The organism is Actinomycetospora chlora (genome assembly GCF_039542135.1).
GTDB lineage: Bacteria > Actinomycetota > Actinomycetes > Mycobacteriales > Pseudonocardiaceae > Actinomycetospora > Actinomycetospora chlora.
On sequence record NZ_BAABHO010000048.1, the window covers coordinates 1 to 50,987 of the forward strand.

Annotated in this window: 58 protein-coding genes; 40 read left to right on the forward strand and 18 right to left on the reverse strand. The window is 73.3% G+C overall.

Features of this window, described 5'->3' with window-relative positions; translation table 11 throughout:
- The first annotated feature begins 236 nt into the window (after positions 1-236).
- Positions 237-1,097: an alpha/beta fold hydrolase gene (locus ABD994_RS23910; RefSeq protein WP_345421303.1), complete on the forward strand. Its 861-nt coding sequence runs from the start codon at positions 237-239 to the stop codon at positions 1,095-1,097.
- Here ABD994_RS23910 and ABD994_RS23915 read toward each other — a convergent pair.
- From ABD994_RS23915 to ABD994_RS23925, 3 genes are read right to left on the reverse strand one after another with little or no spacing between them, the layout of a single operon-like run.
- On the reverse strand, positions 1,006-2,067 hold the full coding sequence (locus ABD994_RS23915) for a fumarylacetoacetate hydrolase family protein (RefSeq protein ID WP_345421306.1): 1,062 nt from the start codon (positions 2,065-2,067) through the stop codon (positions 1,006-1,008). The genes ABD994_RS23910 and ABD994_RS23915 overlap by 92 nt on opposite strands.
- 4 nt (positions 2,068-2,071) lie before the next feature.
- Complete coding sequence (locus tag ABD994_RS23920) at positions 2,072-2,812, reverse strand: GntR family transcriptional regulator (protein WP_345421309.1); 741 nt, start codon at positions 2,810-2,812, stop codon at positions 2,072-2,074.
- A 48-nt stretch (positions 2,813-2,860) separates the two neighbouring features.
- Complete coding sequence (locus tag ABD994_RS23925) at positions 2,861-4,129, reverse strand: alpha-hydroxy acid oxidase (protein WP_345421313.1); 1,269 nt, start codon at positions 4,127-4,129, stop codon at positions 2,861-2,863.
- 201 nt (positions 4,130-4,330) lie between these two features.
- On the opposite strand from ABD994_RS23925, the gene ABD994_RS23930 reads away from it, so the two are divergent.
- The 4 genes from ABD994_RS23930 to ABD994_RS23945 all read left to right on the forward strand — a co-directional run bounded on the left by ABD994_RS23930 (position 4,331) and on the right by ABD994_RS23945 (position 7,910).
- A complete protein-coding gene (locus ABD994_RS23930; RefSeq protein ID WP_345421316.1) occupies positions 4,331-5,086 on the forward strand; it encodes a type 1 glutamine amidotransferase domain-containing protein in 756 nt (251 codons plus the stop codon).
- A 136-nt stretch (positions 5,087-5,222) separates the two neighbouring features.
- On the forward strand, positions 5,223-6,386 hold the full coding sequence (locus tag ABD994_RS23935) for an LLM class flavin-dependent oxidoreductase (RefSeq protein WP_345421319.1): 1,164 nt from the start codon (positions 5,223-5,225) through the stop codon (positions 6,384-6,386).
- A gap of 11 nt (positions 6,387-6,397) precedes the next feature.
- On the forward strand, positions 6,398-6,925 hold the full coding sequence (locus tag ABD994_RS23940; protein WP_345421322.1) for a flavin reductase family protein: 528 nt from the start codon (positions 6,398-6,400) through the stop codon (positions 6,923-6,925).
- Between the two features lie 40 nt (positions 6,926-6,965).
- Positions 6,966-7,910: a 3,4-dihydroxy-2-butanone-4-phosphate synthase gene (locus tag ABD994_RS23945; protein ID WP_345421325.1), complete on the forward strand. Its 945-nt coding sequence runs from the start codon at positions 6,966-6,968 to the stop codon at positions 7,908-7,910.
- 43 nt (positions 7,911-7,953) lie between these two features.
- On the opposite strand, the gene ABD994_RS23950 is transcribed toward ABD994_RS23945, so the two are convergent.
- Complete coding sequence (locus tag ABD994_RS23950) at positions 7,954-8,913, reverse strand: GlxA family transcriptional regulator (RefSeq protein ID WP_345421327.1); 960 nt, start codon at positions 8,911-8,913, stop codon at positions 7,954-7,956.
- On the opposite strand from ABD994_RS23950, the gene ABD994_RS23955 reads away from it, so the two are divergent.
- Together ABD994_RS23955 and ABD994_RS23960 are read left to right on the forward strand one after the other, a co-directional pair.
- On the forward strand, positions 8,912-9,403 hold the full coding sequence (locus tag ABD994_RS23955; RefSeq protein ID WP_345421332.1) for a pyridoxamine 5'-phosphate oxidase family protein: 492 nt from the start codon (positions 8,912-8,914) through the stop codon (positions 9,401-9,403). The two genes, ABD994_RS23950 and ABD994_RS23955, sit on opposite strands and share 2 nt — an antisense overlap.
- Positions 9,400-9,747 (forward strand): carboxymuconolactone decarboxylase family protein, encoded by a 348-nt coding sequence (locus tag ABD994_RS23960; RefSeq protein WP_345421335.1) that lies wholly within the window; start codon positions 9,400-9,402, stop codon positions 9,745-9,747. The genes ABD994_RS23955 and ABD994_RS23960 overlap by 4 nt, the downstream gene beginning before the upstream one ends.
- Before the next feature lie 29 nt (positions 9,748-9,776).
- Here ABD994_RS23960 and ABD994_RS23965 read toward each other — a convergent pair whose 3' ends face one another.
- A complete protein-coding gene (locus tag ABD994_RS23965; protein WP_345421338.1) occupies positions 9,777-10,526 on the reverse strand; it encodes an SDR family NAD(P)-dependent oxidoreductase in 750 nt (249 codons plus the stop codon).
- 91 nt (positions 10,527-10,617) lie between these two features.
- On the opposite strand from ABD994_RS23965, the gene ABD994_RS23970 reads away from it, so the two are divergent.
- The 12 genes from ABD994_RS23970 to ABD994_RS24025 all read left to right on the forward strand — a co-directional run bounded on the left by ABD994_RS23970 (position 10,618) and on the right by ABD994_RS24025 (position 20,898).
- Complete coding sequence (locus ABD994_RS23970; protein WP_345421341.1) at positions 10,618-11,235, forward strand: TetR/AcrR family transcriptional regulator; 618 nt, start codon at positions 10,618-10,620, stop codon at positions 11,233-11,235.
- Positions 11,236-11,264: 29 nt separating this feature from the next.
- Entirely contained in the window at positions 11,265-12,197 is a 933-nt protein-coding gene (locus ABD994_RS23975) for an alpha/beta fold hydrolase (protein ID WP_345421344.1), read from the forward strand.
- On the forward strand, positions 12,194-12,607 hold the full coding sequence (locus tag ABD994_RS23980) for a hypothetical protein (protein WP_345421347.1): 414 nt from the start codon (positions 12,194-12,196) through the stop codon (positions 12,605-12,607). The genes ABD994_RS23975 and ABD994_RS23980 overlap by 4 nt, the downstream gene beginning before the upstream one ends.
- A gap of 114 nt (positions 12,608-12,721) precedes the next feature.
- On the forward strand, positions 12,722-12,988 hold the full coding sequence (locus ABD994_RS23985; protein WP_345421350.1) for a metal-sensitive transcriptional regulator: 267 nt from the start codon (positions 12,722-12,724) through the stop codon (positions 12,986-12,988).
- A gap of 78 nt (positions 12,989-13,066) precedes the next feature.
- Positions 13,067-14,476, forward strand: a complete 1,410-nt coding sequence (locus ABD994_RS23990; protein ID WP_345421353.1) for a rhodanese-like domain-containing protein — start codon at positions 13,067-13,069, stop codon at positions 14,474-14,476.
- A gap of 119 nt (positions 14,477-14,595) precedes the next feature.
- On the forward strand, positions 14,596-15,225 hold the full coding sequence (locus ABD994_RS23995; RefSeq protein WP_345421357.1) for a rhodanese-like domain-containing protein: 630 nt from the start codon (positions 14,596-14,598) through the stop codon (positions 15,223-15,225).
- 3 nt (positions 15,226-15,228) lie between these two features.
- Positions 15,229-16,014, forward strand: a complete 786-nt coding sequence (locus tag ABD994_RS24000; protein WP_345421360.1) for a sulfite exporter TauE/SafE family protein — start codon at positions 15,229-15,231, stop codon at positions 16,012-16,014.
- Positions 16,015-16,046: 32 nt separating this feature from the next.
- Entirely contained in the window at positions 16,047-16,367 is a 321-nt protein-coding gene (locus ABD994_RS24005; RefSeq protein WP_345421363.1) for a rhodanese-like domain-containing protein, read from the forward strand.
- 46 nt (positions 16,368-16,413) lie between these two features.
- A complete protein-coding gene (locus ABD994_RS24010) occupies positions 16,414-16,626 on the forward strand; it encodes an SHOCT domain-containing protein (RefSeq protein WP_345421471.1) in 213 nt (70 codons plus the stop codon).
- Positions 16,623-18,119 carry a multicopper oxidase family protein gene (locus tag ABD994_RS24015; RefSeq protein WP_345421366.1) on the forward strand — a complete coding sequence of 499 codons (1,497 nt, stop codon included), beginning with the start codon at positions 16,623-16,625 and terminating at the stop codon, positions 18,117-18,119. Before ABD994_RS24010 ends, ABD994_RS24015 begins: the two co-directional genes overlap by 4 nt.
- A 43-nt stretch (positions 18,120-18,162) precedes the next feature.
- On the forward strand, positions 18,163-19,287 hold the full coding sequence (locus ABD994_RS24020) for a zinc-binding dehydrogenase (RefSeq protein ID WP_345421369.1): 1,125 nt from the start codon (positions 18,163-18,165) through the stop codon (positions 19,285-19,287).
- A 165-nt stretch (positions 19,288-19,452) separates the two neighbouring features.
- Positions 19,453-20,898: an aldehyde dehydrogenase gene (locus tag ABD994_RS24025; RefSeq protein ID WP_345421372.1), complete on the forward strand. Its 1,446-nt coding sequence runs from the start codon at positions 19,453-19,455 to the stop codon at positions 20,896-20,898.
- Between the two features lie 9 nt (positions 20,899-20,907).
- On the opposite strand, the gene ABD994_RS24030 is transcribed toward ABD994_RS24025, so the two are convergent.
- Entirely contained in the window at positions 20,908-21,645 is a 738-nt protein-coding gene (locus tag ABD994_RS24030) for a GntR family transcriptional regulator (protein WP_345421375.1), read from the reverse strand.
- A gap of 228 nt (positions 21,646-21,873) precedes the next feature.
- Between ABD994_RS24030 and ABD994_RS24035 the strand changes: the two genes are divergently transcribed.
- The 10 genes from ABD994_RS24035 to ABD994_RS24080 are packed head-to-tail and all read left to right on the forward strand — an operon-like array spanning position 21,874 to position 30,338.
- Positions 21,874-23,037, forward strand: a complete 1,164-nt coding sequence (locus tag ABD994_RS24035; RefSeq protein ID WP_345421378.1) for a quinone oxidoreductase family protein — start codon at positions 21,874-21,876, stop codon at positions 23,035-23,037.
- On the forward strand, positions 23,034-23,960 hold the full coding sequence (locus ABD994_RS24040; protein WP_345421381.1) for a fumarylacetoacetate hydrolase family protein: 927 nt from the start codon (positions 23,034-23,036) through the stop codon (positions 23,958-23,960). The genes ABD994_RS24035 and ABD994_RS24040 overlap by 4 nt, the downstream gene beginning before the upstream one ends.
- Complete coding sequence (locus ABD994_RS24045) at positions 23,957-24,697, forward strand: SDR family NAD(P)-dependent oxidoreductase (protein WP_345421384.1); 741 nt, start codon at positions 23,957-23,959, stop codon at positions 24,695-24,697. Before ABD994_RS24040 ends, ABD994_RS24045 begins: the two co-directional genes overlap by 4 nt.
- Before the next feature lie 25 nt (positions 24,698-24,722).
- On the forward strand, positions 24,723-25,628 hold the full coding sequence (locus tag ABD994_RS24050) for a VOC family protein (protein ID WP_345421387.1): 906 nt from the start codon (positions 24,723-24,725) through the stop codon (positions 25,626-25,628).
- 13 nt (positions 25,629-25,641) lie between these two features.
- Positions 25,642-26,103, forward strand: coding sequence for an SRPBCC family protein (locus ABD994_RS24055; RefSeq protein WP_345421390.1), 462 nt, complete (start codon positions 25,642-25,644; stop codon positions 26,101-26,103).
- Positions 26,100-26,486 (forward strand): nuclear transport factor 2 family protein, encoded by a 387-nt coding sequence (locus ABD994_RS24060; protein WP_345421393.1) that lies wholly within the window; start codon positions 26,100-26,102, stop codon positions 26,484-26,486. The genes ABD994_RS24055 and ABD994_RS24060 overlap by 4 nt, the downstream gene beginning before the upstream one ends.
- 2 nt (positions 26,487-26,488) lie before the next feature.
- The gene (locus ABD994_RS24065; protein ID WP_345421396.1) at positions 26,489-27,682 is read left to right on the forward strand and encodes an FAD-dependent oxidoreductase; all 1,194 of its coding nucleotides are present in this window, start codon (positions 26,489-26,491) and stop codon (positions 27,680-27,682) included.
- Complete coding sequence (locus ABD994_RS24070) at positions 27,679-28,707, forward strand: VOC family protein (RefSeq protein WP_345421399.1); 1,029 nt, start codon at positions 27,679-27,681, stop codon at positions 28,705-28,707. The genes ABD994_RS24065 and ABD994_RS24070 overlap by 4 nt, the downstream gene beginning before the upstream one ends.
- Entirely contained in the window at positions 28,694-29,464 is a 771-nt protein-coding gene (locus ABD994_RS24075; protein ID WP_345421402.1) for an IclR family transcriptional regulator, read from the forward strand. Before ABD994_RS24070 ends, ABD994_RS24075 begins: the two co-directional genes overlap by 14 nt.
- Positions 29,465-29,504: 40 nt before the next feature.
- The gene (locus ABD994_RS24080; RefSeq protein ID WP_345421406.1) at positions 29,505-30,338 is read left to right on the forward strand and encodes a mycofactocin-coupled SDR family oxidoreductase; all 834 of its coding nucleotides are present in this window, start codon (positions 29,505-29,507) and stop codon (positions 30,336-30,338) included.
- A gap of 57 nt (positions 30,339-30,395) precedes the next feature.
- On the opposite strand, the gene ABD994_RS24085 is transcribed toward ABD994_RS24080, so the two are convergent.
- Entirely contained in the window at positions 30,396-31,289 is an 894-nt protein-coding gene (locus ABD994_RS24085) for a dihydrodipicolinate synthase family protein (protein WP_425550116.1), read from the reverse strand.
- A gap of 260 nt (positions 31,290-31,549) precedes the next feature.
- Between ABD994_RS24085 and ABD994_RS24095 the strand changes: the two genes are divergently transcribed.
- Complete coding sequence (locus tag ABD994_RS24095; RefSeq protein ID WP_345421409.1) at positions 31,550-32,722, forward strand: hypothetical protein; 1,173 nt, start codon at positions 31,550-31,552, stop codon at positions 32,720-32,722.
- A 67-nt stretch (positions 32,723-32,789) separates the two neighbouring features.
- On the forward strand, positions 32,790-34,049 hold the full coding sequence (locus ABD994_RS24100; RefSeq protein WP_345421412.1) for a cytochrome P450 family protein: 1,260 nt from the start codon (positions 32,790-32,792) through the stop codon (positions 34,047-34,049).
- Between the two features lie 46 nt (positions 34,050-34,095).
- Here ABD994_RS24100 and ABD994_RS24105 read toward each other — a convergent pair whose 3' ends face one another.
- The 8 genes from ABD994_RS24105 to ABD994_RS24140 form a co-directional block, all read right to left on the reverse strand.
- On the reverse strand, positions 34,096-34,656 hold the full coding sequence (locus tag ABD994_RS24105; protein WP_345421415.1) for a hypothetical protein: 561 nt from the start codon (positions 34,654-34,656) through the stop codon (positions 34,096-34,098).
- On the reverse strand, positions 34,653-35,150 hold the full coding sequence (locus tag ABD994_RS24110; RefSeq protein WP_345421418.1) for a hypothetical protein: 498 nt from the start codon (positions 35,148-35,150) through the stop codon (positions 34,653-34,655). Before ABD994_RS24110 ends, ABD994_RS24105 begins: the two co-directional genes overlap by 4 nt.
- Positions 35,151-35,172: 22 nt before the next feature.
- Positions 35,173-35,652: a redoxin family protein gene (locus ABD994_RS24115; protein WP_345421421.1), complete on the reverse strand. Its 480-nt coding sequence runs from the start codon at positions 35,650-35,652 to the stop codon at positions 35,173-35,175.
- The gene (locus ABD994_RS24120) at positions 35,649-36,758 is read right to left on the reverse strand and encodes a HoxN/HupN/NixA family nickel/cobalt transporter (protein WP_345421424.1); all 1,110 of its coding nucleotides are present in this window, start codon (positions 36,756-36,758) and stop codon (positions 35,649-35,651) included. Before ABD994_RS24120 ends, ABD994_RS24115 begins: the two co-directional genes overlap by 4 nt.
- Before the next feature lie 95 nt (positions 36,759-36,853).
- Positions 36,854-38,509, reverse strand: a complete 1,656-nt coding sequence (locus tag ABD994_RS24125) for an FtsZ/tubulin family protein (RefSeq protein ID WP_345421427.1) — start codon at positions 38,507-38,509, stop codon at positions 36,854-36,856.
- Between the two features lie 77 nt (positions 38,510-38,586).
- Complete coding sequence (locus tag ABD994_RS24130; RefSeq protein ID WP_345421430.1) at positions 38,587-38,886, reverse strand: hypothetical protein; 300 nt, start codon at positions 38,884-38,886, stop codon at positions 38,587-38,589.
- Positions 38,887-38,895: 9 nt separating this feature from the next.
- Positions 38,896-40,470, reverse strand: a complete 1,575-nt coding sequence (locus ABD994_RS24135) for an FtsZ/tubulin family protein (protein WP_345421433.1) — start codon at positions 40,468-40,470, stop codon at positions 38,896-38,898.
- A 317-nt stretch (positions 40,471-40,787) separates the two neighbouring features.
- The gene (locus ABD994_RS24140; RefSeq protein WP_345421436.1) at positions 40,788-41,270 is read right to left on the reverse strand and encodes a MarR family winged helix-turn-helix transcriptional regulator; all 483 of its coding nucleotides are present in this window, start codon (positions 41,268-41,270) and stop codon (positions 40,788-40,790) included.
- 100 nt (positions 41,271-41,370) lie between these two features.
- Here ABD994_RS24140 and ABD994_RS24145 point away from each other — a divergent pair, with 100 nt between their 5' ends.
- Positions 41,371-42,495, forward strand: a complete 1,125-nt coding sequence (locus ABD994_RS24145; RefSeq protein ID WP_345421439.1) for a substrate-binding domain-containing protein — start codon at positions 41,371-41,373, stop codon at positions 42,493-42,495.
- Positions 42,496-42,511: 16 nt separating this feature from the next.
- Here ABD994_RS24145 and ABD994_RS24150 read toward each other — a convergent pair whose 3' ends face one another.
- Complete coding sequence (locus ABD994_RS24150; RefSeq protein ID WP_345421441.1) at positions 42,512-42,832, reverse strand: hypothetical protein; 321 nt, start codon at positions 42,830-42,832, stop codon at positions 42,512-42,514.
- A gap of 110 nt (positions 42,833-42,942) precedes the next feature.
- Between ABD994_RS24150 and ABD994_RS24155 the strand changes: the two genes are divergently transcribed.
- Together ABD994_RS24155 and fmdA are read left to right on the forward strand one after the other, a co-directional pair.
- Entirely contained in the window at positions 42,943-43,239 is a 297-nt protein-coding gene (locus ABD994_RS24155; protein ID WP_345421444.1) for an FmdB family zinc ribbon protein, read from the forward strand.
- Positions 43,240-43,266: 27 nt separating this feature from the next.
- Positions 43,267-44,514, forward strand: coding sequence for a formamidase (fmdA, locus tag ABD994_RS24160; protein ID WP_345421447.1), 1,248 nt, complete (start codon positions 43,267-43,269; stop codon positions 44,512-44,514).
- A gap of 28 nt (positions 44,515-44,542) precedes the next feature.
- Here the strand turns inward: fmdA and ABD994_RS24165 are convergent, their stop codons facing one another.
- On the reverse strand, positions 44,543-44,929 hold the full coding sequence (locus tag ABD994_RS24165; RefSeq protein WP_345421450.1) for a DUF5997 family protein: 387 nt from the start codon (positions 44,927-44,929) through the stop codon (positions 44,543-44,545).
- Positions 44,930-44,971: 42 nt separating this feature from the next.
- On the opposite strand from ABD994_RS24165, the gene ABD994_RS24170 reads away from it, so the two are divergent.
- From ABD994_RS24170 to ABD994_RS24190, 5 genes are all read left to right on the forward strand, one after another.
- Positions 44,972-45,676 (forward strand): LysR family substrate-binding domain-containing protein, encoded by a 705-nt coding sequence (locus ABD994_RS24170; protein WP_425550117.1) that lies wholly within the window; start codon positions 44,972-44,974, stop codon positions 45,674-45,676.
- A gap of 87 nt (positions 45,677-45,763) precedes the next feature.
- Positions 45,764-46,579, forward strand: coding sequence for an SH3-like domain-containing protein (locus tag ABD994_RS24175; protein WP_345421453.1), 816 nt, complete (start codon positions 45,764-45,766; stop codon positions 46,577-46,579).
- A gap of 32 nt (positions 46,580-46,611) precedes the next feature.
- A complete protein-coding gene (gene scnC / locus ABD994_RS24180; RefSeq protein WP_345421456.1) occupies positions 46,612-47,337 on the forward strand; it encodes a thiocyanate hydrolase subunit gamma in 726 nt (241 codons plus the stop codon).
- Entirely contained in the window at positions 47,334-47,696 is a 363-nt protein-coding gene (locus ABD994_RS24185; protein WP_345421459.1) for a hypothetical protein, read from the forward strand. The genes scnC and ABD994_RS24185 overlap by 4 nt, the downstream gene beginning before the upstream one ends.
- A gap of 48 nt (positions 47,697-47,744) precedes the next feature.
- On the forward strand, positions 47,745-49,622 hold the full coding sequence (locus ABD994_RS24190) for a serine/threonine-protein kinase (protein ID WP_345421462.1): 1,878 nt from the start codon (positions 47,745-47,747) through the stop codon (positions 49,620-49,622).
- Between the two features lie 38 nt (positions 49,623-49,660).
- Here the strand turns inward: ABD994_RS24190 and ABD994_RS24195 are convergent, their stop codons facing one another.
- On the reverse strand, positions 49,661-50,305 hold the full coding sequence (locus tag ABD994_RS24195; protein ID WP_345421465.1) for a trimeric intracellular cation channel family protein: 645 nt from the start codon (positions 50,303-50,305) through the stop codon (positions 49,661-49,663).
- A gap of 157 nt (positions 50,306-50,462) precedes the next feature.
- Here ABD994_RS24195 and ABD994_RS24200 point away from each other — a divergent pair, with 157 nt between their 5' ends.
- A complete protein-coding gene (locus ABD994_RS24200; protein ID WP_345421468.1) occupies positions 50,463-50,873 on the forward strand; it encodes a VOC family protein in 411 nt (136 codons plus the stop codon).
- Positions 50,874-50,987: the final 114 nt, after the last annotated feature.

Sequence of the window (50,987 nt, forward strand, 5' to 3'; positions counted from 1 at the left end):
AGGGGGGTCCAGATTCACCCGTCGCCAGGGGGTCAGCTTTCAGGCGTCGTCAGCAGCACCCCGGGCGGCCCGACCTCTGCTGCGCGCGAGTGGCTTGATCTTGACGGTTGTTGTCCGTCCGGCCACTAGAGTTCGCGGAAGGTGATCGTCGATGGTGGGTCGGTCGGCGCGCGAGAGCGTGCGTCGGCTCGCGGCTCGGACCGCGGGCAAGCGTCGCTGGAAGGAGCGTGTTCTCCATGTCGACGGGAGCCCCGGTCGATGGGTTCACCCTGAGCTTCGACCGTCTGGGATCGGTTGGCCGGCCGCCGGTGGTCCTGCTCCATGGTTGGCCCGGGGACCGGACGGACATGGCGTCCGTCGCCGAGAGGCTGGGGGACGAGTTCGACGTCGTCGTGCCGGACCTGCGCGGTTTCGGCGCCTCGGACAAGCACCTCCGCGACCCCGGCGACTACTACAGCCTGGCGGCCCAGGCCCGCAGCGTCGCGGGACTGATCGACGAGCTGGGGCTCTCCCAGGTCGTGCTGGGCGGTTACGACATCGGCAGCAGGGTCGGGCAGCAGCTCGCGAAGGACAGGCCCGACCTGCTCAGCGCCATGGTCATCACGCCACCAGCTCCAGGCGTCGGGTCACGGATCCTCAGCGAGGGTCCGTTTCGCGAGTTCTGGTACCAGTCCTTCCATCATCTCGACCTGGCCGAGAAGCTCCTCGACGGGAAACCGGACGCTGTGCGGGACTATCTGGAGTACTTCTGGACGCACTGGTCCGGCCCTGACTTCATCCTGGACGCCGCCCGGCTCGAGCACCTGACGTCGGCGTACGGCCCCGCCGGCGCGTTCACCGCTTCGATCGGGTACTACCGAGCGGCCGGAAGTGTCGTGGCGCGCTACCTGGGCGAGACGGTCCCCGACGAGAAGATCACGGTCCCCACGACGTTCCTCTGGGCCGAGCACGACCCCCTGTTCCTGCGCGCCTGGTCCGACCGCCTCGAAGAGTTCTTCGCGCAGGTCACCGTGCAGCTCGTGGACGGGGTCGGTCACTTCGTCCCGGTCGAGGCGCCCGACGTCTTCGCCGGCGCCATCGTGCAAGCCAGCAAGTAGGTAGCCGGAGCCGTCCGAGTCCGCGGACGTCCGCACGCCGCGCAACACGCTGACGGGCCGCCGCAGAGGCTCGGGGCTGGGTGTCGCCGCTCAGGAGATCGCCGATCTCGGCGGCGCCGCCTCCGATGCTTCGATGACCTGTCGTTGGCTCCCGAGTCGCTCGATGTGTGTCTCGACGACGTCCGCCGGGCTGCAGGTAGGGGAAGCGCCCGGACAGCGCGACCCCTTGCGGGGTCCCGGTCAGGATCAGGTCGCCGGCCTCGAGCGCGACGTACTGGGAGAGATCGACGATCAGGGCCGCGACGTCGAAGATCATGTCGGCGGTCGTGGAGTCCTGCCGTGGTTCGCCGTTGACCCAGGACGCAATGCGCATGTCGCTGGGGTCGATCTCGTCGGCCGGCACCAGGGAGGGGCCGACGGGGCAGAACCCGGGGGCGATCTTGCCCTTGGACCACTGCCCTCCGGAGACCTTCATCTGCCGGTGCCGGTCGCTGAGGTCGTTGGCGATCGTGTAGCCCGCGATGGCGTCGGCGGCGTCGCTGCGCTGAGCGAGTCGGTGGGTCCGTCGGCCGATGACGACGGCCAGCTCGACTTCCCAGTCGAGGGTGTCGCAACCCGCGGGTCGCGTGACGGTGTCGTCGGGCCCGATGACGGTGTTCGGGTGTTTGAGGAAGACGATCGGATCCGTCGGAGGGGCAGAGCCGGTCTCGGCCGCGTGGGCTACATAGTTCTGGCCGATGCACAGCACCGCGGTGGGGCGTGCCACCGGTGGCCCGACGCGGAGGTGCCCGGGGTCCTCGACGAGCGGCAGTGCCCCGCGTTGCAGGGCGTCGCGGGTGGCCGCGAGACCCCCGGCGGCCAGCCACCGGCCGTCCACGTCCTGGGTCAGGGGGGTGAGATCGAACAGGTCGCCGCCCACACGCGCGACGGGACGTTCCCGGCCCTGCTGGCCGAGTCGCAGGATGTCCAACCGGCTACCTTCCTCCTCCTGGAGCTCGGGGCGTGCTCCGACGCTTGGTCGTCGCGTCCTCGGCGGTGTCCTGAGCCCGCCACTCGCGGGTGATGCGCGTGGTGAGGTTGTCGAGGTGGCGGATCATCGCGGCTTCCGCGGCCTGCCCGTCCTGGTCCTCCAGCGCGCGCAGGACCCGTTCGTGCTCCAGGACCGCCGGGCCGCGGCTGGTGACCCACGCGGTGGAGTAGGCGCCGAGGATCACCTGCGTGCGCACCCGTTCCAGGGACTCGGCGAGGCACTCGTTGCCCGCGAGCTCCTGGATCGCGTGGTGGAAGTCGGAGTCGGCGCGACGTGCGCCGTCCTGGTCGCCGTTGTCCACGGCGCTGCGGAACCGGTCGTGGACGATGACCAGTTCCTCGAGGGTCCGCTCGTCGATGCGTGGGGCGGCCAGCCGCGCGGCGAGTGCTTCGAGCTGGGTGCGGACCGCCAGGGAGTCCAGGAGCTCGTAGCGATCGGGGGCGGCCACGGCGATCGTGCCCGCCACCCGTCGCAGCAGTCGCTCGGAGAGCAGCCGCTCGACCGCATAGCGCACCGGGCTGCGGCTCATCTCGAGGTCGGTGGCCAGCCCGAGCACGCTGACCGGGGCCCCCACCCCGAGGACGCCGTCGAGGATCCGGTTCCGGATCATGCCGTAGGCGGCGTCGGCGAGGGAGTCGCTGCGGGGGTCGGTGCGGGGGTCGGGGTTGAGGTCTGCCGAGGTCACGAGTGGCCCTCTCGCTCGGTGCGCTTCTTGAGTGGTGGGCGGAGAAGCCTAACCAGCCGGGATCGCCAGACCGGCCTCGGCGAGGTCGGCCCACCGGCGATGCTCCCCAGCCTCGGGCGCGGGGACCAGCCGAACGAGGTCGGGTTTCAGCTCGGCGATCGAGCGGGCCCCGAGCAGGGTCATGGTGGTGGTGATCTCTTCCTCGAACAGGGCTGCCACCCGACGCACGCCCAGCTCGCCGGCGGCCATGAGGCCATAGAGGTAGGCCCGCCCCACGAGCACGGCGTCCGCGCCGAGCGCGAGGGCCGCCACGACGTCGGCGCCGGAGGTGAAGGCGCCGTCGACGAAGACCTCGCAGCGGCCGTCGAGGCGATCGAGCACCTCGGGCAGCTGGCGGAGCGGGGTGGCGGAGCGGTCGAGCTGGCGGCCGCCGTGGTTGCTCAGCACGATCGCGTCGGCACCCGCGGACGCGATCCGGGCCGCGTCCTCCGCGGACTGGACTCCCTTGACCACGAGCTTGCCCGGCCACTGCTCGCGGAGCCAGTCCAGGTCCTCGAAGTCCACGGCGGGGTCGAAGAGCGTCGCGGCCAGCTCGGCGACGGTGCCCTGCCACGAGTCCAGCGACGCGAAGCTCAGCGCGCGGGTGGTGAGCAGGTCGATCCACCAGTGGGGGTGGCGCGCACCGTCGACGAAGGTCCGCAGCCCTAGTGACGGTGGGAGGGTCATGCCGTTGCGGACGTCGCGTAGTCGCCGGCCCGCGACCGGGGTGTCGACGGTGAGCACGAGGGCCTCGTAGCCGGCGGCGGCGGCACGGTCGACGAGCTCGCGGCTGCGGCCCCGGTCGCTCCAGAGGTAGAGCTGGAACCACTTCCGACACCCCGGGATGATCTCGGCGACGTCTTCCACCGAGCAGGTGCCCATGGTTGAGAGCGCGAAGGGCACGCCCGCCGCTCCGGCCGCGCGCGCGGTCGCGAGCTCGCCCTCGTGGTGCAGGACGCGCGTGAAGCCGGTCGGGGCGAACACGATCGGCAGCGCGCTCGGGGCGCCGAGGATCGTCGCGCGGGTGTCGACGGTGGACACACCGCGCAGCACCCGCGCGATGAAGTGGACCGAGTCGAGATCCTCGCGGGCGCGGGCCAACGATCGCTCGGACTCCGCGCCGCCCTCGACGTAGTCGAAGACCGCTCGGGGGACACGGCGGCGGGCCATCGCGCGGAGATCCTCGACGCTGGCCGCCCGCGCAGCCCGGCGCCGGTCGCCGTCGAGCACCACCGGGCGCGGGCGCAGCAGATCGGCGAGCTCTGCCGCTCGCGGCATCCGACGCGGCCCGTCCAGCCCTGTCCATCGCATGACCGGAACACTGCATCCAGGAGATCGCTTCGTCAAGCTCTGCTGAATCCAGTCATACGAGGTAGGCGCCGTTCGTGCGCATCGCGGTGTTGACTGGGTCACGGTTTCGGACTACACCTGCATCCACCCCAGACCGAGGAGGAGCTTGTGTCACCGCGTCCGCCGTCCGTGCTCGTACCACTGCCCGACCGCGACTTCGACACCACCGAGTCCTCGATCGCGTGGCGCGCCTTCGTCGACGCCGGCATCGAGGTCACCTTCGCCACCGAGACGGGCCGGGTCGCCGCCTGCGATCAGCGGCTGCTGCGGTCGGGCTTCTTCAACTGGTTCCCGGCCGGGCCGGACGCCGTGGACGCCTACCGGGCGATGTCGAGCTCCCCGGCCTTCCGGTCCCCCATCACCTATCGCGACATCGACCCCGCCGACTTCGACGCGGTCCATCTCGGCGGCGGGCACGCCCAGGGCATGCGCCAGTACCTCGACAGCGGGGTCCTCCGCGAGCGCGTGCTCGGGTTCCATCGCCAGGACAAGACGATCGGCGCGATCTGCCATGGCTCACTGATCCCGGCCAGAACCATCGATCCCAGCACCGGGGCCAGCATCATCGAGGGTCGCCGTTTCACCACCTTGACCCGACCGATCGAGAAGTTCGCGATCCGCTGCACCTGGTTCCGGGTGGGCCGCCGCTACCGGACCTACTGGACGTACACCGAGACCGAGGTCGGACAGGCCGTGGGGCCCTCCGGCGCGATCGAGCGCGGCGAGACCCGGTTCGGCAGGTTCGGGTACTCCCTGGTCCACGACGAGCCGATGGTGGTCGAGGACGGCCACTTCCTCAGCGCCCGCTACCCCCTCGACGCGCCGCGCTACGCCGAGGCGTTCGTCCGTCGCCTGGTCGACGACCGCGCCGCGGCGACGCCGTAACGGCTCCCCGCTCCCCCTTCTCCGGCGGAGACCCACTCCCGGCTGCCGCTGCCTCGCCCGCCGCGGTGAGAACCACTGCTCCTGCTACCACGCCGGCCCGTGGTCGGCACCAGACGACCTCCGAGAGGGACCACCCATGTCGAACCACGCCCCTGCCGACGAGCGCCGGGATCGGCGCGGCACCAACGCCCTGTTCTCCGCGAACCCCCTCAAGCTCGGGCTCTTCGGGCCCAACTGCGACCGCGGCTGCGCGATGACCCTGTCCGACGACGTGCCGCTGCTGACCTGGGACTACACCAAGAAGATCGCCCAGCTCGCCGATGAGGCCGGCTTCGAGGCCCTCGTCCCGGTCGCTCGCTGGAAGCAGATCGGCGACAACGGCTTCAACGGCCGCAACTTCGACACCTACACCTGGGCCGCGGGTCTGGCCTCGGTGACCGAACGGATCACGCTGGTCACCACCGCGCACGTCCAGGCGTCCCACCCGGCGGTCGCCGCCAAGCAGGTCGCCACGATCGACCACATCAGCGGCGGCCGGACCTGCCTGAACATCGTCAACGGCTGGTTCGAACCGGAGTTCACGATGCTCGGCGGATCGTTCCTGCCCCACGACCAGCGTTACCGATACACCAGCGAATGGTTCGAACTGCTCGAGCGGTTCTGGCTCGACGAGGACGACTTCGACTTCCGCGGTGAGTTCTTCACCGTCGAGGGCGGATACTCCCAGCCCAAGCCCGTCCAGCTCCCCCGGCCGGCCATCATGAACGCCGGGGGGTCGAAGACCGGTCGCGACTTCGTCGCCCGCTACGCCGACTCCGGGTATGCGCTGCTCGCCGGCTACGACCTCGCCTCCACCCGGGCGCTGGTCGAGGAGCGCCGGGCCGAGGCCGCTGCCTACGGGCGAGAAGTGGACACCTGGACGACCGCGTACGTGATCCAGCGCGACACCGCCGAAGAAGCCGAGGCCTACCGACAGAAGGTGTTCGTCGACGAGGTCGACGAGAGCGCCGGCCAGGCCGCCGCCCACTATCTGGGGCTCAACTCCTCCGCCATGGCACCTGACCAGTGGGAGGAGTTCAAGCTGCACCTGCGCGCCGGGTACGGCGGCTACCCCTTGGTCGGCACCGCCGAGCAGATCGCCGAGAGCCTCATCGGGCTCAGCCAGGCGGGGGTCACCGGTGTGTCGCTGTCCTTCGTCGACTTCGTCTCCGGCCTCGACCGTTTCGTCGCCGAGGTGATGCCGCTGCTCGAGAGCGCCGGCGTACGCACGCCGGTCGCGGCGCTGTCCGCGGTCTCCTGAGCCCGCCCGCCATGGCTGCCCGCAACCCAGGAGCCGACGGCCCCCCGCCCGCGGGCCCCAGCGCGGTACCGCTGGACGCGTCGGGACTGCGCCTGGTGCTCGGTGCTCACCCCGAAGGGGTCGTCGCCCTCGCCGCCGTGGTGAACGGTGCCCTCGAGGGCATCGCGGTCAGCACCTTCACCCCCGTGAGCCTGGAACCCGCCCTGGTCTCGGTCTGCGTGGCACACACCTCGACGACGTGGCCACGACTGCGCACCGCGGCGCGTCTCGGGATCAGCGTGCTCGCCGAGGACCACGCACAGCTGGGACGCCGGCTCGCATCCACCGGCCAGGACCGGTTCGTCGGGACCTCGGTCACCGTCGGGGCCTCCGGGGCCGTCCTCATCGACGGGGCCTGCGCCTGGTTCGACTGCTCGGTCGAGGACGAGATCACTGCCGGTGACCACCTCATCGTCGTGCTCGCCGTGCTGGAGGTACACCATCGTCCCGACGTCCGTCCCCTGGTCTTCCACCGCAGCAGCTTCGCCCGCCTCGCCTGACCCGAACAGCGGTCCCGTCCTCTCCCCCGCGTGCCGCGCCTTGCGGGCCGCGAACCCGGTGATCCTCGACGTACCCGAGGAGGCCGGTTCCGCGGCGTTCCTCGTCTGCTGGGCCGGTCACGGGAATGCCGAGCTGCTGGGCTACACCGCCCGCGTCGCGGGCGGGCCGTCGTTCCTCGCCGCGTCCCCGGCCACCGCCCAGGCCACCACGGTGGCGGCGGCGAACCACACCCCCGTCGCCTGCACCCTCGCCGAGCGCGCCGAGATCATCACCAGTCTGGCCGGCCGCCCGGGCTTCGATGCCGGCACGGCCCGCCGCGCCGGCATCCCGGTGGTGGTCGCCGCCACCCAGGGGGTGCTGGGTGCCGCGCCGGGGATCGCCGAGTTCGCGGTCGACCTGGTGCAGGCGGCTGGACTGGGCCAGCTCGCACTGGTCACCGAGATCGTCCTGGACGACGGCACCGGACCCCACGGCCTGGACGGTCTCGCCACGCAGCGCGCCCTCGTCCGCGTCAGCGGCCAGGAGATCATCGCCGAGCGACTGCGCACCGAGGCTCTCGCCGTCCGCGGGCCCGAGGTCGTCCTCCCGACCGACCACGGCCTCGTCCTCGCCACCGGCTACCGCGACACCCACTCGGGCGCCGAGCACCTCGTACTCCGAGGCCCGGCCACCGAGCGGTCCGCCCGACCCGTTCTCCACGTGCACCGGGAATGCCCGACAGGCGACGTGTTCAGCTCCTTGAGCTGTTCGTGCCGGTCGGAGCTGGACACGGCGCTGGCCGACGTCGCCGGTTCCGGAAGCGGCATCGTGGTGTACCTGCGCGGCAAACCCGATCGGCCGCTCCACCACGGCCCGCACCTCGACGACCGCCAAGCCCACCTCGTCGCCTTCATGATCCAGGACCTCTCGCTGCACCGCGTCCACCTGCACCACGGCGACCCCCGCCAACGGGACGCCCTGCGCGGTCGCGGCATCGGGTGCTGACCACTTCCGGCCCGGCGGGCATGGAGCCCGGCCGCCGCTGTCCTCAGCCGTGGAAGTTGCGCCGATAGACCGAGGGCGACACCTGCATCACCGCGCGCATGTGCAGGCGCATCGCTGCGGCACTTCCGAAACCGCACCGCGCGGCGACCACATCGACGCCCAGCTCGGTCGTCTCGAGCAGCTCGCGTGCCCGCTCGAGACGGCGTGCGAGGAGCCACTGCGTGGGCGAGGTCCCGGTCTCCTCCCGGAAGCGGCGCGACAGGGTGCGGGTGCTGATCCCTTCCCGTTCGGCCAGGTCACGCAGGCTGAGCGGCTCGTCGAGGTGCTCGAGCGCCCAGCTCCGCGCGCGAGCCGTCCCCGCGACGCCGTCCTCGGCCACGGGACGCGCGGTGAGCTGTGCCTCGCCGGCCTGGCGGTGCGGCGGCATCACCACGCGACGAGACACGACACCGCCCACCGCAGCCCCGTGGTCGCTTCGCACCATGTGCAGGCACATGTCCGCCACGGAGGCCACCCCGGCAGAAGTGAGGATGTTCCCGTCGACGGTGTAGAGCACCTCGGGGCGCACCCGCACGGTGGGGAAACGCTCGCGGAACGCCGCCACGCGAGCCCAATGAGTGGTGGCGTCCCGACCGTCGAGCAGCCCGGCCGCGGCCACGAGGAATGCGGCGGTACAGATCGAGGCCAGGCGCGTGCCGGGTCGGACGCGGCGCAGGGCCGCCGTCACCGCGCTCTGTTCGGCATCCGAGACACTCACCGCGTCGCGATCGGTCGAGGCCACGACGACCGTGGACACCTCGGAGAGCAGTTCCGGTCCGTGCTCGACCTCGAGGGCGAAGTCCCCGTCCGTGCGGACCGAGCCCGCCTCGAGAGCACACGTCGTCACGTCGTAGAACGGTCGACCCTCGGCGTCGCAGGCCTCGCCGAACACGCGGTGCACGACTCCGAGTTCCATCGCCAGGACGCCGTCTCGGACCAGGACCGCGATCCGGTGCTGCTCCATGGCTCGATCCTTCCACCCGCTGTCCCGACGACGGCTCGTGCCGAGCAGAACAACGACCGACACTGCCCTCGTGCTTCCCCCCTCGGCCCGAGAACTGATCCTCAGCGGGACGGCCCTCGCCCACATGACGACCCTGAACCCCGACGGCTCGCCCCAGATGAGCGTCGTCTGGGCGGGCCTCGACGGCGACCGCATCGTCACCGGGCACTTCGGCCGCTACCGCAAGATCACCAACCTTCTCCGGGATCCGCGGATCGCCCTGTCGTTCGCCGGCCCGACGCCGTTGCCCCACGGCATGCACCCCAACCTGATCGTCTACGGAGAGGCCGAGATCAGCGACGGTGGCGCCGCGGAGCTGGTCGGACGCCTGGGCAAGGTCTACGTCGCCCCGGACTTCGACTACCCGATGCCTCCGGGGCCTCCCCCTGGATACGTGATCACCACGACGGTGCGCCGCATCGCCGGTGTCGGACCCTGGATGGACGCATGAGCGCCCAAGAGCCGGGACCCGGGCGTCGCAGCATCGGCGACATCACCCCGAAGCTCGCCGAGCTCACCGACGACGTGCTCTACGCCGACGTCTGGGAACGTCCCGGCCTGTCCAAGCGCGACCGCAGCCTCGTCACCGTGGCCGCACTCGTCGCGCTCTACCGCGCCGACGAACTGAACCTGCACCTCGGGCTGGCCCTCGACAACGGCGTCACCGCCGACGAGCTCACAGAGCTCATCACCCATCTGGCCTTCTACACCGGCTGGCCGTGCTCGGTGACCGCAGCCAAGCAACTGCGCGCCATCCTCGCTGATCGCCCGGAGAACGAGACCCCCAGACCCTGAACGACCCCGGCCCCGGCAACGCCCGGTGATCAGACGGCGATCCGGCCGCCGTCGGCCGGCAGCACGGCACCGTGCACGAAGCTGGCGTCGTCGGTGGCGAGGAAGGCGATCGCCGCCGCGATCTCGTCGGGCTGCGCGGGGCGTCCGGCCGGTCCGCCCGCGGCGAGCGCGTCCAGCCCGTCCCCCATCCCGAGGGTGCCCTCGGTGCGGGTGGGGCCGGGGCTGACCGCGTTCACGCGCACCCCGGACGGCCCGAACTCGGCGGCCCAGGACTTGGTCAGCAGCACGAGGGCCGCCTTGCTCGCCCCGTAGAGGCCGGCCCCGGACATGCCGAACTCCGCGACCATGGTGGTGACGTTGACGATCGCACCGTGGCCGCGTTCGGCCATCGCCGGTGCCAGGGCGGCGACGAGCAGGTAGGGCGCCGTCACGTTGACGACGAAGGTCTCGTCGAGGTCCTTCGCCGTGAAGTCGGTGGTCGCGCCGAACGGGAAGACCCCGGCGCTGTTGACCAGCACGTCGACGTGCCCGCCGCCCAGCTCCGTCGCCCGGTCGGCCAGGTGCGCGACGCTCGCGTCGTCGCGCAGGTCGGCGGCCACGACATCGGCACGACCTCCGTCGGCCCGGATCGCGGCGACCACCGCGTCGCCGCGCTCCTGATCCCGCCCGGACACCACGACGTGCGCCCCCAGCGCGGCCAGGCGCACGGCGGTGGCGCGGCCGATGCCGCTGGTCGCCCCGGTGACGAGGGCGGTGGAGCCGGACAGTTCGGTGCCCATGGGGAGCCTCCTCGGATAATGGAACGTTCTCTCCAAACCTTGCTCTCAGGATTCTGGAGTGTCAACTCCACTCTGCGCGTACGATCACGCTGTGAAGGAGACGGCTCCACCCCGGCGACTCACGGCCAAGGGCCGCGCGACCCGGGCGCGGATCGTCGCCGCGGCAGCCGAGCTGGTGTTCGCCCACGGCGTCGCGCGCACCGGGATCGACGACGTCCGCCGCGCAGCGGGGGTCAGCGCGTCGCAGCTGTACCACTACTTCGCGGACAAGGACGAGCTGATGCGGGCCGTCATCGCCCACCAGACCGACGGCGTCCTCGAGGTCCAGCGACCCCTGCTGGACCACCTCGACAGCTTCGACGCCCTCGAGCAGTGGCGGGACGTGCTCGTCGCCCTGCAGGAAGAGCGGCACTGCACCGGCGGCTGCCCGATCGGCTCCATCGCCGCCGAGCTCGCCGACGAGGACCCCGAGGCGCGCGCCGACCTCGTCGCCGGGTTCGAACGCTGGGAGGCGCCCATCCGTGAGGGTCTCGCCCGGATGCGCGACCGCGGCGACCTGCGGGCCGACACCGACACCGACGCGCTCGCCCTCGCACTGCTCGCCGCCCTCCAGGGAGGCCTGCTGCTCACGCAGACCCGGCGCGTCACCGCGCCCCTGCGCGTCGCGCTCGACACGGTCCTGGCCCAGATCCGTACCCACGCCGCGTGACCGCGCCCCGAACCCACTGGAGCGAACCCGTGTCCGAAGGGCCAGCACCCGCGACCCCCGACTACCCCTACGCGCCACGTTTCCTGCGGGTCAACGGACGCCGTATGCACTACGTCGACGAGACCGGCCCGGGGGCGCCCGCGCCGGGTGCGCCGGGAGCGGTGCTGTTGCTGCACGGGAACCCCACGTGGGGCTACCTGTGGCGCGACGTGATGCCGCCGCTGCTCCGGGCGGGACACCGCGTGGTCGTGCCCGACCAGATCGGCTTCGGACGCTCCGAGAAGCCCCACGAGTCCGCCGCCCACACCCTGGACAACCACGCGGCCAACGTGGTCGCCCTGCTGGACGCGCTCGACCTGAGCCGGGTGCTGCTGGTCTGCCACGACTGGGGCGGCCCGACCGGACTGGCCGCCGCGGCCACCCGTCCGGACCGCATCGCCGCGGTCGCGGTGATGTCGACGTGGGCCTGGGCGACGCCGGCGTCGCCGTTCCACCGGACCGTGACCCCCTGGCGGTTCATGCACGCACCCCTGGTGGGGCCCTACGTGCTCGGCCGGCACGGCGCGATGCCGGGACGGGGGATGTACCTCTCGGTGGTCGACCGGGCGCGGTTCGCCCGCGACGCCCAGGCCACCTACGAACGGGCTCTCCCCGACCCCGGTGATCGTGCCCTGACCTGGCAGTGGCCCCGGTCGATCCCGATCGGGCGCGAGAGCGACACCACGACCGAGCGCTTCGCCTGGCTGGAGACCCAGGTCGCGGCGATGCGGCTGCCGTCCACGATCATCTGGGGCCGGGAGGACGACGTGTTCGAGCCCGAGGTGTTCGCCGCCCGCTGGCACGAGCTGTGGCCGCACGCCGAGGGCACCCACCTGGTGACCGGGCGGCATTTCCTGCAGGAGGATTCCGGCGAGCGGATCGGCGAGATCCTCGCCGAGTTCGCGGAGCGGAGCCTGCGGTGAGCGACCCGACCCGCCCGCCGGCGACCGTCACGGTGCTACCGCCGGGACGACGGCCCACCGACCACCGCGCGGTGCCCCTGCTCACCGAGCCCGACCTCCAGCACTACCCCGAGTTCGCCACCTTCCTGCGGGACGCCTTCGGACTCGACCGGGATCCGCTCGGGGCGCCGGGCCTGCTCGATGTCGAGGGTCGGGTCTACGCACTGGTCTTCCTCGGCCGCTCCGGACGCCCGTTCCCTTCGGGCGTGGAGATCCATGCGCTCGTACCCGGACTGGAGCCCATCGACGACGAGCGCGCCGACCTCGACCTGTGGGCGATCCTGCGCTGGATCGTGGCGGGTGTCGGCGGCGAGTGGACCCTCGAGGGACTCACCACCACGGGCCGCATCTACCGGGTTCCCGGCGCCTGACCCCGCAGCCGCGAGAGCCATGAGTGGCTGGCGTCACCTCCACCTCCGGCATACCCCCTGGGGTACCCTGGCTGTAGAAGACGCCAGCCCGGACCGACGGAAGAGGAGCTCGCGATGCAGGTTCAGGCCACCGAACTCACCGATGTGGTTGCCCGCCTGCGTCGCGTGGAGGGCCAGATCGCCGGGATCGTGCGGATGATCGAGGAGGGCCGCGAGTGCAAGGACGTCGTCACGCAGCTCGCAGCGGCGGCCCGTGCCCTCGACAAGGCCGGGTTCAAGATCATCGCCACCGGCTTGCGGCACTGCATGACCGAGAACGACGACGGTGAGCGCGCCGTCGACGTCGCGGAGATGGAGAAGCTCTTCCTCTCCCTGGCCTGACCCCCCCGGGTCATTCGACCCGATCCGGAACCGGCCGATACAGCAACGGTAGATACCCTACCGGGTAGGGAACCCGACATGATCAACGTGCAGACCATCGCCACCAGCAGCCTCGGCGACCGCAGCTACCTCGCCCACGACGGCGACGTCGCGCTGGTCGTCGACCCGCAGCGCGACATCGACCGGGTGTTCGCCCTGGCCGAGGAGCTCGGCGTGCGGATCACCCACGTCGCCGAGACCCACATCCACAACGACTACGTCAGCGGGGGCCTCGAGCTCGCGCAGCGCACCGGCGCGGCCTACCTCGTCGACGCCCGGGACCAGGTCGGCTTCGACCGCACTCCGATCGGGGAGGGCGACGACGTCGCGATCGGGTCGATGCGGCTCCGGCCCCTGGCCACCCCGGGCCACACCCACCACCACCTCTCCTACGCGCTGATCGACACCCAGGCCGACGAGTCCGGCGCGGTGCAGGCGGTGTTCACCGGCGGGTCGATGCTCTACGGCACCACCGGGCGCACCGACCTGGTCTCGCCCGACGACACCGTCGAGCTCACCCACGCCCAGTACCACTCGGTGCGCCGGCTGGTCGGCGAACTCCCGGCCGACGCGGTGGTCTACCCGACCCACGGGTTCGGCAGCTTCTGCTCGGCCACCCCGCCGTCGGGCGAGGCGTCCACCGTCGGCGACCAGCGCACGGCCAACCCGGCGCTGACCCAGGACGAGCAGGAGTTCGTCGACACCCTGATCGCCGGCCTGGGGGCATACCCCGCCTACTACGCGCGGATGGCGCCCACCAACGCTGCCGGACCGGCCCCGGTCGATCTCTCGGCCCCCGAGCCGGTCGCGCCCGTGGAGCTGCGCACCCGCCTGGAGGCCGGCATCGCCGCCGGACAGTGGGTCGTCGACCTGCGCGAGCGCACCGCGTTCGCCGCCGGGCACCTGATCGGCTCGCTGAGCTTCCAGCTCGCCCAGCCCTTCGTCACCTACCTCGGCTGGCTGCTGCCCGACGACGCCGAGCTGACCCTGATCGGTGAGACCAGCGAGCAGGTCGCCGACGCCCGCCGCGAGCTCGTGCGCATCGGCATCGACGGCATCGCCGGCGCCGCCGCCGGACCGGTGGACACCCTCGCCGACGACGCACCCATGGCGTCCTACCAGGTCTCCGACTTTCCCGGGCTGCTCGCCCGCGACCCGGCCGCGGTGGTCGTCGTCGACGCCCGCACCGAGAACGAGCGCGCCGGTGGCGGCGTCGCCGAGTCGGTGCACATCCCGCTGCACGAGATGCTCGCCCGTCGCGACGAGGTCCCCGACGGCGAGGTGTGGATCTACTGCGGGTCGGGCTACCGCGCGTCGGTCGCGGCCTCGCTGCTCGCCGCCGAGCCTGGCCGCGACCGCGAGCTCGTCGTCATCGACGACGACTGGCCCAACGCCGCCGACACCGGCCTGCCCATCGCCCACGACCAGACCCCCGCACCGGTCGGCTGACACCGACCCCTCCAGCAGCGCTCGGGTGTCCACCGCCCCCCGGCTGCCCGAGCGCCGGGGGTGGCCCGGCCTCCCCCGGTCCGGGCCACCCCACCTTCCATCGACGAGAGGACCTCTGCATGACTTCCGCCTCCCCCATGGCGACCGAGGCCGGCAGCATCACCAGCGACGCGCTCACCACGCTGATCGCCGGCCCGGGTCCCGCCCCGCTGGTCCTCGACGTGCGTAGTGCCGCCGAGTACGACGCGATCCACATCCGCGGCTCCTACCACGTGCCGCTGCCGACCCTCGCCGAGCACACCGAGGAGCTCGCCGCACACCTCGACAGCGGTGACCCGGTCGTGCTGGTCTGCCAGTCCGGGGTGCGCGCCGAACAGGCCCGCCGCCACCTCGCCGCGGTCGGCCTGTCCCACGCCCGCGTCCTGGCCGGGGGCGTGCCCGCTCATGCCGCCGCCCCCGACACGCCACCCGGTGCGATCGTTCGCGGCCGGCGGGCCTGGGCCCTCGAACGACAGGTCCGACTCGTCGCCGGCGCCCTCGTCCTCACCGGCCTGGCCGGCGGCCGGTTCATCTCACCGAAGACGCGGCTGCTCGCGGTCGGGATCGGCACCGGATTGAGCGTCTCCGCGCTCACCGACACCTGCGCCATGGGCGCCGCCCTCGCGCGGCTGCCCTGGAACCGAGAGACCGCCGAGCCGACCGCGTCGGCCAGCCTCGACCGTGTGGCCCGCCGGACGCCGGAGGGCTGAGCGATGATCGGGCTCGCCGCGCTGTTCGGGGCCGTCATCGGTGCCCTGCTCGGCCTGGTCGGCGGGGGCGGTGGCATCCTCGCCGTCCCCGCCCTGGTCTACGGCCTCGGGCTTCCGTTCTCCGCCGCCGTCCCCGCCTCGCTGGTGGTGATCGGGCTCGCCTCCGCCGTCGCGGTCGCACCGCGGGCCCGCCGCGAGGTGAACTGGCGCCTCGCCGTGATCATCGGAGCCGCGGGCGTCCCCACCGCGCTGCTCGGCGGGGTGGTCAACCACCACCTCGACCAGCACGTCCTGCTGCTGGTCTTCGCGGGCATCATGATCCTCGCGGCGGCGAGGATGCTGCGCGGTACCGACGAGACCGGCGGGGTGTGCGACCTGCCCGACGGCGGGGTCGCCTGGCGGCGCTGCCTGCCCCGCGCGATCGTGACCGGGCTGCTGGTCGGGTTCCTCACCGGGCTGCTCGGGGTCGGCGGCGGCTTCCTGCTGGTGCCCGCCCTGATCATCGCCCTCGGGTTGCGGACCCCGAACGCCGTGGCGACCTCGCTGGTGATCATCGTGATCAACTCGATGGCGGGACTCGTGCCCTACCTCGCCACCGGACACATCGCCACCGGGATGAACTGGCCGGCCATCGCCGTGTTCGCCCTGGCCGCCATCGTCGTCTCCCTGCCCGCCGGACGACTCGCCCGACGCATCCCCGCCACGGCGCTGCGCCGTGGCTTCGCCGTGCTGGTCCTGGTCGTCGCCGCCGCCGTCACCGTCCAGGCCATCACCAGCCTGATCGCCTGACCGCACCCACTCCGAGAGAAGAGGACGCCACCATGGCCACCATTCGCGAGATCACCGTCGACGAGCTCGCCGCGGCCCGCGCGAACGCCAACCCGCCGCTGCTCATCGACGTTCGCGGCCACGACGAGTACGCCACCGCCCACGTCCCCGGCGCCGTCAACATCCCCCTCGACGAACTCCCCGGTCGTCTGGTCGAGCTCCACGGCAACGGCCCCGTCGCGGCCATCTGCCAGTCCGGGCGACGCAGCATCGAGGCCGCCCGCACGCTCGGCACCGCCGGCATCGACACCGTGTCGGTCGCCGGCGGGACCAGCGCCTGGGCCCAGTCGGGTCGGCCGACCCTGACGGGCTAGCGCGCGCCGGTCGAGCCTCGCTCGACGATGAGAGGAGCCGTCCGTGATGGGTTCCCTGCCGATGCCGGGTTGGCTGTGGCCGGCGCTGATCGTGCTCGGGCTGGCCCTGATCGCCGTCGCCACGGTCGTCCTGGCACGTCACGGGCACGGGTCGGCGGCGCCCCGTCCGTCCACCGCCCGGGAGCTGCTCGACGCGCGGTACGCCCGCGGCGAGATCGACGAGGACGACTACCGGCGCCGCCGCGACCTGCTCCGATGACCGGCCGCCCCCGTTCCGGCGATCGGATCAGCCGCCGACGAGCACTCGGGCTGCTCGGACTCGGCGCCGCCGCGGTCACCGTCGGGGCCACGGGGTGGGCGACCCTCGGGACCACCGCCACCACGCGTCCGAGCTCCGGCCTGCCCACCGGTGAACCGCTGGCGCTCCCGCCCGAACTCGTCAGCCGCCAGGGCCGGCTCGACGTGGCACTGACCGCAGCACCGGGCGCGTCCCTGGCCGGACGACTCGCCGCGAGCTGGGGGTACAACGGCTCCAGCCCGGGCCCCACCCTGCGGGTGCGGCCCGGCGACGTCCTCGCCGTCCGACTGCGCAACGGACTCGACCAACCCACCAACCTGCACACCCACGGCCTGCGGGTCTCCCCCGAGGGCGACTCCGACAACCCGTTCATCCACATCGCGCCCGGGGAGACGTTCGACTACCGCATCGCCATCCCCGACAGCCACCCGGCCGGCACGTTCTGGTACCACCCCCACGCCCACGGACACGTCGCCGACCAGCTCTCCGCCGGCCTCGCCGGGGCACTCCTCGTCGACGACGCCTCCGAGCCCGCCGTCACGGCGGACCGCGTCCTGCTCATCACCGACACCACGCTCACCAGCGCCGGCCCCGTCGCCGCCGACACCGCATCGCGCATGGCCGGCCGGCAAGGTGAACTGTTGCTGCTCAACGGCCAGCACCAGCCCGTCATCCCGGCCACCACCGGCGACCTGCAGCGTTGGCGACTGATCAACGCCACCACCTCACGCACCCTGACCCTGCACCTCGACGCCCACCAGCTGGCCCGCATCGCCCTCGACGGGAACACCCTCCCGACCGCCACCATCGGCGACACCGTTCGGCTCGCCCCCGGCAACCGCACCGACGTCCTCGTCCGCCCGGACCGACCCGGCACCGTCGCGCTCACCGCCGGCACCGAGCCGCGCCGCGCGATGGGCATGATGGGCGGGGCGGCCACCGGAGGGGAGACCGAGGTCCTGGCCACCCTGGCGACCAGCGGCCCCGCGCAGGCTCCGAGCGCACTGCCCACCTTCCCGGCCGGGCCCGCGCCGGACACCGGCGCCACGTCCCGAGCTCGCCGGCTCACGTTCACCATGGGCATGGGCAGCGGCACGGGCCCGGGCGAGACGGGGGCGAGCGGCCAGGGCATGACCTTCGGCTTCGACGGCCGCGCCTACGACCCCGCCAGGACCGACCAGGCCGCGGCCCTGGGCGCCATCGAGGAATGGACCGTCACGAACCCCACCCCGATGGCCCACCCGTTCCACCTGCACGCCTGGCCGTTCGAGGTCCTCGCCGACAGCGCCGGCACCCCGACCACGGGCACTCTGCAGGACGTGGTGCTCGTCCCGGCCCGCGGCTGGGCCCGGCTACGCATCCCGTTCACCACGGTGCCGGGTCGCAGCGTCTACCACTGCCACATCCTCGATCACGAAGACCTCGGCATGATGGCCACCATCGCCGTCAGCTGACGTCGCAGCGTCGGACCCCACGCCGAGAGACGAGGACGCCACCATGACCGGGGAACGACCCAGGGCCGCCGGCGTCGGCCTGCCCCACGCCCGCCCGCACGACGACGCCACGATGACCGCCGCGGTCCTCACCGCGTTCGGCGGGCCGGAGGTGCTGGTCGTGCGCGACGACGTGCCGGTTCCGCTCCCGGCCCGGGAGCAGGTCCGGGTACGGGTGAGCGCGGCGTCGCTGAACAACACCGACCTGTGGACCCGCGAGGGGGCGTACGGGACCGCCGAGAACCCCGACGCTCTCGCGGGGTGGCTCGGGCCGATCGACTTCCCCCGGATCCAGGGCGGAGACGTCGCGGGGGTCGTCGACGCCGTCGGGGAGCACGTGAGCCCCGAGATCGTCGGGCGCCGGGTGCTGGTCGACCCCGCCCGCTACGCGCACGCCGGGCCCGACGCACCGATCGTCGCGGTGCTCGGCAGTGAGTTCGACGGCGGGTTCGCCGAGTACACCGTCGTCGACGCCGCACGCGTCCACGACGTCACCGGCTCACCCCTCACCGACGAGCAGCTGGCCTGCCTGCCCATCGCGTCCGGGACCGCCATGGGGATGCTGGAACGCGGCGGGATCACCGCAGGCGAGACCGTCGTGGTGACCGGGGCGTCCGGGGGCGTCGGGCTGGCGGTGGTGGGGCTCGCCGCGGCCCGCGGGGCCCGGGTCACCGCGATCACCGAGCAGGCGAAGGCGGCGCTGGTCGAGGAGGCCGGCGCAGCGATGACCGTGGACCGCTCCGATCGCGGCGGAGACGTGGTGGCCGCGATCCGGGCGGCCCACCCCGACGGGGTCGACGCCGTGGTCGACGTCGTCGGCGGAGATCAACTCGCACGCCTGATCGATGTCCTGGTGCCTGGCGGGCGGGCCGTCGTGGCCGGTGCCGTGGCGGGGCCGGTCACCGAGATCGACCTGCGCCGGCTCTACCTGCACAACCGCCGGCTCATCGGCTCGACGATGCACACCGCGGCGCACTTCGCCAAGCTCGTCGACCACGCCCGCGCGGGCGACGTCCGCCCTCGGGTCGCCGCGCGACACGCCCTCACCGCGATCCACGAGGCCCAGGCGCAGTTCGTCCGTCGCGAGCACGTCGGCAAGATCGTGGTGCTTCCCGGGGCCGCCAGCTGAGTCAGGGTCGCCGGCAAGGCGCCCCAGCGTCCGGGTCGGTCGGGATCATCGATCCAGGAGAGCGGCGGACGCGGCGACCACCCGGTGACGTCGGTGCGGGGGGCGTTCCGCTGGTGGAGACGCCGCGCTACCGGTCCCGCGGGGCCCGCTGCCACGGTCGTCGGCATGAGCGCGGAGAGCACGGCCACGACCTCGTTCGGACACGTGATCGACGGGGAGGAGCGCGGGTCGCTCGGGAACGAGCACTTCGCGTCCGTCGACCCGTGGACCCGCGAGCCGTGGGCGGACGTCGCCCTCGGCGGGGCGGCCGAGGCCGACCTCGCGGTCGCCGCGGCCCGCCGGGCGTTCGACGAGGGCCCGTGGCCGCGGATGGGGCTCGCCGAGCGCGGCGCCCTGCTGCACCGGCTCGCCGACCTCGTCGAGTCCCACGCCGACGAGCTCGCCCGGGCCGAGTCGCGGGACATGGGCAAGCCGGTCGCCGACGCCCGGGACAAGGACGTGCCGCGGACGGCGCTGAACTTCCGGTTCTTCGCCGACCACGCGCGCCTCGTGACCGCCGAGACCTACCCCATGGACTCCGGGCACCACGCCTACTCCCGCTACGAGCCGGTCGGCGTCGTGGCGGCGATCGCGCCGTGGAACTTCCCGCTCATGCTCGAGTCGTGGAAGGTGGCGCCCGCGCTGGCGTGGGGCAACACCGTCGTGCTCAAGCCCGCCGAGGACACCCCGGCCACGGCCACGATCCTCGCCCGGCTCGCCGTGGAGGCCGGCCTCCCGCCCGGGGTGTTCAACGTCGTCCACGGCTACGGACCCGGTTCGGCCGGCGAGGCCCTCACCACCGACGCGCGGGTCGACCGGATCACCTTCACCGGCGAGTCGGGCACCGGCCGGGCCATCGCCGGCGCGGCCGCGCGCCACCTCACGCCGGTGAGCCTCGAGCTCGGCGGCAAGGGCGCCAACCTCGTGTTCGCCGACGCCGACCTCGACGACGCGGTGGACTGGTCGATCAAGGCGATCTTCAGCAACGCCGGTCAGGTCTGCCTCGCCGGCTCGCGCCTGTTCGTCGAGCGCCCGGTGCTCGAGGAGTTCACCGCCCGCTTCGTCGCCGCCGCCGAGGCGCTGCGCGTCGGCGACCCCGCGCAGGAGTCGACGCAGGTGGGCCCGCTGGCGTCGCAGGAGCACTGGCGCAAGGTCACCGGCTTCCTCGACGAGCCCGGCGGCAAGGTGCTCACGGGCGGCCGGGGCGACGGCTGGGTGGTGCGGCCGACGGTGATCGTGGACGCCCCGCTCGACGCGAGGGTGCACCGTGAGGAGATCTTCGGACCGGTCGTGACCGTCACGCCGTTCGACACCGAGGACGAGGCCGTCCGGCTCGCCAACGACTCGCCCTTCGGGCTGAACGCGATGCTGTTCACCGAGAACCTCTCGCGGGCCCACCGGGTGTCGGCGGCGCTGCGGGCCGGGACGGTGTGGACCAACTGCTTCTTCGTCCGCGACCTGCGGGCACCGTTCGGCGGGGTCGGCGACTCCGGGTGGGGCCGCGAGGGCGGCACCTTCAGCCGGGAATTCTTCACCGAGCCGAAGGCGTGCGTGATGGCGGTCCGCGCCTGAGGTGGCGCGTCACCCGCGCGGGAGCAGGAGGTTCAGCGCCGCGCGGGTGGCCGTCGCGTCGCGCTCGGGCGCGATGTCGGCCATGGCGGTGAACGCCGTGCGCGCGAGGTGCTGCGCGATGGTGCGCACGGCGAGGTCGTGGTCGCGGAGCCGGAACGCCCGCACGAGCACCTCGTGGTCGGTGTCCCAGCGCGAGGACGCCCCCGGGTGGCCGAGCTGGGCCAGCCGCAGGAACCGCTCCGCGCGCTCCCCCAGCGCACAGATCGAGTCGTGCAGGGTCGGCACGCCCTCGGTCGTGAGCTGGTGGAACGCGCGGTGCGCCTGCTGCCACCGCTCGATGTCGTCCTCCGTCGCGAGCCGGCGCATCAGGGCCAGCGCCTCGTCCAGGCGCGCCACGAGCTCCGGGGTGGCCGAGCGGACCGAGATGCTGACGGCCACGGCCTCGAGCATCACGCGTGAGGTGTAGACCGCGTCGAGCTCACCGGGGTCGATGGCCCGGACGACGGCCCGCTGGTCGGGCTTGTTCTCGATGAGCCCCTCCTCCTGCAGCAGGCGGAAGGCCTCGCGCATGGGGGTGCGGCTCACCCCCAACCGCCGGGCCAGGGCGGCCTGCAGGATCGGCGCGCCGGCCGGGAGCTCGCCGCTGAGGATCATCGCGCGGACCGCCGCGTGGACGTCGAGCGCGAGCCGCCGCCCCGACCGGACGTCGTCCGCGGCCACCTCGTCGACGACCGACTGCTCACTCATGGTGCGCAGTGTATCCACTCGGACCGCTCCCGGCTCCTCGGCCATTCGGCCGAGCGCTGCGCTCGCATCGCGCAGTCGCCGAAATTCGTGCTTCCGATCATTGAAGCAAAGTGGGTACAGTTTGCGTCACACCGGGCCGCCAGCTCAGCACGAGACCATTATCTGAGCAGGTCAGCGAACAGCAACCGGTGGTCACAGGTCAGCGCCGCTCCATCCAGGAGGACACAGTTGTCCGACACACTGCTCTCCTCACGGCCGTGGCCGGCGATGCAGGACGCCCCTCGCTCCCTGCCGCCGCGGATGCGCGCGGTCGGGTTCGACGAGTTCGGCGCGCCGGAGGTCCTGACCCTCCGCGAGGTGGATACACCTTCACTCGGCGACGGCGAGGTGGCGATCCGGGTGGCCGCGGTGAGCGTCGGACGGCTCCTGGACGTCAGCGCCCGCGCCGGCACCCACCCGTACGCCCAGATCGCCCTGCCGCACGTGCCGGGCGCGGAGCACGCCGGCACGGTGGTGGCGGTCGGCGCCGGGGTCTCCCGGGTCGCGGTGGGCGACCACGTCGCCGTCCTGCCCGTCCTGACCTGCGGACACTGCCCCGCGTGCCGCGCCGGCGCGACCGAGTCGTGCCCGACGGCCCGCATCCTGGGCCTGCACGTCCCGGGTGCGTACGCCGAGTACACGGTCGTGCCCGAGGAGAACGCCCACGTGGTCCCGCCGGGCGTGGGGCCGGCGGAGGCGGCGGCCCTCGCGCTGTCCGGCGCGGTGGCGCAGAACCAGTTCGACGAGGCGGGCCTCGCCGCCGGCGAGTGGGTCCTCGTGCACGGCGCGTCGTCCGCACTCGGTTCCCTCACCGCCGCCCTCGCCGTCCACCGCGGCGCCCGCGTCATCGCGACCTCGCGCTCGGCGCAGAAGCGGGCGCGACTGGACGCCCTCGGCGCCGCGGCGGTGCTCGACCCGGCCGACCCCGGGTTCGCCGCCCGCGTCCGGGAGCTCACCGGCGGGGCGGGGGTGGACCTCGTCGTCGACGATCTCGGCCACCCCGACATCTGGCACGCCGCGATGGAGGTCCTCGCGATCCGCGGGCGCGTGGTGACCTCCGGCGCGTTCCTCGGCGGCCGCGTCGAGCTCGACCTGCTGCGCCTGTACTCCCGCTCCCAGCGGGTCATCGGGGTGCGCAGCGGCAACGCGCGCAGCGCGCGGCGGCTCTGGGAGGCCGTCGCGGAGGGCTTCCGCCCTCTGATCGACCGCACCTACCCCGTCGTGGACGCCGCCGCCGCGCACCGCCACCTCGAGGACTCCGCGAACACCGGTCGGGTCGTCCTGACGACCGCCGACGACGACTGGGCCGGCGAGCACGCCGCGACCCCGGACACCGGAAGGGCCCACCCATGACCTGGTCACTGGTCACCTATCGATCACCGAAGGGCGCCGACACGGTCGGCCTCCGCGAGACCGACGGCACCGTCCGTGCCCTGCCCGGGTACGCGGGCCGCTCGCTGCTCGACCTCCTCGACGACTGGGACCGGGTCGCCCCGGCGCTGCGCCGCCTGCGGGTCGACGAGCTCCCCGTGGTGGGGGGCGTCCGTCTCGAGGCGCCGATCCGCTACCCGCGCAAGGTGGTCTGCGCCGGGGCCAACTACTTCGCCCACCTCGCCGAGATGGACGTCCCGCGGCCCGACCCCGTCGGGGCGCCGTACTTCTTCCTCAAGCCGCCGACCACGACGGTCGTCGGCCCGGAGGACACGATCGTGCTCCCCGACCGTCCCGGGCGCCGCATCGACTGGGAGGCCGAGCTCGGCGTCGTCGTCGGGCGCCGCGCCCGCGACCTCGACGAGTCCGACGTCGCGGCCCACCTGGCCGGCTACACGGTCCTCAACGACGTGTCGGCCCGGGACCGTCTCGGCCGTACCGACGCGGTGGCCCCGCCCTTCGGCTTCGACTGGACCTCGGCCAAGGGCGAGGACACGTTCTGCCCCACCGGCCCCGGCGTGACCCCGGCGTGGTTCGTCGACGACCCCCAGGACCTGCGCATCACGCTGACCGTCAACGGCGTCGTGAAGCAGGACTCCAGCACCGCGGACATGATGAACAGCGCGTTCGCCGTGGTCGCGGCGGCCAGCCGCATCATGACCCTCGAGCCCGGCGACATCGTCGCAACGGGCAGCCCGGCCGGCGTCGGCGCCCCGCGCGGCGACTTCCTGGCTCCCGGCGACGAGGTCGTCGTCGAGATCGGCGAGCTGGGCGCGCTGCGCAACCCCGTCACCGACGCCGCCGCGTCGCGCGCGGCGGTCGACCGGGACCGGGCGATCGCATGAGCGGCGAGTTCGACGGGAAGGTCGCCTGGGTCACGGGCGCGGCCGGCGGCATCGGCCGCGCCAGCGCACTCGCCTTCGCGGCGCGCGGTGCCTCGGTCGTCGTGTGCGACCTCGCCGACCCGGGCGAGACGGCCGCCCAGGTCGAGGCCCTCGGGGTGAACGCCCTGCCGATCCGGCTCGACGTGGCCGACGGGGCCGCGGTGCGCGACGCCGTCGAGGACGGGGTGCGCACCTTCGGACGCCTCGACTTCGCGCACAACAACGCCGGCACGTTCGCGGTGGCCCCCCTCGCCGACCTCGCCGAGGCCGACTGGGCGCGGGTCGTCGCGGTCAACCTCGGCGGCGTCTTCCTCGGGATGAAGTACCAGATCCCGCACCTGCTCGAGACCGGCGGCGCCATCGTCAACACCGCCTCGATCTGGTCCGAGCAGGGCGCTCCCCTGCAGGGGGCCTACGTCGCGAGCAAGCACGGCGTCGCCGGCCTGACCCGGACCGCGGCCATCGACTACGGCGAACGCGGCATCCGCGTCAACGCCGTCGCGCCCGGCCCGATCCGCACCGCCATGACCGCCGCCGTGCCCGACGAGGCGATGGCTCCCGTCATCGGCCGCACGACGCTGAGCCGCTACGGCGAGGCCCCCGAGGTGGCCGAGGCCGTCGCCTGGCTCTGCTCGCCCGCCGCCCGCTACGTCAACGGGGTCGTGCTGCCCGTCGACGGTGGCTACCTCGCCGCCTGAGCGGCCCGAAGAGAAGGAGACCGCGATGGACACCGGCACCACCGCCGGCCGCGTGACGAAGATCGGCTACGTCGAGTTCACGACGCCCGACGTCGACCGCCTCGTCGAATACTACGAGACCTGCCTCGGCCTGTCGGTCGAGGAGCGGTCCTCGGACCTCGCCTACCTCACGACGGGGCTCGAGCACCACAGCGTGGTGATCCGCCGCGGCGAGGCCGCGGCCCGCTCCGCGGTCGGCTACGAGGTCGCCGGCAACCTGGACGACGCGCACAAGCGCTTCGCCGACGCGGGCGTCGAGGTCTCGCGGCGCACCGACGTCGCCCCGAGCACGCCCGACGTGCTCGTGCTGGCCGAACCCGGCACGGACGTCCCCCTGCACCTCTACGGTTCCCAGCCGACGAGCACGGCCGACGGACCGGCGCCCGCGCACCGGCCGACCAAGCTCGGTCACGTCGCAGCCTTCACCCCGGGCCTCGAGCAGATCCAGGGCTTCTACCAGGACCTGCTCGGGTTCCGGTGGTCGGACACCATCGGCGACTTCTTCGTCTTCCTGCGCTGCAACGCCGACCACCACGCCGCGAACTTCCTGCAGAGCACCACGTACACCGGCATGCACCACGTGGCCTACGAGATGCGCAACCTCGACCACCTGCAGACGACGCTCGACCACCTCGCGCGGCACTCGTACCGCCTGCACTGGGGGCCGGGCCGCCACGGCCCGGGCCACAACGTCTTCACCTACCACCGCGACCCCGACGGCAACACGATCGAGCTCTTCACCCAGCTCGACCAGATGCTCGACGAGGACGCCGGCCACTTCGAGCCCCGCCCCTGGCACGAAGACCGCCCGCAGGTCCCGAAGACCTGGGAGGTCGACATCGCGACCGCCAACGCCTGGGGCCCCGTCCTGCCCGAGATCCTCGACCACTGACCAGGAGGAAGCCATGATCTACAGCGAGCTGGAGCTGCCCGCCAACCCGCCGGGCGCGGTCCCGCTGGACCGGGCACGCATCTGGGAGGGCCTCGAGCAGAAGGCGCTCGACGCGGTGCCCTACGTCGAGGCGATCACGGCCTGCCGGGAGATCGCCCGACTCTCCGACACGGTCTTCGACCGCGAGATCGAGCTGGGCGGCGCGCGCTACGTCGAGCGCGTGTGGCTGGGCGCGCCGGACCGCGTCGTGTTCACCCGCCTCGACGGCCCCGTCCTCGGCACCATCACCAACGAGATCGTCGAGGAGGGCGGCGAGCTGTCCCTGCGCTTCCGCTTCGCCCTCGCGATCCGGCCCGGCGACGAGCTGCCGATCAGCGAGAGCGAGCTCGCCACGCAGATGGTCGGCGCGTACCAGGCCGCCGTCGAGACGACCCTCGCCGCCGTGCGCGAGCGCATCGCGGAGCCGGTCCGATGAGCGGGGCGACGGTGTCGCACGTCGACGCCCCGGCCTGGCTCGTCGACTTCTACCGCAGGGTCGACGCGCTCGACCTCGAGGGCACCCTCGCGGGCTTCGCCCCCGACGCCTCGATGCGTTACGGGTCGATGGCGCCGATGGTCGGCCGGGAGGCCGTGCACGGGGGGCTGACCTGGCTCTACACCTACTACCGGAGCATCACCCACGAGTTCCGGAACGTCTGGGTGAGCGACTCCACGGTGGTGCTCGAGGCCTCCGTGACCTACGGCCACCCCGACGGGCGGGAGATCGCGCTGCCGGTGGTGTCGATCCTCGAGCACCGCGACGGCGTCGTCGACGACCTGCGGATCTTCCTCGACCCGACGCCGATCGAGGCCACCTGACCATGGGCCGTCCGGAGATCGCGATCATCGGCGGGGGGATCGGCGGGCTGACCCTCGGTCTCGCCCTGCGCCGCCACGGGGTCCGGGCCCGCGTCTACGAGCAGGCACCCGCGCTCGGCGAGGTCGGGGCCGCGGTGGCCCTGGCCGCGAACGGCACCCGCATCCTGCGCGAGCTCGGCCTCTCGCCGGCCCTGGAGGCCGCCTCGACCGTGCCCTCGGAGCTGGTCTACCGGCACTGGACGGGCCGCCGGCTCGTGTCCCACCCGGTGGGGCCGGGATACGAGGCGCAGTTCGGGGCGCCCTTCTGGGGCGTGCACCGGGCGCGCCTGCAGCAGGCGCTCGCGGACGCCTGGGGCACCGAGGACCTGCACCTCGGCAAGGAGCTCACCCACGTCGAGGTGCTCGGCGACGAGAACCGCCTGGTGTTCGCCGACGGCACGACCACCTCCGCGACGCTCGTGGTCGGCGCCGACGGCATCCGCTCCCGCATCCGGGCGCGGATGTGCGACGACCAGCCGGTGTACTCCGGCACGAGCGGCTTCCGGGGGCTGGTCCCCCGCGCCGCCGTGCCGGACCTCCCGGACCCCGACGCCGTGCAGTTCTGGATGGGCCCCGACGCCCACCTGCTCCACTACGCCATCGGCGACGTCATCAACTTCCTCGCCGTCCTCGAGGGCCCGGACCGCTGGGACGGGCCCGCCGGGACGGCACCGTCGGCACCCGGCGAGCTCGCGGCGGCGTTCCGGGGGTGGCACCCCGCGGTCGTCTCGATGATCGAGGCCGTGCCGCAGAGCCCGCGGTGGGGGCTCTTCGCCCTCCCGCCGCTCACGCGCTGGACCGCCGACCGGATGGTCCTGCTCGGCGACGCCGCCCACGCGATGCTGCCGCACCACGGGCAGGGCGCCAACCAGACGATCGAGGACGCGGCGGTCCTCGCCGACCACCTCGCCGCCGTCACCGACGACGCCGACCTCCCGGGCGCGCTCGCCGCCTACGAGCGCCGGCGGCGTCCCCGGACCCGCCAGGTCCAGCGCAGCTCCTGGGTCACCTCGGCGCTGCTGCACCTGCCCGACGGCGACGCCGCCGCCGCCCGTGACCGCCGGCTCGCCGACCTCGTCGACGACTTCGCCTGGATCCACGCCTACGACCACCGCGAGCCCGCCGGGCTCCCGACCCGACGGAAGGCCCCCGCATGACCACGACCGCCCCCACCGACAGCGCCGCCCGCTTCGAGCTGGCCCACATGGCCCACGCCGAGCTCTACACGCCCGACCTCGAGGGCAGCCTCTGGTTCTTCACCCAGCTGCTCGGGATGCGCGAGACCGGCCGCCAGCAGGGCTCGGTCTACCTGCGCTGCTACGAGGACCCCTACCACCACAGCCTCAAGCTCACCGAGCGCGACCAGCCCGGCCTCGGCAACATCGGCTGGCGCACCACCTCGGCCGACGCCCTCGAACGCCGCGCCGCCGCCCTCGACGCGGCCGGTCTCGGCCTCGGGTGGACGCAGGGCGACCTCGGGGTGGGGCGGACCTTCGCCTTCCAGAGCCCCGACGGCCACCCGATGGAGCTGGTCTGGGACGTCGAGAAGTACCGGGCCCCGGTCGAGCTGCAGAGCCGCATCCTCACCCGCCGCTCGAAGCGGCCCCTGCAGGGCCTGCCACCGCGGCGTCTCGACCACGTCAACCTCATGGCCTCCGACGTCACGGTGCAGAAGGAGCTCTTCGAGCAGACGCTCGGCTTCGGCACCCGTGAGCGGGTCGTCGACGGCGCCGGCGGCGGCACCGAGATCGGGGCCTGGATGAGCGTCAACGTCCTCGGCCACGAGATGGCGATCATGCGGGACCAGACCGGCAGCAAGGGTCGCCTGCACCACCTCGCCTTCTGGTACGGCGTCCCGCAGCACAACAGCGACGCCGCCGAGCTGTGCCGCGAGTACGGCATCCAGATCGAGGCCGGGCCCGACGTCCACGGCATCACGCAGGGCGCGTTCCTCTACGTCTTCGAGCCCGGCGGCAACCGCATCGAGCTGTTCGGCAACTCCGGGATCCTGCAGTTCGAGCCCGACCACGAGACCGTCACGTGGGACCTGTCCGACTTCGACACCGGTCTCGCCATCGGCGGCGGCACGCTGCCCGCCGAGACGTACTTCGTCTACGGCACCCCCGGCACCGACGGCCAGGACAAGCTGCTCGACGGGTGGAAGGACCGTGACCTCGTCTGAGGGCCGGCCGCCCGCGGCCGACCCCACCAGCGTCCTCGCGCGCGCCTCGACGCTGCTCGGCGCGTTCCGTCCCGGCGACGCGTCGCTGCGGCTCGCGGAGATCCACCGGCGCACGGGGATGCCCAAGCCCACCGCCCACCGGTTGCTCGGGCAGCTGGTCGCCCTGGGCCTGGTCGACCGGGACGACGGCGGCGGCTACCGGCTCGGCATGCGGCTCTTCGAGCTCGGCCAGCTCGTCCCGGGCCAGCACGGGATCGAGGACCGTGTCGCCCCGGTGCTCAGCGGCCTCCACGCGGCGACCGGGCTGACCGTGCACCTCGCGGTGCTCGACCGCACCGAGGTCGTGTACCTGCACAAAGTGAGCGCGCCCGGGGCGCCGCCCCTCGCGTCGCGGGTGGGCGGGCGACTGCCCGCCCACCCCACCGCGGTGGGGAAGGCCGTCCTGGCCCACTCCCCCGCCCCCCTGACCCGTGCGGTCCTCGACGGCGGGCTGCGCCGCCTCTCCCCGCGCACGGTCGTGGCGCCGACCCTGTTCCTCGGCCAGCTCGACGCCGTGCGGGAGCACGGCTACGCGCGGGAGGACGAGGAGTCCGCCGTGGGCGTGAGCTGCGTCGCGGCGCCGATCTTCGACCGCGGCCGGCGGGCCGTGGCCGCCGTATCCGTCACCGCCCGGACCCACGACGTCCGCTCGACGGCCTCGGTCCACGCCGTACGCCAGGCCGCCGCCGAGGCCACGCGCCTGCTGCGCGCCGCGTGAGACCGCACCCACGACACCGACGACCCACGAGGAGGATCCCGTGACGGGACGCATGACCGGCAAGATCGCGCTCGTTTCCGGCGCGGCCCGGGGCCAGGGCCGGAACCACGCCGTCCGGCTCGCCGAGGAGGGCGCGGACATCATCGCCTTCGACGTCGCGGGCCCGGTGCCCGCGCAGGGAGCACCGGCCGCGTCCCCGGAGGACCTGGCCGAGACCGTCGCGCTGGTGGAGAAGCTCGACCGGCGGATCGTCGCCGGCGAGGCCGACGTGCGGGACGCGGACGCCGTCGCCACGCTCGTCGACCGCGGCGTCGCGGAGCTGGGCGGGCTCGACGTCGTCGTCGCGAACGCCGGCATCCAGGGCAACCCTGGCCCCGCGGCGTCCACCAGCCCCGCGGACTGGGCGGCCGTGATCGACACCAACCTCTCCGGCGTCTTCCACACGGTGCGCCCGGCCATCCCGCACCTCGTGGCGCGGGGCGGTGGGTCCGTCGTCATCACCAGCTCGTCGATCGGGCTGAAGTCGGTCCCGAACCTGGCGCCCTACGGCGCCGCGAAGGCCGGGCTGACCGGGCTGATGCGGACCCTCGCGCTCGAGCTCGCCGAGCACTCGATCCGGGTGAACACCGTCAACCCGACGACGGTCGCCACCCCGATGCTGCTCAACCCCGTGAACTTCCGGCTCTTCCGGCCCGACCTGGAGGACCCCACCGAGGAGGACGTGCGCCCGGTCTACCGCACCCTCAACGCGCTGCCGATCCCGTACGTCGAGGCCGACGACATCAGCAACGCCGTCCTCTACCTCGCCTCGGACGAGGGGCGCTACGTCACCGGCGTCGCCCTGCCGGTCGACGCGGGCTACGCCGTGAAGTGACCCGGAGGGGGCCGGCGCGTACGGCGGGCGGCTCCGGACGACACCGCTTCACGCGGCTCACCCCATCCGGACGACGTCGGAGGTCCCGAACCGCTCCGCGACGAGCGCCTTGATCCCGCGGGGGAAGTCGCGCTCGGCGACGAGGTGGGTCGGGGTGAACTCGCGCATCGCGTCACCGTCGCCGGCGAAGGCCGCCGCGCACAGCTCGGGGGCGACGTTGGCCAGCGCGAGGATGCCGCCCGCGCAGCCGAGCGCCCCGGCCAGGTGCACCAGCCCCGGCTGCCCGGTCCAGACCGGTCCGGCGTAGGAGTCGACGGTGGCCAGCAGGCGGGTCGCGTCACCCGAGGAGTCCTTGACGCCCGCGACCGGCAGCGAGGGCAGCATCTCCACCGGGATCCCGGGCGGCGAGACCGCCGGGAAGTGGTAGGCGAGCACGGGCGTCGACCCGGCCGCGGCGGCGATCTCGCGGTAGTAGCCGGACGGGTCGGCCAGCCCGCGCGGGGTCCGGGCGATGACGGCGTCCACCCCGGTCTCGGCCGCCCGCGCGGTGACGCGGGCCGCCTGGTGGGTGGACGCGGCACCGGTGCCGCCGATGACGACGGCGTCCCCGACCGCGGCGCGCACGGCGGTGAACAGCTGCAGGCGCTCGTCGTCGTCGAGGGCGTCGGCCTCGCCGGTGGTGCCGGCGACGACGATCGCGTCGCTGCCGAGGTCGACCAGCCGGGCGGCCAGGTCGGCGGTGGCGTCGGCGTCGAGCGCCCGGTGCTCGTCGAACAGCGTCACGAGCGCGACGCCGACTCCGGTGAAGACGGGGTTCACGACGAGCTCCCTCCAGTGCGATGCGACGTGCAGCACGAGCCGCCGGGCGGGCACGTCGAGCTCGATCTCGTCGCCGGTCTCGACCAGCGCGAGTGGGCCGCCGACCGCGGCCTCGGGCGCGACGTGCAGCACCCGGCCGACTGCTCGATCACGGCCACATCGGGGGCGAGGTCGCCGCGCAGCACGGCCGTGCCGCTGCCCGCCGGCGGGCGGTCGACCTCGCGGTTCCAGCACCGACACCACACACCGGGAACCGACCGTGCCAGGAGGAGACGTCCGGTGTCCAGCGGCCGCTCGACGAGGGAGCGGGTTCGGGCACCGGCATGTCGGCGAGGTTTGCCGTCGCGTCCGCACCGCCCACCCTCCATGCCACGCCCGGGTGAGGAGGACCGATGAGCGACCTCGAACAGCACCAGCAGGCGAGGTCGGCGGCCGACGGTCGCCGCACCCTCGTGGTGGGCCTGCTCGCCGACCCCGACACGCCCGCGGAGGTCGCGGCAAAGCTGGTCGACGACCTCCCCGGCGAGCTCGCGGAAGTGGACAGCGAGACCGTGTGGGAGGTCCGCACCATGACCCACCCGGTCACCGCCTCCGTGCAGGACCCCGAGGAGGTGCTGAGCGCGGTCGCCGACAAGACCACCGGCACCGACTGGGACATCGGGGTCTACCTCACCGACCTCCCGATGCAGCACGACGAGCGACCGATCCTGGCGGACGTCGACCACCACGGCCACGTCGCCGGGCTCTCGCTCCCCGCCTTCGGCCCGTTCCTGCAGCACCACAAGGTGCGCCACGCGATCGTGCGCCTGGTCGCCGAGCTGAGCGACACCGCCGACGCCGGTCTCGAGCACGGGCACCACCACCCGAGCCGCCTCGCGCGCGCCGTCGCGAAGCACCTGCAGCCGGTCCACGTCGTCCACGCCGGCGAGGGCCGGCGCACCCGGCGCTTCGTGACGAGCTCGTGGCGCGGGCGGGTCCGCCTGCTCGCCGGGATGGTGCGCACCAACCAGCCCTGGCGTCTCGTGGTGGGCATGCGCAGCGCCCTGGCCGCGGTCCTGGGCACCAGCGCCTACCTCACCCTCACCTCCACCACGACCTGGCAGCTCTCCACCCGCCTCAGCGCCGGCAAGCTCACCCTGACCGTGCTGGTGGCCGTCGCGCTGATGGTCGCCTGGATCATCGGCGCCCACCACCTCTGGGAACGCGCCCGCAACGACGGCGAGCGCGAGGAGACCGTCCTCTTCAACGCCTCCACCGTGATCACCCTGAGCATCGGCGTGCTGGTCATGGACGTCGCGGTCTACGCGGTCACCCTGCTCGGGTCCCTGTTCTTCCTCGAACCGTCGGTGCTCGGCTCGACCCTGGGCCGCCCACCGACGCTCGGCGACCACCTCGCCCTGGCCTGGCTCGCCACCGGCCTGGCCACCATCGCCGGCGCGCTGGGCTCCGGGCTCGACAGCGAGGACGCCGTGCGCCGCGCGGCCTACGGCTACCGCGAACGCCAGCGCCGCGACGAGATCGGTCAGGACAGCGAGGACCAGGAGAGCTCCGCGTCGTCGTCCTGACCGCCCCGTAGACTGAACACCGGTTCAGCGAGCCTCGACCCAGAGGCCACCGATCGGCGGGGTGCACATGGCGGAGACGGTGCGCGTCGATCTGCGACGCGAGTTCGCCGACCCCGCGGCGAGGGCCGACCCCGGGCCGGTCTACGCGCGGCTGCGCGACCTGGGGCCCGTGCTGCGGTCGCGGGACCTCTTCGGCGAGACCTTCGTCCTCGCGCGCCACGAGGAGGTCGCCCAGGTGATCCGCGACCCCCGGTTCGCCAGCGACCGCGGCAACGTCCCGGGTGGCCGCCCGCTGGCGCGGTGGTGGACGCCGTCCCTGCTGAAGCTGCTCGTCTCCAGCATGGTGCTGAAGGACCCGCCAGATCACCGCCGCCTGCGCAACCTCGTGCAGCAGGCGTTCACCCCGACGATGGTCGCGAACCTGGAGGGCCGGGTCAGCGAGATCACCGAGGAGCTGCTCGACGCCGCCGTCCGCCGACCTGTCGTGGACCTCATGGCCGACCTCGCGCTGCCCCTGCCCCTGACCGTGATCGCCGAGATGCTCGGTGTCCCCCCGGCCGACCGCGTGCGGTTCCGCACCTTGCTCACCGCGCTGCAGGGCACCTCCGACACCAACCCCGTCGCGCTGCTCCGCAACGTCCCCCACATGCTGCGGCTCACCCGGCTCCTGCGCGGGCTGGTGGCGCTGCGCCGCGACCAGCCGGGCGACGACCTGGTGACCGCCCTGGTACAGGCCGAGGAGGCCGGCGACCGGCTCAGCGAGGACGAGCTCGTCTCCATGATCTTCCTGCTGCTGTTCGCCGGGCACGAGACCACGGTCAACCTCATCGGCAACGGCGTGCTCGAACTGGTCCGCCACCCCGACCAGCTCCAACGCCTCCGCGACGACCCCGAGCTCATCGGTACCGCCGTCGAGGAGATGCTGCGCTTCACCAACCCCGTCGGTCTCGTGGCGCCGCGGCACGCCCGTGAGGACGCCGAGATCGCCGGGGTCCCGATCCCGCGGGGCAGCATGGTCACCCTGCTCATCGGGTCGGCGAACCTGGACGAGGCGGCCTTCCCGGACGCCGACACCTTCGACATCACCCGCAGCCCGAACCGGCACCTCTCCTTCGGCCACGGAGCCCACTTCTGCCTCGGCGCCCCGTTGGCCCGGTTGGAGGCCCGGATCGCCATCCCCGCGCTGCTGCGGCGCTTCGAGCGGCTCGACCTGACGATGCCCGCCGAGCAGCTGCCCTGGCGCCCCCTCATCGCCCTGCGCGGCGTCGAGGCGCTGCCCCTCTCCGTCACGCCCGCCGGCGCCCCGGTCGACCACGTCGCCACCTGACGGGCGTCCCCGCCTCGCGCCCGCGGGGGGCGCGCCGGCGCCGGGGTCAGCGCGCCGACCAGGCCGCGCACCACTGCTCGGTGGAGCGGAAGCGCCCCAGGCCGAGGGCCACGAACTCGTCGTGGCGCCCCACGGCCTCGACCCCGAGGTAGCGCAGGGCCCGCACGATCGGGCTCCCGCCGCGGCCCGGCTCGGTGACCGCCGGGAAGGGGTCGCCGGACTCGAGGACGTCGGGGCCGAGGACGACGTGGCAGTCGAGCCACACCACGGCTGACTGCCACCCGACACCGCCGGTGTACTCGGTCTCGAGGTAGACGACCGGCCCGTGCCGTGACGCCGCGGTCAGCACGGCGGTCATCCACCGGGAGAGGAGCTCGAAGTCGTCCGCCGGGTCGAGGGGCGGGCCGTCCAGGTCGATGTCCGCGGCCAGCTCGGGGCACATCGGGACGAGCACCAGCTCGGCGCCGTCGAGGAGGACGGGCCGGACGTGCGACGACCGCTCGGTGAGGAACTCGGCGACCTCCGGGCCGCTGACCACGCCGTGGAGCTCGTAGCGCATCGGCGACGGCCTCGTGTCCGGCCCGAGGGCCCGCCGGTCCCGCGTCACGGTCCCCACCCCTCCTCGGGGCCGACGTCGCCCGCGGCACCGTGGGCGGCGGCGAGCTCCTTCATGTGCGTGAGCGTCCGGGTCCGCCGGTCGCGGGCGGTCGCGACGTCGCAGCGCCAGGTCATGGCCAGCTGGTCGGCGTCGTAGCCCTCGACGCAGGCCAGCACGAGGGTCGACTGGTGGTCGGGCGGCACCGTGACGAGGGCCTGCCGGAAGCTCCCCCACGTGCTGCCGCCGACGAGCCGGCCCGCCCGGACGTCGGCGATCGCGTCCTCCGCGAGCTTGGCGATCCGGCCGGAGTACGGCAGCCCCCAGTGGCGGAACACCGTGGGCCGGGAGACCAGGCCCACCGCGACGCGCGCGGCCACCGCGTCGCCCGCGGCGCGATCCCCCAGACGGACGCCGCAGGTGTAGGAGACGGCGTCGACGGTCGCGGTGATCCGGGCGAGCCACTCCGCGTAGCCGGGCAGCAGGTCGGGCTCGGCGGTCCCCATCAGCGGCCTCCGTCCACCCGTCCTACAGCAGCGCGAGCACGTGCTCGGCCGTGGACACCTCGTGGTCGACGAACGCCTGCTCCACCTCGAGGGAGACGAGCACGCCGTCCTCGATCACCGCGGCGTAGCGCTCGGAGCGGGTGCCCAGCCCGAAGCTCGAGGCGTCGGTGGTCAGGCCCATGGCCGCGGTGAAGGCCGCCGTGTCGTCGGCGAGCATGGTGATGCCGTCGGCACCCTCGCTCCGGGCCCAGGCGCCCATGACGAAGGCGTCGTTGACCGAGACGCAGAAGCTGCGTGCGACGCCCTTGGCCAGGATGTCCTCCGTCCGCAGCACGAAGCCGGGGAGGTGGAAGTCGCTGCAGACCGGGGTGAAGGCGCCGGGGACACCGAACAGCACCACCTTCCCCTCGCCCAGCAGCGCGCCGGTCTGCACGTCGTCGACGCCGTGGGGCGTCACCGCCTTGAGTGCCACGTCCGGGACGTGGTCGCCGACCGCGATCACCGCGGGTCCTCCTCGGGGGTCGGGATGCTCGCCCTGCGGTGGCGCTCCTCGAAGCCACCGAAGCGCCACAGCAGCGCGGCGCCGCCCCAGACGACGACGAAGAAGCCGACAATGAGGTAGCCGAGCAGCTCGAACTCGTCGGCGATGCCGGCGAACCCGGTGAGGGCCGTGACCCCGAAGTCGTCGGCGAGCACGCCGGCGAGGTACACGCAGGCGATGAACCCGGCCACGGTCACCGTCGCCGCGGTCGTGGCGATGTTGTAGAACAGCCGCCGCGCCGGGCTGCGGTTCGACCACGAGTAGGCGATCGACATGAGGACCCCGTCCATGGTGTCGAAGGCGCTCATCCCGGCGGCGAAGAGCAGCGGCAGGGTGAGCGCCGCGAGGATCGGCGCGCCCGTCCCGCTCGAGCCGGCGGCCGACGCGGTCGTCGCCGACAGGGTCAGCAGCGTGACCTCGGAAGCGGTCTCGAGGCCGAGCCCGAACAGGATCCCCAGCGGGTACATGTGCCAGGAGTGCTTGATCAGGCTGCGCGCGCGGCCCCCGAGTATGCGGTTGACCAGCCCCCGGTTGAGCAGCTGACGCTCGAGCTCGGCCTCGTCGAGCCGGCCGCGCCGCAGGTCGCGCCACGACCGGACGATCCCCTTGAGCACCAGGGCGTTGAGGACGGCGACGAGCCCGAGGAACACCATCGCGACGACGGTGGAGACCGTCCCGCCGATCTCGCGAAACGCGTCGACCTGCCCAGCGGCGGTCGCGCCGGCCGCGACGGCGACGACGAGGGACAGCACGACCACGACCGAGGAGTGGCCCATGGCGAAGAAGAAGCCGACCCCGACCGGTCGACGCCCGCGCTGCACCATCAGCCGGGTGGTGTCGTCGATGGCCGCGATGTGGTCGGCGTCGAACGCGTGCCGGATGCCGAGGACGTAGGCGAGGACCCCGGCCCCGGCGAAGGCACCCGCGCCCAGCGGCCCCGAGGTCAGGGACAGGTACATCGTCCAGCCGGCGACGTGCAGCAGGCCGACCACGGCCACGATGCTCGAGAGCTGCAGGCGTTGCGAGCGCGACCACCCGGTACCGGGTGCGATGGCGACCGAGGTCATCGGGTCCTCTCGGGTCGGGAGGTGCGGCGGGGGACGGCGCGGACGGCCTCCGGCGGCGTCCCACCCGGGGTGGGACGCCGCCGGGCACGCGACCGTCAGGGAGTGGCGACCACCGTCTGCACCATGGCGGCGATGTGGGCGCTCTGGACCTCGGTGATGTCGGCCGAGGGCAGCGCGTCGCCGCGGATGGCCTCGTGCGGGACGACGACCCAGCACGCGCAGCCCCAGATGCACTCGCCAGCCATGCCGTCGAAGCGGATCGACTGCTCGGAGAGCATCACCCCGAGGTCGAGCAGCCAGGAGTGCATGAGCAGCTTCTCGTCCCACGACTCGATCGCGTCGTAGGCCTCGCGGGCCTCGTAGAACGCCGTCAGGTCGGTCTTGGCCACGCCGGGGATGATGATGTTCGAGTAGCAGGTCAGCTCGTCGAAGAACTCCCCGTTCGAGCTGATCAGCGTGCCGTCGTCGCCGTCGAGCACGTACTCGCCGAGGACCGACTCCAGCTTCTTCTGCAGGGTGTCGTTCCACATCTCGCGCGGGCCGACCGTGTTCACCTCGATGTAGTCGGTCTTGAAGCCCTCCTTGAGCCCCGACCACCGGGGGATGTACTCGATCCACTTGCTGACGACCTCACGCCACTTGCCCCGGGCCTCGCCGGGTAGCACCTCGACGCCGGGGTGGGTGTACTTGGCGACGTCGAACAACGTCCAGGTGCGGTCACCGGAGATGTTGCGCTCGTGCGGGGCCCCCGTGAAGCCGGCGGGCCGCAGCATCTTGAACAGCAGCCGCCCGTAGTCCTGCACCACGAAGCGCGTGAAGGAGTCGGTGACGAACTTGCGGGTGACGCCCTTGCGCAGCGCGTCGCGGATCGCCGGCACGCCGGTCTTCGTGTACGAGCCCAGACGCTGCCAGGAGTGCTCCTGGGGAAGGGCGAGGAAGCCGCCGGTGAAGGGGTTCTTGTAGAGGTCGCCCCAGACGGCCGTGACGCCCTGGTTCTTGTTGTCGTCGAGCATGCAGTCGATCTCGTTGATGGTCGGGAACAGCGCGGCGCTCCCGCCGGCGTGCTCCTCGTCGCCCGAGAACGGCATGACGCCGACGCCGATCACCGGGATGCGGCGGCCGAGCTTGACGTTGGACAGGTGGCGGACCATGTCGACGACCATCCCCGAGCCGGTGCCGCCGGCGAGGGAGAAGAAGACCAGCACCATCGAGGGCAGCTTGGTCTGGTTGATGGAGTCGACGAACAGGTCGAGCTCCTTCTCCAGGACCTTGTCCCCGCCGTAGTAGTAGTGCCCGTAGATGGCCTTCGCGATGGCCCGCGGGCACGACTCGCCCGGCTTCGGCATCTCCACGTCGGCCGGCAGCCACGGCTCGTAGTTCGGGTTCCAGTAGTAGCGCGGGTACTCCATCTTGAGGAACTCGCGCCAGCGGTTGAGGCTGGTGCGCAGCTCCTCCGAGGACGGCACGTCGAGGGAGACGGTCCGCACCTGGTGGCGGTCGGTGGGGATGTCCCGGTCCTCGAGGCGCTGGGTGAAGCCGCCCGCGTACTCCTTGAGCTCGTGCTGGTCCTGGTCGCCGATGTCGATGGACAGGCCGGTGAACCGGGCACGCTTGTCGTCGAGCTGGTCCTCGATCTCGCCGGTGCGCAGCAGGGCCTCGACCATGTACGCACCGGTCTTGCCGATGCCGACGGCGTGGATGCAGTGCGGCGACTGGCTGCCGGTCGCGGAGTGGTAGAGCGACAATCCCATGACGGAACCTTCCTGGTGGAGACGTGCGGAGCCGGCGCCCCGACCGCCGTCGGCGGGGCGCTGTCGTGCGGTGCCGCTCAGTCGAGGTAGCCGAGGTCCTTGAGGACCGTGGCGGCCGTCGTCGGCCGCTCGTCGGCGATGAACGTGCGGTAGTGATCGATGACCGACGCGTAGTCGCGGGTCATCCGGCCCTCGTCGAGCAGGCTCATCGCCTTCTCGATGTGCGCGCGGGTCAGCTTGTCGGTCCAGAGCCGGTGGGAGACGTAGATGTACTCGTCGTCCGCGCCGGTCACCTGCAGGGTGCGCGCCCCCGGCATCGACGGCAGGGACGCGCCGTCGCGGTAGCGCTCCACGATCTCCGACCAGGCGATGGCCACGGCGCCTCCTCAGCCGGTCACGAACGGGGCGACCGGCTCGGGCCCGCCGAGCTCGGCGGCGATCTCGACGACCTCGGCCTGCGCGCCCTCCCCGCGGATGGCGGCGTGCGGGACGACCACCCAGCAGGCGCAGCCCCAGATGCACTCCCCGCCCATGCCGTCGAAGCGGATCGAGGGCTCGCAGAGCATCACGCCCAGGTCGAGCAACCAGGAATGGAGGAGCAGCTTGTCGTCCCACTCGAGCGTGTCGTAGTGGTCGCGGGCCGGGACGAAGGCGGCGAGGTCCAGCTTGGACGCCCGCGGGATCACGACGCTGACGGTGTCGTCCGAGCCGGGCATCCCCAGCACCACCGGGTCGACCCGGGACGAGGCCGCCCCCGCGACGGCGCTCGCGACGGCGTCCCGGTCCGCGTCGGCGAGCGCGCCGGAGAACACGCGGGCCTCGACGTACTCGGTCGAGAACCCCTTGACCAGCCCGGAGGTGCCGAGCGAGGCGACGTCGGCGAGCTTGCGCGGAGCGAGCACGTTGATCCAGCGGTCGCCCTGCTCGCCGCGGATCGCCGGGTGCCAGGCGTCGGCGGGCACGGCGAGCCAGTTCAGGGCCTTGAGCGTCTCGTACAGATCGACGCTCGCGTCGCGGGCGAGGAAGGCCCCGACGCCCTCGTCGAGGTAGGCGTGGGTCGCGGCGAGGTCCCCGGTCATCGCCTGGACGTCGTCCTGGTCGACCATGAAGAAGCCGCCCGTGAAGGGGTTCTTGTAGAGGTCTCCCCAGACCGCCATGACCCCCTTGTTCTTCTCGGTGTCGATCATGCAGTCGAGCTCGTTGAGCACCGGGAAGAGCGAGCCGTCGCGGTACTCCGCGGGGTCGGCGCCGCTCGGCAGGATCCCGACCCCGACGACCCAGGGCCGCCGGCCCAGCTTGATCGACGACAGGTGGCGGGCGATCTCCACGACGATGCCGCTGCCCACCCCACCGGCGAGCGAGAACGCGACGACCACGAGCGGGGTGGCCTGGCTGGCCATGACCTGCTCGGAGAACTCGTCGAGCGCCTCCGCGATCTCGTGCCCCTGGTAGTACTCCGACCCGTAGATCGCCTTGGCCACCGCGCGGCTCTGGTGGCCGTCCGACGGGGCGATGGCGACGTCGGCCGGCAACCACGGCTCGTAGTTCGGGTTCCAGTAGTAGCGCGGGTACTCCATCTTGAGGAACTCGCGGTAGCGGTTGAGCGCGTAGGAGAGCTCGGCGTGGCTCGGCACCGGCAGGGACACCGTGCGGACGTAGGCGCGCTCGGACGGCAGCGACGGCGCCGCGTCCCGCACCTGCGCGAGGTCCTCGTCGCCGATGTCGACGGCCAGGGCGCCGAAGCGGGTCCCCTCCTGGGAGAGGAACCCCTCGGGCTGGTGGCGCATGATCGACGTGATCATGTCCGCGCCGGTCTTGCCCAGCCCCAGCACGTGCAGGGAGAAGGGGCCCTCGTGGTCCCCCGCGCGGTGCACGCCCTCGGTGCGCAGCGCCTCGATGCGCGCGAGGTCGTCGATCTCGGCGTGCACGTGGTCGTGATCGTGATCGTGATCGGCGGCCATGGCCGGTTCCTCCTGCGGATGTGTCGGCCGGCGGGTCGGCGCCGGAGAGAGCCGGAGCGCCGTCGGATGAGCGGGCCTGAGGAACGTCGCGGCCGGCGACGTCCGTGTCGGGGATCCCTGTCCGCGGCGTCGACGTCGGCGTCGACCGGCGCCCCGTCGCCGTCGACACCGCGCCGAGGCGCGATGTCGACCTGTGCGAACCGGAGCCGGCGGCGTCAGGTGTCCCGGGACACTACGACCGACTCTCTCCGATCAGCAATAGTTCCAGAACAGAAGTAGTGGATCGGAAACGCGCCGGCAACACGGTGGCGCGACGCTCAGAGGGTGCGGCCGTCCCCGTGGAGGCCGACGGCGACACCGAGGCGGTCCAGCAGCGCCGAGATGTCCCGACGGTCGGCGGCGGGGAAGTCGGCGAACACGGAGCCGAAGGTCTCCTCGAGCTCCGACGCGGCGCGCGCGACCAGAGCATGCCCGTGGGGGGCGATGTGGACGAGCACCCGCCGGCGATCCCAGGGGTCGCCGCGACGGAATGCGAAGCCGTCGGCCACGAGCTTGTCGACCATCCGCGTGGCGCTGGGCGCGGGCACCGCCGCGCGGCTCGCGATCTCGCCCATCGTGTGGCCCGGCGCGTCGACGCCGTCCTGGGCGACGCCCTCGTCGAGCAGGACGAGGGCCCGCCACTGTTCGCGGGAGAGGCCGGCGGAGGCCGTGAGCCGGGCGAGACACGCCTCGACCGCGCGGTCGGCGAGGTCGAGCAGCTCGACCAGACGCATCACCGGCGGGTCGGCAGCCTCGGTCACGACCGACCTCCCCCTCCCCCGGCACACCGGGTTCCACGGGTTGGGACACGGGCCCGTTCCGCGCCACACTGCTCCGAGACACCCTAGCCGAGGTACCGCCATGGCGACCGGAACAGCCCCGCCGTCCCTTTCACGGGACAGGCGACGCGCGGACGACGACGCCGTCCGGCTCGCCCTCGTGACGCCCTGGCAGGGACCGGCCGGGATGTTCGGCCTGTCCTGCCGGATGTCCTCGGAGCTCGCGGTCGCGGAGATCAACGCGGGCGGGGGCCTGCTGCACCGTCCGGTGGCCCTGCACCACGTGGACGGGGGCACCGACCCCGACGCCGTCGCGCGGGACGTGCACGGCCTGGTGCGGACGGGTCAGGTCGACGCCGTGGTCGGCTGGCACATCTCGGCGGTCCGGCGCCGCCTCGCGCCTCGGATCGCCGGCGCGGTCCCGTACGTGTACACGGCGCTCTACGAGGGCGGCGAGCGCACACCCGGCGTGATCGTGACCGGCGAGACCCCGACCAACCAGCTCGCCCCCGCGCTGAGCTGGATGCGCGAGGCCCGCCTGGTGCGGCGGTGGGCGATCGTCGGCAACGACTACGTGTGGCCCCGCGCCTCCGCCGCGGCCGCCCACCGCTGGGCGCGCAGCCACGACGTGGAGATCACGGCGGACCTGTACGTCCCGCTGGGCACGCGCGACTACGCGGCCGTGGTGCGCCGCCTGGGACGTTCCGGGGCCGACGGGGTCCTCATGCTGCTCGTCGGTGAGGACGCGGTGCACTTCAACCGCGCCTTCGCCGACGCCGGCCTGGACCTCGTGCAGACCCGCCTCACCACGTTGATGGACGAGAACATGGTGCTCGCCTCCGGGGCGCGGGCGACGCGATCGCTCTTCGTGGCCGCCGGGTTCTTCGAGGACCTCACGACCCCGGAGGCGCTGGACTTCACCGGCCGCTGGGCGCGCCGGTACGGGGTCAACTCCCCGACACCGTCCAGCCTCGGCGAGTCCTGCTACGAGGGGCTCCGCCTGTACGCCGCGATGGTGCGGCGCGGCGGCTCGCTCGCCCGCGACGACCTCGTGGCGGTCAGCGAGGGCCTGCGCTACGACGGCCCCCGGGGCGAGGTCGTCGTCCGGCGCGGCCACACCGTCCAGGACGTCTACATCGCCGAGGCCCAGGGCCTGGGGTTCGACATCGTCGCCCGGCTCTCGTCGGGCTCCGTCGAGGCCCCGTGACCCGGGCCGGGTCGGATCAGTCGGCGAGGTACCCCAGGTCCCGCAGGACGATCGCGGTGAGGTTCGGCCCCCGGGTGCACCCCGTGTCGACGTGCGCGCGCCGCCGGCGCAGGCCCTCGGCGAAGGCCACCGGCTCGGTGGCGATCTCGCCGCGGTCGAGCAGGTCCAGGGCCGCCTCGAGCTCCCCGCGACCGACGCAGTCGCGCCAGAGCCGCTGGCTCAGGCAGATCCGGTGGTCGTCGATCTCCTCGACCAGCACCGGGGCCGACCCGGTGAGGGAGGTCAGCCGGGCGCCGCCCGCATAGCGCTCGCGCACCGCGTCCCAATCGAGCCCCACGACGACCTCCCGCGCGGTCCCCGCCGACGGCCCGGGCCGGTCCCGGGGCGCCTTGACGACGACTCCCCCACGTTTTAGTTTCGCCGGACAATATTTTCAAGGAGCGATCCGTGCCGACCTACACGTACCGCTGCGGACCCTGCGGCGTGCCGTTCGACGTGATCGCGCCCATGTCGGCGTCCCGGGACGACCGGCGCTGTCCGGCGTGCGACGCGCCGGCGCAGCGGATCGTCACCGCCCCGGGGGTCCGGCGCACACCCACCGCCGTGCGCGAGGCCGTGGAGGCCGGGGAGCGCAGCCGCGAGGCCCCCACGGTGACGACGTCGGTGCCCCCGCCGACCCACCGCGACCGACGGCCCACCCCGGTGAGCCGCGACCCACGACACGCACGGTTGCCACGCCCGTAAGCCCGTCATCACTCCTGGAGGTCAGTCGTGCCGGACGTCGTCTTCACCGTGGACCAGGCCAAGTCGATGCGGGACCAGGCGGTGCCGGGCCACAACCGCTGGCACCCCGACATCCCGCCCGCCGTGACCGTCAAGCCGGACTCGAGCATCCGCGTCGAGTGCCGGGAGTGGACCGACGGACAGATCGGCAACAACGACTCGGCCAACGACGTCCGCGACGTCGACCTCAGCGGGGCGCACATGCTCTCCGGGCCGATCGCCATCGAGGGCGCCGAGCCGGGCGACCTGCTCGTCGTCGACATCCTCGACCTCGGGCCGGTGCCCCAGGAGACCGGGGACGCGCCCGGCCAGGGGTGGGGCTACACCGGCATCTTCTCGAAGCAGAACGGCGGGGGTTTCCTCACCGACTTCTTCCCCGACGCCTACAAGGCGATCTGGGACTTCCGTGGACAGGTCGCGACGTCGCGGCACATCCCGGGGGTGCGCTACACCGGGATCACCCACCCCGGCCTGTTCGGCACGGCCCCCTCGCCCGAGCTCCTGGGGAAGTGGAACGACCGCGAGCGCGCGCTGATCGCGACCGATCCCGACCGCGTGCCGCCGCTGGCCCTGCCCCCGCTGGAGGAGTCGGTCCTCGGTGGGACGGCCACCGGTGACACGCTCGCGGGGATCGCGCGGGACGGGGCACGCACCGTCCCGGCCCGGGAGAACGGCGGCAACCACGACATCAAGAACTTCACGCGCGGCTCCCGCGTCTTCTACCCGGTCCACGTCCCGGGCGCGCTGTTCTCCGGCGGGGACCTGCACTTCAGCCAGGGCGACGGCGAGATCACCTTCTGCGGCGCCATCGAGATGGGTGGCTTCATCGACTTCCACGTCGACCTGATCAAGGGCGGGATGGAGACCTACGGGGTCACCACCAACCCGATCTTCATGCCCGGCAACGTCGAGCCCCGCTACTCGGAGTTCGTCACCTTCATCGGCATCTCGGTGGAGCACGAGAGCAACACGAACCTCTTCAACGACGCCACGCTCGCTTACCGCAACGCGTGCATGAACGCGATCGAGTACCTGACGAAGTTCGGCTACAGCGGCCCGCAGGCGTACCTCCTGCTCGGGTCGGCCCCCATCGAGGGCCGGGTGAGCGGCGTCGTGGACGTCCCCAACGCCTGCTGCTCGCTCTACCTGCCGACCGCGATCTTCGACTTCGACATCCGACCGTCGGCGTCCGGCCCGGTGACGGCCGACCGCGGGTCCTGCGCGGTGTCCTCGTAGGTGCGGTGACCCGGCGGGGGCCGTCGCCTTAGCGGGTGCCCCCGCCCGACCGCTCGGCGCGCAGGCGGGCCTCCTCGCGCTGGACCTCGGCGCGGAGGTCGCGCTCGCGGCGCAGCCACTCCGGCTGCTCCTCCTTCAACGCCGTGATCTGGGCGGTGGTGAGCGGCTCGGTGATCTCGGCCCGGGCCAGCCCGGAGATCGACACCCCGAGCCGGTCCGCCACGACGGGGCGCGGGTGCGGGCCGTCGCGCCGGAGGTCGCGCAGCCACGCGGGCGGGTCGGCCTGCAGGGCGTCGAGCTCGTCGCGGGTCACCACGCCCTCGCGGAACTCGGGGGGTGTCGCGTCGAGGTGCACGCCCAGCTTCTTCGCCGCCGTCGCGGGCTTCATCGTCTGCGTCGCCCTCTGCCGCGCCATCGGTCCAGGTTATCGGGCCGGACCGGCCGATAGCCTGGGCCGGTGACCGAGCCCGAGACCGAGCCCGGGACAATGTCGTTCCGGCTCGGCTACGTCCCGGGCGTCACGCCGGGCAAGTGGACGCGGATGTGGGCCCAGCGCCGGCCCGACGTCCCCCTCGAGCTGCTCGCGGCGAGCACGGACGAGGTGGTGGGCCGGGTCCGGGACGGCGCGGTCGACGCCGGTCTGGTCCGGCTGCCGATCGACCGGGACGGGCTGCACGCCATCCCGCTCTACACCGAGACCACCGTGGCCGTGGTGCCGAAGGACCACGTCCTCACCGCCGTCGACGAGGCCGGCCTCGACGATCTGGCCGACGAGGTCGTCCTGCGCCCGCTCGATGACACCCTGCCGTGGGCGGGCGAGCTCCCGGGCCGGCCCGCGGTGACCGACCCCCCGACGACGGCCGACGCGATCGAGCTCGTCGCCGCGGGCGTCGGCGTGCTGGTCCTCCCCCAGTCGCTGGCGCGCCTGCACCACCGCCGCGACCTCACCCACCGGCCGCTGGCCGACGCGCCGCGGTCCGACGTCGTCCTCACCTGGCCGGACGCGGAGAACACCGAGCTCATGGAGGAGTTCATCGGGATCGTCCGCGGACGCACGGTGAACAGCTCCCGCACCCCCCGCCGCCGGGACGACCCGGCACCGGGCGGCACCGGCCGCGCGATGAGGGCGCGCGGCGGACGCCGGGCGGCCCGGCGTCGGTGACCCCGGGATCACCCTTCCATCGCCGTGTGACGCGCGTTACTGTGTAGTTCGTTTGGCCTAGTTGCACCGCTGAACGGAGGAACGACCGTGGGCAACTCCGTCATGGGCGATCTCTCGAGCCAGCTGCGCGTCGCGCTGCACCGTGTGCAGGACTGGGCCTACCCGGACCAGGTCGACCACGACACGTTCCGTGCCTACATGAAGACCCCCCACGACGTCGGCGGTGAGCCGGACGCCCCTGCCCTCTTCGAGGACAAGGAGGAGGAGCAGTGGGAGCTCGACACGTTCGTCACGTGCGAGGTCCTGGGCTGGCGGGGCATCTGGACCTCGGAGGAACGCCGGCGGATCGGCAACGTCGACCTGGGACGGACCAACTACCTCGGCCTGCCCTACTACGGCCGCTGGCTGTGGGCGATCGCCCGGTGCCTGGTCGAGAAGCGGCACATCACCCTGGGCGAGCTGATCGAGCGGGTGGACGAGGTCCGGGAGCGCTGCGCCGCCGGACCCGTGGACGCCGCGCCGCGCGCGACCGGGGACACGGAGGCCGTGCCCCGCAACCGCCACCACCGGGACGCGGTCGGCCAGGGGGATCCGCAGTGCTTCGCCGGGACGGCGGGCACGCCGGGCTTCGCGGTCGGGGACGACGTGTGCGTGCGCGAGCTGCCGACGATCTTCTACACGCGCACGCAGGAGTACCTGCGGGGGAAGCGTGGGACGGTCGCCAAGGTCTCCTACGAGAGCCTCGCGCCCGAGGACGAGGCCTTCGACCGCGAGGACCAGGAACCGGAGTGGTTCTACATCGTGCGCTTCCGGATGGCCGACCTCTGGGAGGCGTACACGGGGTGCGCGGGCGACACGCTCCAGGCGGAGATCTCGGAGCGCTGGCTCCGTCGGGCGGCCTAGCCACCAGGTCGCGGGGACGAGGAGGACACGGAATGGCGGGGCACGACACGCACGACCACGCCGGCACGGCACCGATGGTCGAGGAGGTCACCGACTTCGAGGTGCTGGAGATCGCCCTGCGCGAGCTCGCCATCGAGAAGGGTCTGTTCACCGCCGAGGACCACCGGCGCTACACCGAGCACGTGGAGCAGCTCGAGCCGGCCGCGGGGTCCCGGTTCGTCGCCCGGGCGTGGGTCGATCCGGACTTCCGGCGGCTGGCGCTGGACGACGCGATCGCCGCGTCGAAAGAGCTGGGCGTCGACTGGCTGCACCCGACGGGGTTCGGCACCCCGAGCGACTTCACGGCGTTCGAGGTGCTCGAGGACACCCCGACGGTGCACCACGTCATCGTCTGCACCCTCTGCTCCTGCTATCCCCGCCCGATCCTGGGCATGTCACCGGAGTGGTACCGGACGCCGAACTACCGGCGCCGGATCGTGCGCTGGCCGCGCCAGGTCCTCGCGGAGTTCGGGCTCTACCTGCCCGAGGACGTCGAGATCCGCGTCGAGGACTCCAACTCCAAGCACCGCTTCATGGTGCTGCCCGTCCGACCGGACGGCACGGAGGGGTGGAGCGAGGCGGCGCTCGCCGAGATCGTGACGCGGGACTGCCTGATCGGGGTCGCGTTGCCGAAGCCCGGGGTCACCACGAACGCGACCCGCCCGCTGCACCCCGCGCTCCGCCCGGTGGCGGGCAGCGAGGCCGGGGGTGAGGCATGACGACCGGCCACGACCTGCCGTCCGCCCGGGTGCGGACGCTGGAGCGGATCGTCGAGCACGACCAGACGTGGGGACGGATGGCCGCCCGGTACGGGGTCACCAACCCGGTGCCGCCGTGGAAGTCCAGCCTCGACGCGATGTGCGACGCGCTCGACGAGGAGGGCGCGACGCTGCCCGTGCTCACCCGGCGCGACGACGAGGACCGCCTCTCCCGGGACGTCTACGGCTCGCTGCCCCATCCCGAGAACCAGCTCGTCGCGCTGGCGCACTCGCTGGTGACCCGCCACGTCATCGACGAGGCCGAACTGGCCGACCGCCTGGCGGCGGTCCGCGCGCGACTCGACGCCGCGGGGGCCTGACCCGCCGGGCGGTGGTGACCGCGACCGCGCTCGGGGACGCTGGACGGCGTGGCCGCCGAGCTGGGTCCCTACCGCCTGGACCGGTCGCTGGGCAGCGGCGGGATGGGCGAGGTGTTCCGGGCGTGGGACACCCGCCGCTCGCGCTGGGTCGCCCTCAAGCTCCTGCACCCCCGCTTCGGTGCCGACGAGGCCTACCGGCAGCGGTTCCGCCGCGAGGCCGAGGCGGCGGCCGAGCTGCGGGAGCCGCACGTCGTCCCCGTGCACGACTACGGCGAGATCGACGGCCAGCTCTACCTCGACATGCGGCTCGTCGACGGCACCGACCTCGGCACGCTGCTGCGGGACGGGCCCCTCGACGCGCGGCGGACGGTCGGGCTGGTCACCCAGGTCGCGGCCGCCCTCGACGCCGCCCACGCCGCAGGGCTGGTGCACCGTGACGTCAAGCCCTCGAACGTGCTCGTGGGCCCGGACGACTTCGCCCACCTCGCCGACTTCGGCGTCGCCCGGCCCGCGGGCTCGGTGAGCGTCGCCGGGGACGGCCAGGTGATCGGCACGCTCGCGTACATGGCGCCGGAGCGGCTGCGCGCGGGACCCGCGGACGCCCGGTCCGACGTCTACGCGCTGGCCTGCGTCCTGTTCGAGTGCCTCACCGGCGCGCCGCCGTTCGGTGACGGGGATCCGGCGGAGCAGGTCGGGGCGCACCTCTACCTCTCGCCGCCCGTCCTGCCCGACGACGTCCCCGCGGCGTTGGGCGAGGTGGTCGCGCGGGGCATGGCGAAGGACCCGGGGGCGCGGTACGCGACCGCCGGAGCGCTGGCGGCGGACGCGGCGGCGGCCCTGCGGCGCCGTCCGACCACCCCGCTGGCGCCCCCGGCGCCGGACCCGGAGCCGCCCGAGCGCCGCGTCGCCCCGCACCGCTGGGCGCCCGTGGCCCCCTGGTCGCTGCCGCGCTGGGCCCGCCGCACGCTGGTCGCCGCGCTCGTCGCCCTGGTGCTCGTCGTGGGCGTCACCGCCGTGCGCCGCTACACCGGCACGGGGATCTCCATCGGGCTCGGCCCCGTCGCCGTCGCCTTCACCGCGAGCGGCGCCGACGCCGTCATCGCCAACGCGGGCAGCCGCACGGTCACGGTGCTCGACACCCGCGCGCGCTCCGTCGTCGCCGAGATCCCGCTCGGCGAGGGCCGCACCGTCGGCGCCGTCGCCGACGCCGCCGGGGAGCAGCTCCTCGTCGCCACCACCCGCCCCGGGCGCGACGAGCTCGTCGTGGTCGACCTGCGGCGGTCGGCGGTCGTGGCCACCCGGGTCCTGCCCGAGCCGGCCGTCGGGTCGCCGGTCCTCGACGCCCGCCGGACGACCGCGTTCGTGCCGGTCCGCGGCGGCGTCCTCGTCGTGGACCTGGCGAGCGGGCGGACCACGGGACGGCTCGACCGCCGGGTCACCGCTCTCACGGCGGGTGTCGACGGGTCCCGGCTGCTGACGGTCGACGACCAGCGCGCGACCGCGGAGGTCGTCGACACCCGCACGGGCGTGCCCGCGACGTCGATCCGGCTCGCCGCGCCCGCCCACCTCGCCGTCGCCGCACCGGGCGGCGACGTGGCCTACCTCGGCAGCACCGAACCCCGGCACGCGCTGACCGTCGTCGACCCCGACCGCGCGACGCCCGTCGGCGAGGTCGCGCTGCCCGGTCCGGTCTCGGGACTGGCCGTCTCCCGCGACGGCGCCCGCGTGTTCGCCGTGCTGGCCACCGACCCGCCGGTCCTCGCCGCCGTCGACACCGCGACGCGCGCGGTGACCGTCGGCTGGTTCGTCGAGCAGTACGCCGACGGCGTGGCGCTCGCCGTGTCGCCGGACGGGACCGAGGTCTGGATCGCCAACACCGACCTCGGGACGCTGACCGTCGACGACGTCTCCCGCCCGCCGGCGTAGGCCGTCGGAGTCCCCCGCGACGGTGTGACGGGCGCGCGCTACCGGGACGACTCGGACGCCCCGTCTCGGCGCCCGACCACCGGCCCGCGCCAGCCGCGGCGGATCGCGACGACCCGCACGGCGGTGCAGAGCAGGGCCCCCGGGATCGTCGCGGCCCCGCTCGGCCAGCCGAGGAACGGGGCGGTGACCACGACCAGCGACCCGAGCAGCGCGGGCAGCACGTAGATCTCCTGGGTCAGCACGACCGGCTTCCGGTCGACCAGGACGTCGCGGAGCACGCCGCCGCCGATCCCGGTGATCACGCCGAGCAGCACGCTCGCCATCGGGGGCGCCCCGAGGTGGACCGCCTTGAGGGCGCCGGCCACGGAGAAGAGCCCGAGCCACACGGCGTCGGCGAGGTCGACGACGCGCTCGACGCGGCTGAGCAGCGGGTGGAGGTGCTGCGCGAGCAGCGCCGCGGCCAGCCCGGCGGTCAGGTAGCGCCAGTCGGTGAGGGCGGCGGGCGGGACGGCACCCAGGAGCACGTCGCGCGTCAGCGCACCACCGATCCCGGTGACCAGGCCCAGCAGGAGGCAGCCCATGTAGTGCATCCCGGAGCGGACGGCGGTCAGCGCGCCGGCGGCCCCACCGACGGCGATGCCGATGAGGTCCAGGACCACCTGGGTGGTCGACGAACCGGGCACGAGGACCTCCCGAGGCGGCGTGGAGCGACGGGGTCACGGTCGCCCGCCCACCTCCCGGGCGGCTCCCGGTCCGCTCCCACACCGACGACCAGCCGGGCCCGCGGGTCGCGAGGACATCCGAGCCGGGGCCGCACGGGCCGCTCCTAGGCTGCCGCCCATGCGCACGCTCCACCTCGGGCTCCGCGTCACCGATCTGGACCGCTCGCTGGGCTTCTACACGGCCCTCGGCTACCGCGAGCTCGGCCGCGTCCCCGACACCCCGTTCGGCAGCCTGACCGTGCTCGCGCTGCCGGACGACCCGTTCGCCACGCTCGAGCTCGTCCACGACCCCGCGCGTCCCGTCACGAGCACCGACGCCGTCAACCACCTCGTCGTCCAGACCGACGACCTCGATGCGACCGTCGCCTCGCTCGCCGCCCGCGGCCTGCCGGCCGAGACGCCGACCCAGCACGGTGCCGGGATGCGGACGTCCTGGCTGACCGACCCCGACGGCTACCGCATCGAGCTGGTGCAGTGGCCGGCCGGCCACCCCGCCGGCATGACGGCGGCGGACTTCGACGGCGCCTGACCCGGACCCTCAGCCGTTCGCGGCGTCGACGGCCTCGATCACGCCGCGCCGCCTCAGATGGGGCAGCCGCGTCCGCGGGCCTGGGCGTGGGGGTCGAGGCGGAACATGGGTCCG

What these genes read in the sequence shown, in the direction of transcription:
- ABD994_RS24065 (WP_345421396.1), top strand. Translation starts at nt 26,489, where the DNA reads ATGGGCCGTCCGGAGATCGCGATCATCGGCGGGGGGATCGGCGGGCTG.
- ABD994_RS23990 (WP_345421353.1), top strand. Translation starts at nt 13,067, where the DNA reads ATGATCAACGTGCAGACCATCGCCACCAGCAGCCTCGGCGACCGCAGC.
- ABD994_RS23925 (WP_345421313.1), bottom strand. Translation starts at nt 4,129, where the DNA reads ATGCCGCGAGCGGCAGAGCTCGCCGATCTGCTGCGCCCGCGCCCGGTG.
- ABD994_RS24165 (WP_345421450.1), bottom strand. Translation starts at nt 44,929, where the DNA reads ATGGCGCGGCAGAGGGCGACGCAGACGATGAAGCCCGCGACGGCGGCG.
- ABD994_RS24025 (WP_345421372.1), top strand. Translation starts at nt 19,453, where the DNA reads ATGAGCGCGGAGAGCACGGCCACGACCTCGTTCGGACACGTGATCGAC.
- ABD994_RS23935 (WP_345421319.1), top strand. Translation starts at nt 5,223, where the DNA reads ATGTCGAACCACGCCCCTGCCGACGAGCGCCGGGATCGGCGCGGCACC.
- ABD994_RS24100 (WP_345421412.1), top strand. Translation starts at nt 32,790, where the DNA reads ATGGCGGAGACGGTGCGCGTCGATCTGCGACGCGAGTTCGCCGACCCC.
- ABD994_RS23955 (WP_345421332.1), top strand. Translation starts at nt 8,912, where the DNA reads ATGGCTCGATCCTTCCACCCGCTGTCCCGACGACGGCTCGTGCCGAGC.
- ABD994_RS24200 (WP_345421468.1), top strand. Translation starts at nt 50,463, where the DNA reads ATGCGCACGCTCCACCTCGGGCTCCGCGTCACCGATCTGGACCGCTCG.
- ABD994_RS24145 (WP_345421439.1), top strand. Translation starts at nt 41,371, where the DNA reads ATGGCGACCGGAACAGCCCCGCCGTCCCTTTCACGGGACAGGCGACGC.
- scnC (WP_345421456.1), top strand. Translation starts at nt 46,612, where the DNA reads ATGGCGGGGCACGACACGCACGACCACGCCGGCACGGCACCGATGGTC.
- ABD994_RS23940 (WP_345421322.1), top strand. Translation starts at nt 6,398, where the DNA reads ATGGCTGCCCGCAACCCAGGAGCCGACGGCCCCCCGCCCGCGGGCCCC.
- ABD994_RS23985 (WP_345421350.1), top strand. Translation starts at nt 12,722, where the DNA reads ATGCAGGTTCAGGCCACCGAACTCACCGATGTGGTTGCCCGCCTGCGT.
- ABD994_RS24125 (WP_345421427.1), bottom strand. Translation starts at nt 38,509, where the DNA reads ATGGGATTGTCGCTCTACCACTCCGCGACCGGCAGCCAGTCGCCGCAC.
- ABD994_RS24010 (WP_345421471.1), top strand. Translation starts at nt 16,414, where the DNA reads ATGGGTTCCCTGCCGATGCCGGGTTGGCTGTGGCCGGCGCTGATCGTG.
- ABD994_RS24070 (WP_345421399.1), top strand. Translation starts at nt 27,679, where the DNA reads ATGACCACGACCGCCCCCACCGACAGCGCCGCCCGCTTCGAGCTGGCC.
- ABD994_RS24015 (WP_345421366.1), top strand. Translation starts at nt 16,623, where the DNA reads ATGACCGGCCGCCCCCGTTCCGGCGATCGGATCAGCCGCCGACGAGCA.
- ABD994_RS24045 (WP_345421384.1), top strand. Translation starts at nt 23,957, where the DNA reads ATGAGCGGCGAGTTCGACGGGAAGGTCGCCTGGGTCACGGGCGCGGCC.
- ABD994_RS23950 (WP_345421327.1), bottom strand. Translation starts at nt 8,913, where the DNA reads ATGGAGCAGCACCGGATCGCGGTCCTGGTCCGAGACGGCGTCCTGGCG.
- ABD994_RS24050 (WP_345421387.1), top strand. Translation starts at nt 24,723, where the DNA reads ATGGACACCGGCACCACCGCCGGCCGCGTGACGAAGATCGGCTACGTC.
- ABD994_RS24120 (WP_345421424.1), bottom strand. Translation starts at nt 36,758, where the DNA reads ATGACCTCGGTCGCCATCGCACCCGGTACCGGGTGGTCGCGCTCGCAA.
- ABD994_RS24060 (WP_345421393.1), top strand. Translation starts at nt 26,100, where the DNA reads ATGAGCGGGGCGACGGTGTCGCACGTCGACGCCCCGGCCTGGCTCGTC.
- ABD994_RS24020 (WP_345421369.1), top strand. Translation starts at nt 18,163, where the DNA reads ATGACCGGGGAACGACCCAGGGCCGCCGGCGTCGGCCTGCCCCACGCC.
- ABD994_RS24040 (WP_345421381.1), top strand. Translation starts at nt 23,034, where the DNA reads ATGACCTGGTCACTGGTCACCTATCGATCACCGAAGGGCGCCGACACG.
- ABD994_RS24000 (WP_345421360.1), top strand. Translation starts at nt 15,229, where the DNA reads ATGATCGGGCTCGCCGCGCTGTTCGGGGCCGTCATCGGTGCCCTGCTC.
- ABD994_RS24030 (WP_345421375.1), bottom strand. Translation starts at nt 21,645, where the DNA reads ATGAGTGAGCAGTCGGTCGTCGACGAGGTGGCCGCGGACGACGTCCGG.
- ABD994_RS24095 (WP_345421409.1), top strand. Translation starts at nt 31,550, where the DNA reads ATGAGCGACCTCGAACAGCACCAGCAGGCGAGGTCGGCGGCCGACGGT.
- ABD994_RS23910 (WP_345421303.1), top strand. Translation starts at nt 237, where the DNA reads ATGTCGACGGGAGCCCCGGTCGATGGGTTCACCCTGAGCTTCGACCGT.
- ABD994_RS24135 (WP_345421433.1), bottom strand. Translation starts at nt 40,470, where the DNA reads ATGGCCGCCGATCACGATCACGATCACGACCACGTGCACGCCGAGATC.
- ABD994_RS23965 (WP_345421338.1), bottom strand. Translation starts at nt 10,526, where the DNA reads ATGGGCACCGAACTGTCCGGCTCCACCGCCCTCGTCACCGGGGCGACC.
- ABD994_RS23995 (WP_345421357.1), top strand. Translation starts at nt 14,596, where the DNA reads ATGACTTCCGCCTCCCCCATGGCGACCGAGGCCGGCAGCATCACCAGC.
- ABD994_RS24185 (WP_345421459.1), top strand. Translation starts at nt 47,334, where the DNA reads ATGACGACCGGCCACGACCTGCCGTCCGCCCGGGTGCGGACGCTGGAG.
- ABD994_RS23960 (WP_345421335.1), top strand. Translation starts at nt 9,400, where the DNA reads ATGAGCGCCCAAGAGCCGGGACCCGGGCGTCGCAGCATCGGCGACATC.
- ABD994_RS24055 (WP_345421390.1), top strand. Translation starts at nt 25,642, where the DNA reads ATGATCTACAGCGAGCTGGAGCTGCCCGCCAACCCGCCGGGCGCGGTC.
- ABD994_RS24110 (WP_345421418.1), bottom strand. Translation starts at nt 35,150, where the DNA reads ATGGGGACCGCCGAGCCCGACCTGCTGCCCGGCTACGCGGAGTGGCTC.
- ABD994_RS24005 (WP_345421363.1), top strand. Translation starts at nt 16,047, where the DNA reads ATGGCCACCATTCGCGAGATCACCGTCGACGAGCTCGCCGCGGCCCGC.